50 protein-coding genes and 2 pseudogenes (1 of these 52 running past the window's edge) are annotated in these 57671 nt (G+C 59.1%); 19 read left to right on the forward strand and 33 right to left on the reverse strand.

All coding sequences use genetic code 11. The features are described from left to right. Both ACXAIC_RS07605 and ACXAIC_RS07610 read right to left on the reverse strand, forming a co-directional pair. Positions 1–418, reverse strand: a 418-nt coding sequence (locus ACXAIC_RS07605) for a transposase (protein WP_475175345.1), incomplete at its 3' end; no start/stop codon positions are given. 59 nt (positions 419–477) lie between these two features. Beyond that, a pseudogene (locus ACXAIC_RS07610) lies at positions 478–1050 on the reverse strand (helix-turn-helix domain-containing protein); the annotation flags it as partial. A 542-nt stretch (positions 1051–1592) separates the two neighbouring features. On the opposite strand from ACXAIC_RS07610, the gene ACXAIC_RS07615 reads away from it, so the two are divergent. From ACXAIC_RS07615 to ACXAIC_RS07635, 5 genes are all read left to right on the forward strand, one after another. Beyond that, positions 1593–2252 (forward strand): ABC transporter permease, encoded by a 660-nt coding sequence (locus ACXAIC_RS07615; protein WP_475175346.1) that lies wholly within the window; start codon positions 1593–1595, stop codon positions 2250–2252. 19 nt (positions 2253–2271) lie between these two features. Next, a complete protein-coding gene (locus ACXAIC_RS07620) occupies positions 2272–3423 on the forward strand; it encodes an ABC transporter ATP-binding protein (RefSeq protein ID WP_475175347.1) in 1152 nt (383 codons plus the stop codon). Beyond that, the gene (locus ACXAIC_RS07625) at positions 3420–4169 is read left to right on the forward strand and encodes an ABC transporter permease (protein ID WP_475175349.1); all 750 of its coding nucleotides are present in this window, start codon (positions 3420–3422) and stop codon (positions 4167–4169) included. Before ACXAIC_RS07620 ends, ACXAIC_RS07625 begins: the two co-directional genes overlap by 4 nt. Before the next feature lie 61 nt (positions 4170–4230). Next, positions 4231–5079, forward strand: a complete 849-nt coding sequence (locus ACXAIC_RS07630) for a glycine betaine ABC transporter substrate-binding protein (RefSeq protein ID WP_475175351.1) — start codon at positions 4231–4233, stop codon at positions 5077–5079. Between the two features lie 61 nt (positions 5080–5140). Next, complete coding sequence (locus ACXAIC_RS07635) at positions 5141–5989, forward strand: nitrilase-related carbon-nitrogen hydrolase (protein ID WP_475175353.1); 849 nt, start codon at positions 5141–5143, stop codon at positions 5987–5989. Positions 5990–6023: 34 nt separating this feature from the next. Here ACXAIC_RS07635 and ACXAIC_RS07640 read toward each other — a convergent pair whose 3' ends face one another. Next, positions 6024–7370: an NAD(P)/FAD-dependent oxidoreductase gene (locus ACXAIC_RS07640; protein ID WP_475175354.1), complete on the reverse strand. Its 1347-nt coding sequence runs from the start codon at positions 7368–7370 to the stop codon at positions 6024–6026. Positions 7371–7489: 119 nt separating this feature from the next. On the opposite strand from ACXAIC_RS07640, the gene ACXAIC_RS07645 reads away from it, so the two are divergent. From ACXAIC_RS07645 to ACXAIC_RS07655, 3 genes are all read left to right on the forward strand, one after another. Continuing rightward, positions 7490–8860 carry an aromatic ring-hydroxylating oxygenase subunit alpha gene (locus ACXAIC_RS07645; protein WP_475175358.1) on the forward strand — a complete coding sequence of 457 codons (1371 nt, stop codon included), beginning with the start codon at positions 7490–7492 and terminating at the stop codon, positions 8858–8860. Positions 8861–8872: 12 nt separating this feature from the next. After that, positions 8873–9964: a flavin reductase family protein gene (locus ACXAIC_RS07650; RefSeq protein WP_475175359.1), complete on the forward strand. Its 1092-nt coding sequence runs from the start codon at positions 8873–8875 to the stop codon at positions 9962–9964. 285 nt (positions 9965–10249) lie between these two features. Beyond that, positions 10250–11161, forward strand: a complete 912-nt coding sequence (locus ACXAIC_RS07655; RefSeq protein WP_475175361.1) for a GlxA family transcriptional regulator — start codon at positions 10250–10252, stop codon at positions 11159–11161. 127 nt (positions 11162–11288) lie between these two features. Here ACXAIC_RS07655 and purU read toward each other — a convergent pair whose 3' ends face one another. The 5 genes from purU to ACXAIC_RS07680 form a co-directional block, all read right to left on the reverse strand. After that, entirely contained in the window at positions 11289–12173 is an 885-nt protein-coding gene (gene purU / locus ACXAIC_RS07660; protein WP_475175363.1) for a formyltetrahydrofolate deformylase, read from the reverse strand. A gap of 61 nt (positions 12174–12234) precedes the next feature. Continuing rightward, positions 12235–12783, reverse strand: a complete 549-nt coding sequence (locus tag ACXAIC_RS07665; RefSeq protein WP_475175366.1) for a sarcosine oxidase subunit gamma — start codon at positions 12781–12783, stop codon at positions 12235–12237. After that, entirely contained in the window at positions 12776–15718 is a 2943-nt protein-coding gene (locus ACXAIC_RS07670) for a sarcosine oxidase subunit alpha family protein (RefSeq protein WP_475175367.1), read from the reverse strand. Before ACXAIC_RS07670 ends, ACXAIC_RS07665 begins: the two co-directional genes overlap by 8 nt. After that, on the reverse strand, positions 15715–15993 hold the full coding sequence (locus ACXAIC_RS07675; protein WP_475175369.1) for a sarcosine oxidase subunit delta: 279 nt from the start codon (positions 15991–15993) through the stop codon (positions 15715–15717). Before ACXAIC_RS07675 ends, ACXAIC_RS07670 begins: the two co-directional genes overlap by 4 nt. A gap of 7 nt (positions 15994–16000) precedes the next feature. Next, entirely contained in the window at positions 16001–17251 is a 1251-nt protein-coding gene (locus ACXAIC_RS07680; RefSeq protein ID WP_475175371.1) for a sarcosine oxidase subunit beta family protein, read from the reverse strand. Positions 17252–17330: 79 nt separating this feature from the next. Between ACXAIC_RS07680 and ACXAIC_RS07685 the strand changes: the two genes are divergently transcribed. Beyond that, positions 17331–18305 (forward strand): GlxA family transcriptional regulator, encoded by a 975-nt coding sequence (locus ACXAIC_RS07685; protein ID WP_475175373.1) that lies wholly within the window; start codon positions 17331–17333, stop codon positions 18303–18305. Between the two features lie 404 nt (positions 18306–18709). Here the strand turns inward: ACXAIC_RS07685 and ACXAIC_RS07690 are convergent, their stop codons facing one another. The 6 genes from ACXAIC_RS07690 to ACXAIC_RS07715 form a co-directional block, all read right to left on the reverse strand. Further along, positions 18710–19750 carry a methyl-accepting chemotaxis protein gene (locus ACXAIC_RS07690; protein WP_475175375.1) on the reverse strand — a complete coding sequence of 347 codons (1041 nt, stop codon included), beginning with the start codon at positions 19748–19750 and terminating at the stop codon, positions 18710–18712. A 24-nt stretch (positions 19751–19774) separates the two neighbouring features. Beyond that, on the reverse strand, positions 19775–20251 hold the full coding sequence (locus ACXAIC_RS07695) for a hypothetical protein (protein ID WP_475175378.1): 477 nt from the start codon (positions 20249–20251) through the stop codon (positions 19775–19777). Beyond that, complete coding sequence (locus ACXAIC_RS07700; protein WP_475175380.1) at positions 20205–20723, reverse strand: hypothetical protein; 519 nt, start codon at positions 20721–20723, stop codon at positions 20205–20207. Before ACXAIC_RS07700 ends, ACXAIC_RS07695 begins: the two co-directional genes overlap by 47 nt. 341 nt (positions 20724–21064) lie before the next feature. Then, a complete protein-coding gene (locus ACXAIC_RS07705; protein WP_475175382.1) occupies positions 21065–22345 on the reverse strand; it encodes an NAD(P)/FAD-dependent oxidoreductase in 1281 nt (426 codons plus the stop codon). 385 nt (positions 22346–22730) lie between these two features. Next, on the reverse strand, positions 22731–22907 hold the full coding sequence (locus ACXAIC_RS07710; RefSeq protein ID WP_475175384.1) for a hypothetical protein: 177 nt from the start codon (positions 22905–22907) through the stop codon (positions 22731–22733). Positions 22908–22967: 60 nt separating this feature from the next. Beyond that, the gene (locus ACXAIC_RS07715) at positions 22968–25352 is read right to left on the reverse strand and encodes a methyl-accepting chemotaxis protein (protein ID WP_475175385.1); all 2385 of its coding nucleotides are present in this window, start codon (positions 25350–25352) and stop codon (positions 22968–22970) included. A gap of 386 nt (positions 25353–25738) precedes the next feature. Between ACXAIC_RS07715 and ACXAIC_RS07720 the strand changes: the two genes are divergently transcribed. The 10 genes from ACXAIC_RS07720 (at position 25739) to ACXAIC_RS07765 (ending at position 37983) form a co-directional block, all read left to right on the forward strand. Continuing rightward, positions 25739–25990 (forward strand): acylphosphatase, encoded by a 252-nt coding sequence (locus ACXAIC_RS07720; protein ID WP_475175387.1) that lies wholly within the window; start codon positions 25739–25741, stop codon positions 25988–25990. Positions 25991–26305: 315 nt separating this feature from the next. Beyond that, complete coding sequence (locus ACXAIC_RS07725) at positions 26306–26962, forward strand: Rieske 2Fe-2S domain-containing protein (protein WP_475175389.1); 657 nt, start codon at positions 26306–26308, stop codon at positions 26960–26962. Next, positions 26959–27804 carry an aromatic ring-hydroxylating dioxygenase subunit alpha gene (locus tag ACXAIC_RS07730; RefSeq protein WP_475175392.1) on the forward strand — a complete coding sequence of 282 codons (846 nt, stop codon included), beginning with the start codon at positions 26959–26961 and terminating at the stop codon, positions 27802–27804. The genes ACXAIC_RS07725 and ACXAIC_RS07730 overlap by 4 nt, the downstream gene beginning before the upstream one ends. After that, entirely contained in the window at positions 27801–28439 is a 639-nt protein-coding gene (locus tag ACXAIC_RS07735) for a glutathione S-transferase family protein (protein WP_475175394.1), read from the forward strand. The genes ACXAIC_RS07730 and ACXAIC_RS07735 overlap by 4 nt, the downstream gene beginning before the upstream one ends. A 107-nt stretch (positions 28440–28546) precedes the next feature. Beyond that, positions 28547–29644 (forward strand): BMP family ABC transporter substrate-binding protein, encoded by a 1098-nt coding sequence (locus ACXAIC_RS07740; protein WP_475175397.1) that lies wholly within the window; start codon positions 28547–28549, stop codon positions 29642–29644. A 3-nt stretch (positions 29645–29647) separates the two neighbouring features. Further along, on the forward strand, positions 29648–31171 hold the full coding sequence (locus ACXAIC_RS07745; RefSeq protein WP_475175399.1) for an ABC transporter ATP-binding protein: 1524 nt from the start codon (positions 29648–29650) through the stop codon (positions 31169–31171). Then, entirely contained in the window at positions 31168–32265 is a 1098-nt protein-coding gene (locus ACXAIC_RS07750; protein WP_475175401.1) for an ABC transporter permease, read from the forward strand. Before ACXAIC_RS07745 ends, ACXAIC_RS07750 begins: the two co-directional genes overlap by 4 nt. After that, complete coding sequence (locus ACXAIC_RS07755) at positions 32262–33173, forward strand: ABC transporter permease (protein ID WP_475175403.1); 912 nt, start codon at positions 32262–32264, stop codon at positions 33171–33173. Before ACXAIC_RS07750 ends, ACXAIC_RS07755 begins: the two co-directional genes overlap by 4 nt. A 272-nt stretch (positions 33174–33445) precedes the next feature. Beyond that, entirely contained in the window at positions 33446–34822 is a 1377-nt protein-coding gene (locus tag ACXAIC_RS07760) for an efflux RND transporter periplasmic adaptor subunit (RefSeq protein ID WP_475175405.1), read from the forward strand. Between the two features lie 47 nt (positions 34823–34869). Continuing rightward, positions 34870–37983 (forward strand): efflux RND transporter permease subunit, encoded by a 3114-nt coding sequence (locus ACXAIC_RS07765; RefSeq protein ID WP_475175727.1) that lies wholly within the window; start codon positions 34870–34872, stop codon positions 37981–37983. Positions 37984–38006: 23 nt separating this feature from the next. Here the strand turns inward: ACXAIC_RS07765 and ACXAIC_RS07770 are convergent, their stop codons facing one another. From ACXAIC_RS07770 to doeB, 19 genes and pseudogenes are all read right to left on the reverse strand, one after another. Beyond that, entirely contained in the window at positions 38007–39314 is a 1308-nt protein-coding gene (locus ACXAIC_RS07770; protein ID WP_475175406.1) for an HlyD family type I secretion periplasmic adaptor subunit, read from the reverse strand. Continuing rightward, positions 39311–41146 carry a type I secretion system permease/ATPase gene (locus ACXAIC_RS07775; RefSeq protein ID WP_475175732.1) on the reverse strand — a complete coding sequence of 612 codons (1836 nt, stop codon included), beginning with the start codon at positions 41144–41146 and terminating at the stop codon, positions 39311–39313. Before ACXAIC_RS07775 ends, ACXAIC_RS07770 begins: the two co-directional genes overlap by 4 nt. Positions 41147–41164: 18 nt before the next feature. Continuing rightward, positions 41165–41893, reverse strand: a complete 729-nt coding sequence (locus ACXAIC_RS07780) for a hypothetical protein (protein WP_475175408.1) — start codon at positions 41891–41893, stop codon at positions 41165–41167. Positions 41894–42108: 215 nt separating this feature from the next. Further along, positions 42109–44745 carry a TonB-dependent receptor gene (locus ACXAIC_RS07785; protein ID WP_475175409.1) on the reverse strand — a complete coding sequence of 879 codons (2637 nt, stop codon included), beginning with the start codon at positions 44743–44745 and terminating at the stop codon, positions 42109–42111. 218 nt (positions 44746–44963) lie between these two features. Beyond that, complete coding sequence (locus ACXAIC_RS07790) at positions 44964–46010, reverse strand: FecR family protein (protein ID WP_475175412.1); 1047 nt, start codon at positions 46008–46010, stop codon at positions 44964–44966. Between the two features lie 156 nt (positions 46011–46166). Further along, positions 46167–46676 (reverse strand): RNA polymerase sigma factor, encoded by a 510-nt coding sequence (locus ACXAIC_RS07795; protein ID WP_475175413.1) that lies wholly within the window; start codon positions 46674–46676, stop codon positions 46167–46169. Positions 46677–47055: 379 nt separating this feature from the next. Then, positions 47056–47952, reverse strand: a complete 897-nt coding sequence (locus ACXAIC_RS07800; protein ID WP_475175415.1) for a flagellin — start codon at positions 47950–47952, stop codon at positions 47056–47058. Between the two features lie 59 nt (positions 47953–48011). Beyond that, positions 48012–49355 (reverse strand): flagellar hook-associated protein FlgK, encoded by a 1344-nt coding sequence (gene flgK / locus ACXAIC_RS07805; protein WP_475175416.1) that lies wholly within the window; start codon positions 49353–49355, stop codon positions 48012–48014. Positions 49356–49370: 15 nt separating this feature from the next. After that, positions 49371–49871 (reverse strand): hypothetical protein, encoded by a 501-nt coding sequence (locus tag ACXAIC_RS07810; protein ID WP_475175417.1) that lies wholly within the window; start codon positions 49869–49871, stop codon positions 49371–49373. Between the two features lie 2 nt (positions 49872–49873). Further along, on the reverse strand, positions 49874–50131 hold the full coding sequence (locus ACXAIC_RS07815) for a hypothetical protein (protein WP_475175419.1): 258 nt from the start codon (positions 50129–50131) through the stop codon (positions 49874–49876). 5 nt (positions 50132–50136) lie between these two features. Further along, the gene (gene flgE, locus ACXAIC_RS07820; RefSeq protein ID WP_475175421.1) at positions 50137–51393 is read right to left on the reverse strand and encodes a flagellar hook protein FlgE; all 1257 of its coding nucleotides are present in this window, start codon (positions 51391–51393) and stop codon (positions 50137–50139) included. Between the two features lie 11 nt (positions 51394–51404). Next, positions 51405–52082, reverse strand: a complete 678-nt coding sequence (locus ACXAIC_RS07825; RefSeq protein ID WP_475175423.1) for a flagellar hook assembly protein FlgD — start codon at positions 52080–52082, stop codon at positions 51405–51407. A 372-nt stretch (positions 52083–52454) separates the two neighbouring features. Then, positions 52455–52706, reverse strand: coding sequence for a hypothetical protein (locus ACXAIC_RS07830; protein WP_475175426.1), 252 nt, complete (start codon positions 52704–52706; stop codon positions 52455–52457). 67 nt (positions 52707–52773) lie between these two features. Continuing rightward, positions 52774–53217, reverse strand: a complete 444-nt coding sequence (locus ACXAIC_RS07835; protein ID WP_475175428.1) for a flagellar export chaperone FliS — start codon at positions 53215–53217, stop codon at positions 52774–52776. Between the two features lie 3 nt (positions 53218–53220). Continuing rightward, positions 53221–54930 carry a flagellar filament capping protein FliD gene (fliD, locus tag ACXAIC_RS07840; protein WP_475175429.1) on the reverse strand — a complete coding sequence of 570 codons (1710 nt, stop codon included), beginning with the start codon at positions 54928–54930 and terminating at the stop codon, positions 53221–53223. Positions 54931–55021: 91 nt separating this feature from the next. Further along, positions 55022–55621, reverse strand: coding sequence for a flagellin (locus ACXAIC_RS07845; protein WP_475175736.1), 600 nt, complete (start codon positions 55619–55621; stop codon positions 55022–55024). Positions 55622–55761: 140 nt separating this feature from the next. Continuing rightward, a pseudogene (locus tag ACXAIC_RS07850) lies at positions 55762–56194 on the reverse strand (flagellin); the annotation flags it as partial. Between the two features lie 132 nt (positions 56195–56326). Then, a complete protein-coding gene (locus tag ACXAIC_RS07855) occupies positions 56327–56995 on the reverse strand; it encodes a sigma-70 family RNA polymerase sigma factor (RefSeq protein WP_475175431.1) in 669 nt (222 codons plus the stop codon). Between the two features lie 466 nt (positions 56996–57461). Continuing rightward, positions 57462–57671, reverse strand: the 3' end of a protein-coding gene (gene doeB, locus ACXAIC_RS07860; RefSeq protein WP_475175432.1) for a N(2)-acetyl-L-2,4-diaminobutanoate deacetylase DoeB. 789 nt of this gene lie beyond the right edge of the window; only the last 210 of its 999 coding nucleotides appear in the window; its start codon lies off the right edge, out of view — the gene reads right to left on this strand; its stop codon occupies positions 57462–57464.

Raw genomic sequence — 57671 nt, forward strand, 5'->3', positions numbered from 1 at the left:
TCGGGGAGGCCTCAATGCCGTAGATTTCCTCTATGTGCCCCTGGATTTCCCGTGTCGTCATGCCCCGCGCGTACATGCTGATGATCTTGGTATCGAACTCGGGGAAGCGGCGCTGGTACTTGGCGATGAGCACCGGATCGAAGCTGCCGTTGCGGTCGCGGGGGATGTCCAGAACGACCTTGCCGCTGTCGGTGGTCACCGTCTTCTGGCTGCTGCCATTGCGCCGGTTCGGTGGCTTGTTCTGCCCCTCGGGCGGCGGATCGGCCCGCTCCTCGGTCAGATGCGCGTCCAGTTCCGTGCTCAGGGCGCGTTCCCCCAGCGCCTTGGTCAGCTCGGCAAGAACGCCGTCCTTGCCAAAAAGGTCACCGGGCGACCGCCCCTCCATCAGCTGGTCCAAAAGGTCTTTGTCGATGCTCATACGTGGGTCTCCTCATCTCAGAGCTACCACGCCAGGGCACAGAATTCCGGACAGTCTCTGACGGGTTTTTCCTTCGTCGAGTCAAAGGCCTCGCAGCTCAGCAGAAAGCGGGACGCGTGGTCGGTGACCGTCAAGGGGTAACAGTAGTTCCGGTTTCCCAGCTTGAACTCGCCCTTGAAATCCGTTGCCCAGAGATCGTTGGGGGCAAGTCCAGCAGAAAGCGGCGTTCCTTCGGCCTTGTTGGCGCGCCGCCTCTTGCGGGCTCTGCTGACAAGGCCGTGCCGGTCAAGAACCGCATGCACCGTGCTCTGCGCCGGAATGCGCACATCGCCGGCAAGCTTCCTGACCAACACCTCCCGGATCTTGCGTGCGCCCCAGTGCGGCTTGTCCTTCCGTGTCGCGACAATCAGGCGCTCAACCTGATCAGGTAGCTGGTTGGCGGAACGCACCGGACGGCGGGACCGGTCGCAAAGCGCTTCCATCCCATCGCGCTGATATCGGTTCCAGATCTTGTAACCGGTCTTGCGGGAAATGCCGAACTCCCGGCAAACCGAACTCATGCCTTCGCCATCCAACAGGCAGGCGACGAAACGAAGACGTTCCTCCACTTTGGACACCTCTTGCCACGGCATCGACACCTCCCGAAAAACGGAAAGTGTTACCCATGTCTCCGGAACGGACTGGCAAATATGTCTCAGGTCGGGCACCTCCAACTTATGATCAATTAAGCCGGACACTTTCTTCGTTGCATCGACGAGAAGACCGACAGCTCCGAAGACCTCTACATCTGTGCCTGTGTCAGTCGGTTTAACAACGGTGCCGTCACATTGTTTCTTTGGCAATAAATTCTGTGTCGCTGCGCGAAACTCCGCGACGTGACGTGATGCCGTGAACAGTCTCCTTTGTGGCAAAATACCAAGTCAAAGGCGCGGTACAAATCCGGGACAGGCCCACCTCCGGGCAGCACAATCCGCCAAATCGTGGCACCTCCAACACTGCTCAGGGAACCTGATTTGACGGTTTCAGGACATCATCGCGCGCAGCCGACGCGGAGACGACAAACTTTGCCGCGCATTCGAAAATTAGGAACCGTAAGTCGCGACAGCTTTGGTCTAACGCATCGTCTACCAGACAAAAACAAAACACTCTGGATGCGAGCCATGGGGAACACGATTTGGACGTTTTGACTTTCATAAGCCAAAACCTTGATGTGATTGCTGAAAGAACCTTTCAGCATCTTTCGATCGTTGCCGTGGCGATCGGTTTGGCGATCCTCACAGGGGTACCGATTGGCATTTTGATCACGCTCAATCAACGGGCGGCGGATATGGTGCTCTATATCGCCTCGATCATCATGACGATTCCGTCTATCGCATTATTTGGCTTGATGATCCCTATCCTGTCAGTCATCGGACAGGGTGTGGGCTATCTGCCAGCGGTAATTGCGGTGTTGCTCTATTCCCAGCTGCCAATCATCCGCAACACCTACACCGCCATTTCCAATGTCGACCCCGCGCTGCGCGAAGCGGCACGCGGTTTGGGCATGACGCCGGTTCAACGGCTCGCGCGGGTGGAAATCCCGCTGGCAGTCCCCGTGGTGATGGCGGGTGTACGTATCGCGGTGGTGATGAATATCGGGATTACCGCAATTGCCGCCTATATCGGCGCGGGCGGGCTGGGGGTGTTCATTTCGCGCGGGATTTCCCAATCCGATCCCAGGCAGTTGGTCACCGGCGCGCTCATGGTCTCACTGCTGGCAATCGCGGCGGATTATGCGCTGATGTGGGTGCAAAACCGTCTCACACCACCGTCTGGCTCTACCGCCAGGGTCTGACAAGTTCGAAGATATTATCGTGATAAAGCTTGAAAAACTCTCAAAGGTTTTTGACATCCCGGGCGGACCCAGCGTGATCGCGGCCGATCAGGTTTCGATGAATGTCCCAGAGGGCGAGATTTGCGTCCTGCTGGGCCCGTCGGGCTGCGGCAAGACCACAACGCTCAAGATGATCAACGGATTGATACCCAAAACCTCGGGCAAGATCTGGGTGGCGGGCCGCGATACCGACAGCCTCAACCCGATCGAATTGCGACGGAACATTGGCTATGTGATCCAGCAAATCGGTCTGTTTCCCAATATGACGATCGAAGAAAACATCTGCGTGGTTCCTGATCTGCTGGGGTGGAACAAAACCACGTCGCGCCGCCGCGCGGGAGAGCTTTTGGAGATGGTCAATCTGGACCCCGCAATTTTTCTAAAACGCTATCCCAAAGAGCTTTCCGGCGGTCAACAGCAACGGGTGGGTGTAATCCGCGCCCTTGCTGCGGACCCGCCTGTGTTGCTGATGGACGAACCCTTTGGCGCGATTGATCCGATCAACCGGACGGTCATTCAGGACGAGTTCCTGAAGATGCAAAAGGAAATCCGCAAGACCATTGCCTTTGTCAGCCATGACATTGATGAGGCCATCAAGATGGGCGACAAGATCGCGATTTTCCGGGATGGGAAGCTGGAACAGTATGACAGCCCGGATGACCTTTTGGCCCGCCCTGCCAATGATTTCATCGCCAGCTTTGTTGGCTCGGACCGAACCCTGAAACGGCTGAGCCTGCTGAGTGTCGGAGAGGTCATGTATGGCGAGCAGGTGCGTGTCATGGCCAATGACAATCTGGCCAAGGCGCGCCACCTTATGGAAGAGGCCGGTCACAAGAATATCGTCATGGTTGGCCCAAAGGGGCGCGCGCGCGGCTTTCTGCATCTGAACGATATCAAAGATCTCAATGGTCAGGTCGAAGAGCATCACCAGGCTTTGCCCACTACAGTCAACGTCAAGGACGAGTTGCGCACTGCGGTGTCCAAGATGTTCCGCTATGATACAACCTGGCTGGCCTGTGTGGATGATGAAGGGTTCTTTCAGGGCTCGATCACGCAGCGTGCGATTTCACATGCCTTGGGAGCGACATATCGCGACTCGGCAATGCCTCCGGACGCGGCGGAGGTACTATGAGCGCGCGAGGCACGCTCCTTCCCGACCAGATCAGAACAGCTATTGCCTTTGGCCTGGGCTGCGTGCTGACCTTTGGCATCATGATCGGAGAGCGCGGTTTTTTCGGCGATCTGTGGCGGAACTATAGCGATGATATCATCTACCTGACCGGCCAGCATATTTACCTTGTTCTGGTCTCATCCGCCTTGGCGATTTTGGTGGGGGTTCCCGTAGGAATTTTGCTGAGCCGGGACTGGATGAAAACCTATGCAGAGACCCTGCTGCAAGTTTTCAATATCGGTACGACCATCCCCACCCTGGCGCTGCTGGCGCTTTCGATCACCTTTTTGGGCATCGGCACGATTCCGGCGATCTTTGGCCTGTGGGTGGCAACACTCCTGCCGATTGTCCGCAATGTCTTTCAGGGGCTGCGCGAAGTCCCCGCCCCGCTCAAAGAGGCCGCCACCGGCATGGGCATGACACCTTTGCATATTCTGTGGTCGGTTGAACTGCCAAATGCGCTGTTTGTGATGTTCGCTGGCATCCGCACCGCAGTGGCGATCAATGTCGGCACGGTTCCTCTGGCTTTTCTCATCGGTGGTGGTGGGTTGGGGGAACTGATCTTTACCGGCATTGATCTGAACGAGATGGAAATGCTCCTTGCTGGTGCCATTCCCGTCGCCCTTTTGGCGATGCTCGCCGACTGGGCGCTTGCCAGAGCGCAGTTCTGGCTTATTCCGCGAGGGGTGAACCCTTTGCGGCCCTAACAAACATAAACCTAACAGAGGACCAAACATGTTCAAATCAGTCTTATGCGCAGCCACTGCCTTGATTGCCGTTCTGGCAGGCCCTGCACAAGCCGACACCACGGTGAAAGTGGGCGGCAAAAACTTTACCGAGCAGCTGCTGATGGCGGAAATTACGCATCAGTTTCTTGACGCAAAGGGCTTTGACACGGAAAAGCTGGATGGCATGGGAACCAGCGTTCTGCGCGCTGCGCAAGAGAACGGTCAGGTGGATATTTACTGGGAATATACCGGCACGTCGCTGGTCACCTTTAATAAGGTAACCGATAAGCTGAGTGCGGACGAAACCTATGCCAAGGTCAAAGAACTGGATGCGGCCAAAGGGATCACATGGCTGAACGCGTCGGCAGCGAACAACACCTATGCCCTGGCGGTGCGCGCCGCTGATGACAAGGGGCTGACCACCCTGTCTGATCTTGCCGCTGCGTTTAACGAAGGCACCTCGCTAAAGCTTGGTGTGAATGCGGAGTTTCCCAAGCGGCCAGATGGTCTGCCAGGCTTGGAAAAGGCTTATGGATTTGAAACCAGCCGCCGCAATCTGGCCCCGATGCAATCCGGTTTGATCTATCCCGCACTGAAGGATGGTCAGGTGGATGCGGGTTTGGTCTTTGCCACCGATGGCCGAATCGCCGCTTTTGATTTCAAGGTGCTGAACGATGACAAGGGGTTTTTCCCGAACTACGCACTGACACCGACTATTCGCACCGAGGTGCTGGACGCGCATCCCGAATTGGGCGATTTGCTGAATGCAATCTCCGCGAAACTGTCCGACAAAACCATGCAAGACTTGAATAGCCGGGTGGATGTTGACAAGAAAAGCATCGAAGAGGTTGCAACTGAGTTCCTTAACGAAAGCGGTTTGCTAGGCTAAACCCTCCCCCCCGGGGCACAGCCGCTCCCCGGGGGGCAGTTTGCAACATTAGGAGACGGAGATGATCCACCGCGATGTCTTGCGATGCGCCAGTGCACAGATCGAACATGTGCCTGAAAGCCCCGATGTGCTGTTTCACAAACATCTGGCCTTTATCGAAGAAGCATCGGATGCTCGGATGGATTTGCTGGTTTTTCCCGAAACCTCGCTTACGGGATATCCTGCAGATGGCAACGCCGTGCAGAAATCCGGCATTTGGGCGGATGACCGGCTCCTGCAAACCCTGGCGCAGAAATGCAAAGATATTTGCACCGTTGTCGGATTTGTCGAAAAGGGCAAGGCGGGTCATTTTTACAATTCCTTGGCCTGGCTCTTTCAAGGAGAAATCAAAAAGGTCTATCGCAAGATTAACCTGCCCACCTATGGCCGGTTGGATGAGGGCAAATACTTTACCGCAGGCAAACGTACAATGACGCTGGATCTGGACCGGCACTGGACCTGCGGCGGCATGATTTGTGCCGACAGTTGGGACCCCGGCCAGCTCTACCTCTCCGCTATGCGCGAAACCACAGTTTTGGCACTGCCCATCGCCTCGACGATCGAGGGCACTGGCGGCGGATTTTCCAATGAAAAGGGCTGGGGCATTGTGTGCAGCTATGCGGCGATGACCTATGGTCTGCCGATCATAATGACCAACTGGACCGGGGCGCATCAGGACATGAGGTTCTGGGGCGGGTCGTCGATCTTTGGCCCCGATGGGTCCAAACTGGCGCAGGCCGATTCTGGCGAGGCCCTGATTCAGGCGGAGGTCAACTATGCGGATGTGGTTCGGGAACGCCAGACCATGCCGACGGTCCGCACACTGATGCCGCAATTGATGCTTCGCGAGTTGCCGGGGCTTATGGAATAGCCCCGGGCGCGGCGCTCTCTTTGTCTTGGAAGGTTCAGCTCCAGGGATAGGGGCTGTTCGAAACCGGGTGCAGCTTGCCCGTTTCATAGCGGTCGAAGCGGAATGGCTCCAGCAGAGCCGAGGTGCCACCTGTCATTTCTTGGGCCACCAGTTCACCCACACCAATCATTTTGTAACCGTGATTGCTGTCTGCAATGATGTAGCAGTTTTCGCGAAACACGTCGAACACAGGGAAACTGTCCGGCGTAAAACACCCGACGCCGCCCGATGGCTCTTTGTGGTACTTGGGCATTGTGCCGGAAAACCGTTCATTGCAATGCGCAAGGGCCGAGACCCACATATGCGCAAATTCCGGAGAAGAGACAAATTCAGGCGAGGAAGGGCCATAAGGATCAATCTCAACCTCATCGGCAGGCTTGTCGACCTTGTAGGGCATCGCTCCGCCCTGAATGCCACCAAAGTTGAAGTCCGGCTTGTAGTAGATACCCCACATCTCTTCGGTGATGAGAGAACCGTCCACGTCCGAATATAGCGGCGCGTCCGTGTCTACATGAATCACCGGCGGCAACTTGCCGTCGTTGGTTTTGAAGCTTTCCGGATCGACCCGCAGAACCCCTTCTTCGAGCTGCCAGAATTTCCACATGGGAATGTCTGAATGCATTTGGCCAGAGGCACTCTTGACCGAAATACGCGCGGGCAGCTCGGCCATGGTCCAGAAATCCCGGACCCAAGGACCCGCGGCGACCACCAGATAGTCGCAGGCAATAAGGCCCTTATCCGTTTCAACTCCAGCGATCGCAGAGGAGGACCCGTTCGCCCCCTTGAGCCCCGTCACTGTAACCCCGGTCAGGATGCGCACGCCCTCTTCCTCGGCCATCTTTGCCAGCGCATAGATCGCAGCCGCGTTGTGCGCATAACCACCACGTTTTTCATGCAGGACCGATGTGATGTTCTGTGCCCGCCAGTCCGAGAAGATCTCTTTCATATAGGCATCGCAATCGGCTGTACCTTCGATAAAGCTGGACTCATAGCCAATCGCCTGCTGCTCGCGGTAAATTTGCGCCACATCCTCATGCATGCTTTCGGCCGAAATTTGCATATAGCCGACCGGGTTATATTGGAATGCTTCGGCATTCGCCTCCCAATGGGACACGGAATGCGCCATCAGTTCACGCATCGCCGGTTGGAAATAATTGTTGCGCACCACACCGCAGGCAATACCAGAGGCACCCGCCGCAATCCCTGTCTTGTCCACCACCAGAATATCTGCGCCGGTGCCCTTGCCTGTGGCCTTCAGCCGCTTGGCAAGATGGAGCGCAGTGGACAGGCCGTGAATACCTGCGCCGATGACAAGGTAGGGGGTGCTTTGAGGGAAGGACATGAGGACTCCAGCTAGAGTTTTTAAGTGGGCTACAGATACGTTTCCATAAACCTTAGGGGGCATGCGCCACCGCCCCTCAGGATTTCCGCCAAATATTTTCAATATAACGGCAGGCTGGAATGAGAAGCCGCCCGAAAAACAGCAGGCCCGGAGATATTTCAGAGAAGTTTGGCGCTATTTCTAAAGAAACGGTCCAGCAGCCGGGCGATCTTGATAGGCACATCAAAATCTGGAGAGCCCATATGCCACGCCCAATAGACACCACCTTCCTACGTGCGGAATTGGAAAGATGTCGGGACGGATATTCTCTTCCGAGTGCGTTTTACAATGACCCCGACATTTTCGCAGCGGATATCGAAGCTGTGTTTTACAAAGAGTGGCTGTTTGCAGGGCCGGAATGTGAAATTCCCAATGCCGGTGACTATATCACGCTCACCGTTCACGATGCGCCGGTGATTGTCTTGAGGGACGAAGAGGGCGTGATCCGCGCCTATCACAACGCATGTCGCCACCGCGGCTCGCGGCTGTGTCCCAAGGAGCGGGGGCATACGAACCGGTTGGTGTGCCCTTATCACCAATGGACCTATGACCTGAACGGTGCACTGATTAGCACACGATTTATGGGCGAGAATTTTGATCCTGCAAAATTCCCTCTCAAACCGGTGCATGTCACCTCTGTGGAGGGGTTGCTCTATATCAGCCTGGCCGAGACACCGCCGGACATTGAGCGGTTTCGCGCCGGGATCACACCCTATATCCAACCGCATGATCCCCGACGCACCAAGATTGTGCGTGAATCGGTCATCGTCGAAGAAGCCAATTGGAAATTGGTGATCGAGAACAATCGCGAGTGCTATCACTGTGCGGGCAACCACCCTGAATTGCTGGTCTCTCTGGTCGAAATGGCCCTGCCGGACGACGCCCGGTTCGGGGACGAGTTTGACCTGATGGAACAGAAAGCCCGCGATTGGGACGCGCTTGGTCTGCCTCATGCCCCTGCCGATGGCGGGGCAGAGTTCCGCTGCATCCGCCTACCCTTCCGCAAAGGCGCGCGCTCTATGACCATGGATGGAGAGCTGGCCTGCAAAAAGCTGCTGGGGGATCTGACAGAACCGGATCTCGGATCTGTTCGTGCCTTTCGGGTGCCGAATAACTGGCATCATGTCTTGTCGGAAATGACCATCCATTTCCGTATATTGCCTCTGGGTCCTGACAAAACCGAGATACGCACGACTTGGTGTGTACATGAAGATGCGGTCGAGGGCTGGGATTATGATCCAGAGCATCTGTCTCATGTCTGGATCGAGACGAACGCGCAGGATAAGCGTCTGGCAGAAGAAAACCAGCGGGGCACCCGTTCTCCTGGTTATGAACCCGGCCCTTATTCGGAGGTTTCCGAATTTATGATTTTGAATTTCCTGAACTGGTATCGTGGCACATTGGACACGTGGTTAGACCAGTCACAACAGGCTCTGTTGGCGGCGGAGTAACCTTTCGTGACATTGTACCAGCACGATCAGCATCTGCCTTTTCCCAAACCTTCGGTGCCTGTTTGTCCAATTGGGGATGTGATGCTTGTTTTGCGGCGTCGCAAGCAAGAAACAGCAGATATTGTAACCTTTGAATTTGAGATGGAAAACGGTCCGCTACGTCACCACCCCGGTCAGGCGCTGGCCTTGCGTCTGCCGATGCCCGATGGTGAAGTGACGCGAACATTCACGATTTGCTCGGCCGGGACCGATCTGAAACGTGTCAGCATAACCGTCAAGGCCGTTCAGACCGGCCACGCGACCCGGTGGATGCATCAGTCATTGACAGAAGGAGACCGGTTGACGGCACGTGGTCCCTTTGGACGGTTTGGCTTGATCACACATCCCGGCGCTCCACTTGTGCTGATCGGTGGGGGCAGTGGATTTACGCCGATGATGTCGATGTTGCGCTGGCTTGCGGAGCGGCGAGAAACGGTGGATGTGATCGCGCTTCAGGTCGCCCGGACGGCGGAGGACTTGCTGTTCACGCAGGAACTTGCCGATATATCTTTACAGTTGCCCAATCTGAAGCTGTATGACTGTGTCACACAGGCGGATGCCCTCCAGGGCTGGCGCGGCTATCGCGGACGACCAGACCGCGCCATGCTGCGCGCCATGATCCCGGATCTGGCGCGGCGTACGGCCTTTTGCTGTGGACCCGAGGGATTCATGACTCAGATTGGCCAAATCTATCGGTCCGAAGGGGGGGATCCAAAGCGCTTTCTGACCGAGAGTTTCGGCGCGGCGTCTGCGCCCGCTCCGATCAGGTCTGCGCCAAAGACGGAGGAAAGCGGCCAAGCGAGCAGCTTCACCGCCCATCTGCGCGGCAAAGAGGTGCCGGTGGCGCACGCTCTGAATCTGTCCCAGTCCTTGGGCATGCAGGGCCTGCGCGTCCCGACAGGCTGCGGTGCCGGTCAATGTGGCACCTGCAAGCTCAAACTGCTCTCCGGCGAGGTGGAGATGACCCAGAACGGCGGGTTGTCGGAGCGTGAGGTTGCGCAGGGTTTTATTCTGGCATGCTGTTCCAAACCAAAATCGGATGTCACCCTCAAGTTTCCTGGATAAACGCGGCATCATCGCCTGCCTGATACATAGTGTAATTCCGGCGGCCACTCTCTTACGCCTCTAAAGCGGGGTCTTGGCACACGCCCCAAGAGGCATGGAAGAAGAGTGACCGCCCAAATTACGCTATGTATTACCCTCTCAGGAGCGGGATGTTATAAAGGGCAAACTCTCTTGCCAAACAGCCTCAATTGCCCAGCGGAGCCTGCAATCGCCCCTAAACAAACGCACTCCAACCCCAGGATCAAACCGGCCCGGTTTGAATTTGTAGCGCTGGATGATTTTTCCATGCTCTCTGTGGTTGCCGCCATTGAACCTTTGCGGGTCGCCAACCGAATGGCGGGCCAGACCGCCTATGACTGGCGCGTCGTCGCCGAAGCAGGCGCAGCCATCCGTGCCTCCAACGGGCTCGTGTTGGAAAATGGGGCGCAGCTGGGGTCCGGGGGAGTGCCGGATTATTGCTTTGTCTGTGCAGGTTTGGGATTGGAAGCGGCCAATCAAACCCGGCTTTCCGCCTTTCTCAGCCGCAGGTTCGCGGCGGGCGTGACGATGGGCGCGATCTCTATGGGAACAATCTTTCTGGCGCGCGCAGGACTACTGACCGGGAAACGCGCAACCATCCACTGGGAGGGCAAACCAGCCTTTCACGAGGAGTTTCCCGATATCGAACTGTCTGATGCGATCTATGAAATCGACGGACAAATCATGACCTGCGCGGGAGGCATGTCTTCTTTTGATCTGATGATGGAGATCATCGCCCGCGAACATGAAACCTGGCTGGTCCATTCGGTTGCCAACCAGCTACAACTGGACCGAATACGCAACAATCTGGTCATGCAGTCCCATGGATCGGCGCTGCTGGATGAAACCGCGCCGCAGCAAATCCGCAAAGCGGTGACGCTCATCGCAGAGAATATGGAGCACCCCATTCCGCCAGACGATCTGGCCAGCGCAGTGGGGGCCAGCCGCAGAAAGCTTGAACGGTTGTTCCAGAAACATCTGGGCATGACGCCGGCACGCTATTGCAAAACCCGCCGGCTCGAGCAGGCGCGGGATTTGCTTCAGCACAGCAATCTGTCGCTGATTGACGTTGCCATTGCGACAGGGTTCAGATCTGGATCGTATTTCTCTTATTCTTTTTCCGAATTTTTCGGCATATCTCCCTCCACAGTCCGCAAAACGGCGGAAGGTGGGAGCTGAAAGATCTCTTGAGCATCCGGTCTTTAACCTGAATTGGTCTTTGACACGAATGTCCTGAGGCTACCGCAGGTATGGCAGCCCATTCGTGTCTCAGGTTTTAAGGCCGGGCGCTCTGGAGCATCGTGCGCTAACCCATCTTTTCGGACGAATAGGAACCAGGGCTTGCCGGAAAGACGGTGGTCTTGTTCCCATTCAGAAAGACCCGATGATTGGCGTGGGCATGAATGGCGCGAGCCAGCACCTGACTTTCCACATCGCGGCCCAAAGACACATAGTCCGCCGCGCTTTGCGCATGGGTAATGCGCACTGTGTCCTGCTCGATAATCGGACCTTCATCCAGATCTGCCGTGACATAATGCGAGGTCGCGCCGATCAGTTTGACCCCGCGCTCAAACGCTTGCTTATAGGGATTGGCCCCCTTGAACGATGGCAGGAAAGAGTGGTGAATATTGATAATCCGCCCCGACATGCGCTGGCACATATCGTCTGACAAGATCTGCATATAGCGCGCCAGAACCACCAGTTCGGCGCCAGTTTCCTCGACCACCTGCATGATCTCGGCCTCGGCCCGCGGTTTGTTCTGAGGGGTCACCTTGATACAGTGAAACGGAATATCCGCGTTCACCACCAGCTTTTGATATTCCATATGGTTCGAGATGACCGCAACAACCTCGATCGGCAAAGCGCCGATGCGGGTGCGATAGAGCAAGTCGTTCAGGCAATGGCCAAAGCGGCTGACCATAATGACGACCTTCATCTTTTCGTCTTCATCGTGAACGGCGAAATCCATCGAAAAATTCTGGGCGATGTCGCTGAAATTGGCTCGAAGCGTCTCGCGGTCGATGCCCGTTTCGGACTGGAAGCTGATGCGCATAAAGAACTGCTGCGTCTCGGTATCGTCGAATTGTGAGCTGTCTGTGATATTACACCCATGCTCGGCCAAGAAGGTCGAGATGGCCGCGACAATGCCGCGTGTCGTTGGACAGGAAACGGTCAGACAGTATTTGGACATGGTTGCTCCGAAGAAAAGATCGTTGGCTGAATCGCGTCAGCCGCGTTTGGGCCGGTGCGTCTTATTGGGAAGACGCAAGCCGGGACATGGCAGTTTCTAGCGCGTGCCAGAGTGATCCGGCGACCGAGCGCATGGCCAGCACACTGATCTGCGTCTCACTGCGCCGCAGGACGAAGGCGGTCATGTGCTCAATTGCGGTGCGGACTGCGCGGCCCGGATAGGTCGCTTCCGGTGGCAGGTTGATCAGCCGTTCCAGCAGCGCGACACTATCGCCGGAGGTCGCGCTCTGTATGTCGAGGCACACAAATCCATCAGTTTGCTCTGTGATACAGGCCTGGGGGATTTCAGAGCGCAGCGCGGCCGCAAAATCCGTCTCGGCCGCGCCGGATTTTTCAAGCATCCATTGGCCGGGGGCCATCCAGAACGCAACGGACGTCATCTCCCCCGGACCGGGCAGGGGAAGCCCAAAGGGCTCGGGCCGGGAGGAGCTGGCGTGCAACGACAAGCAGGCAAGGGCCCGGTCGGTATTCTCGCATAGGGTATAACCACCCAATGTCTTGCTGCGCGGCTTGGTGTCGCCAAAGGCGCCTATCGGTTTCGGATCAGTCACGAAGACGTGCTCCTTCCGGATCGATGAAATGCGGCGAGACCACGCGCAGGCGGGTGGATGTGCCCTCTATCGGATTGGCCGCAATGATCTCTTCCTCCATCCGTTCATCCCCTCGCTGTAGAAAACCCAGACCGATAGAGGTGCCCATATGGGGCGAAAAGGCTGCCGACGTTATCCAGCCCTGATCATGCGCCATATCTTGAGGGTCTCCTTTGGCAAACAGATGCGCGCCCGGCACGACACTCTGCCCTTGCGTCACAGGTCTAAGGCCGACCAAGCGCCTGGTGTCCTTGGCCAAACCGTCCCGGCGAGACATGACCGCGCCAATCGAATCCTTCTTCTGCGACACCATGCGGCCTAGCCCAAGCATCTGCGCCGTGGTCTGGCCGTTCAGCTCATTGCCTGCGGCATGACCCTTTTCAATGCGCAAGACGCCAAGCGCCTCGGTTCCATAAGGCGTGACCTCCAGATCTGCGCCCACCTCCATCAGCCGTGCCATCAGCGCATGGCCATAGCGGGCAGGCACGGCGATTTCGTAGGCCAGTTCGCCAGAGAATGAGATGCGGAACAGCCGCGCCCGCAAACCATTGCAGACCGTCAGCTCAGCGCAAGCCATAAAGGGAAACGCTTCATTGGACAGATCAAACCCGTCCACAAGCCGGGAAAGCAGCGTTCGTGAATTCGGTCCGGCCACAGCGATTTGCGCCCAGGCATCGGTGGTCGATATCAGATGAACGTCCAGTTCCGGCCACAGGCATTGCCGCGCAAATTCCATCCTTTGATAGACCAGACCAGCATTTGCTGTGGTGGTGGTAACGACATAATGGTTCTCGGCCAGGCGCGCCGCGGTGCCATCGTCATAGGCATGGCCATCCTCGCGCAGCATCAGCCCATAGCGGACCCGTCCCACTTTCAGCGTGGCCATCTGATTGCAATACAGACGGTTGAGGAAGGTACCCGCATCCGCGCCCTGGACATCAATCTTGCCCAAAGTGGTCACGTCACAGATCCCGACAGAGGCGCGCACGGACTTCGCCTCGCGGTCGACACTTTCACGCCAATGAGTCTCGCCCGGCTGCGCAAACCATTGCGCGCGCATCCATTGCCCAACCTCGACAAAGACAGCCCCCTGTGCTTCGGCCCAGTAATGGGTCGGCGTCAGGCGGCGTGGACGGAAATTTGCGCCGGTATCGCCGCCGCCCAGCACCCCCAGAGAGACCGGGGTATAGGGAGGGCGAAAGATTGTCGTGCCAGTTTCGGGAATGGTTTTGCCCGTCAGCTCGGCCATGACGGCAAGCGCGGTCACATTGGCGGTCTTGCCCTGATCCGTGGCCATGCCCAGCGTGGTCCAGCGTTTCAGATGCTCAACAGGGCGCATGGCCTCTTGATGGGACAATTGGATGTCTTTGACGGTAACGTCATTCTGGAAATCAACCCAAGCGCGGCGTTTGCCCGGTACATGCCACAGCGCGGTTTGCGTGCTTTCCTCATCCGAACACTCGGGCAAGGGTGCGGTTTGCGTGCTACGCCCCAACTGCTCCAGAGCAGTCCTGGCCGCACGCTGACCATCCAGCAGGGCCGCAGCCGTTGAGCCCTCTCCCCGCGCGGCGCCAGCAATCAGCATGCCTTTCGGACCATCCGCCGGCGGCACAAAGGCAAGCCGTGCCTCATCCCAAACCGGCCGCCCCCGGTGATGAGACGCAAGATGCAGGTTCGGGTTCCACCCGCCCGAGACTCCGAGCACTCCGCACGGCATCCAGTCGGAACAGCCGTTGCGTGTAACCTCAATCGCGCTCAGACCTTTACGACCCTTTGTGCCGGTGATCCGTGCGCCTGAAAATGTTTCATAACCGCCAAGGTTTGGCGCATCCTCGCGCGGATCAATCACCCCAAGAACGGGCACGCCAAGCGCGGCAAGCTGGGCCGCGCTACGATGGCCGTCATCGCCATTTGTGAAGATCGCGACCGGATCGGCCGCATCCCGTTGCGCAGTCACGCCCCAGCGGTTGGCATAGGCGCGCATTGCCCCGGCCAGCATCACGCCAGGCCGGTCATTGTCGGCAAAGGGGATATGCCTCTCGGTCGCGCCCGCTGCCAGAATGGCTTGCTTTGCGGTGATCCTCCACAAGGTCTGCCGCAAAGGCAGAGAGGTGGCGAGGTGATCCGAGACTCGCTCGACCGCACCGAAAATACCGTGGTCATAGGTGCCAAACACGGTGGTGCGCGTCAGGATGCGCACATTTGGCAGGCTTTCCAATTCCTCCAGGGCGTTTTGCACCCACAGCGCCGCGGGCTGGTCGTTCAGCACACCGCCTTCAACCAGTAGCCGCCCGCCCAAACGGAAATCCTCGTCCGCCAGAACCACGTCCGCCCCGCCGCGTCCGGCGGTCAAAGCTGCGATCAACCCTGCGGCCCCGCCGCCAACAATCAGCAGATCGGGATGTAGAAAACCGCGACCATAGGCGTCCGGGTCTGGCAACATAGACAGGGCGCCGAGCCCCGCAGCCCGGCGGATGACAGGCTCATACAGTTTTTCCCAAAACGCACGCGGCCACATGAAGGTCTTGTAGTAGAAACCTGCGGACAGAAACGGCGAAAGCAGGTCATTGACTGCCATCAGATCATGATCAAGAGAACCTGCATAATTCTGACTGCGCGCCTCCAGCCCGTCGAACAGCTCGGCCATGGTGGCGCGGGTGTTGGGGTCTGACTGCGCACCGCGGCCCAAAGTCACCAGTGCATTCGGCTCTTCCGATCCGGCACTGAACACGCCACGGGGACGGTGGTATTTGAAGGACCGTCCCATCAGCTGCACGCCATTTGCCAGCAGGGCCGACGCCAGCGTATCGCCGGCATGACCCTGCATCGTCTTGCCATCGAACCGGAAACTCAGCGTCTGGCTGCGGTCGATCAGACCGCCAGCAAGTCGGGTCATGCGGATACCCTTTTCATGTTGGAAGCCAGTTCTGCGCCCAAAATCTCATGCGTGACTGTGTCACGCGTCACCACCAGCCAGCTGCGATCGCCCTGCTCATGAAACCACAACTCCTGATGGACGCCCGCCGGGTTGTCGCGCAAAAAGACATAGTCGCTAAAGAGAGCCTCGGCATCAGGGGCCTCGGGATCAGGCCGGGCCATCAGCGAGGCATCACCAAGATACGTAAACTCCTGCGCATCGCGCAGACCAAGCAGAGGGTGGGGGATCAGCATGGGAACCTCAGTGCAGATTGGGCTGGGCGCCAACGCCCTTTTCGTCGATGACATGGCCACTTTGGAACCGGTCCAGACGATAGGCCGTGGCGGTTTCGTGGGGCCTGTCTGTGGCCAGCAGATGGGCAAAGGCATATCCAGAGGCAGGCGTTGCCTTGAAACCGCCGTAGCACCAGCCCGCATTCAGATAGAGCCCGTCAATATGTGTGCGGTCTATGATGGGTGAACCGTCCATGGACATATCCATGATCCCCCCCCAATTGCGCAGCAGCCGCGCCCGGCCCAGCATGGGCATCAGGGCCATCGCGCCTTCGGCGACATCTTCAATCACCGGCAGATTGCCGCGCTGTGCATAAGAATTATAGCCGTCAATGTCACCGCCAAAGACAAGCCCGCCCTTGTCCGACTGGCTCACATAGAAATGCCCGGCCCCAAAGGTGATCACACCCGGGATCGTCGGCTTTAGCCCTTCACTGACAAAAGCCTGCAGCACATGGCTTTCGAGTGGCAAGCGCAGTCCCGCCTGCGCCATTACGCGCGAGGAAGAGCCCGCCACAGCAACGCCTATCTTGCCTGCGGCAATAAACCCGCGGGTTGTTTCCACACCTTTGATGCGCCCCGCCTCAATGCGGAATCCGGTGACCTCGCAATTCTGGATCAGATCAACGCCCCGCTGATCCGCCGCGCGTGCATAGCCCCAGGCCACGCCATCATGCCGGGCGGTGCCGGCCCGATCCTGGCAGAGCCCGCCTTTGATCGGAAAGCGCGCATTGTCAAAGTTCAGAAAAGGCGCAACCTTGCGCAATTCGTTCTGATCCATCATCCGTCCGCCCGCGCCGGACAGATGCATCGCATTGCCGCGCCGCCGATAGGCGTCGCGCTGGCCATCGCTGTGGAACAGGTTGATGATTGACCGCTGGCTGACCATCGCATTGAAATTCAGCTCTTGCTCCAGATGTTCCCAGAGCTGCATGGAGAACTCATAAAACGGCTGATTGCCTTCCAGAAGGTAGTTGGAGCGGATGATTGTGGTGTTGCGTCCGATATTGCCCGAACCAAGCCACCCCTTTTCCAACACCGCGACCCTGGCCATGCCAAAGACCTTGGCCAGATAGAAGGCGGTGGCCAAACCATGCCCGCCGCCACCAATAATGACGATGTCATAATGGTCCTGTGGTACGGGATCACGCCAAAGCGGTTTCCAGCCCTTATGTCCGGTCAAAGCCTCTTTGAGGACGCGGAATCCTGAGAAGGTCATACTGATGGCTCCCTATCGGTTGACGCATCCTATGGTCTTGCGCAGACTGCGCTCTAACGCTATCGGGACATATTCAGTCGTGAATCAGCCATATTCGAAAAAGAAACATCTTGGCTTTGTCCTGCTGGATGGGTTTGCCCTGATGTCCACCGCTGCGGCAATGGAGCCGCTGAGGGCCGCGAACCTCTTCGCCGGGCAAGAGATATACGGCATTCAGGCCCTGTCTTTGTTCGAAAGCTCTGCGGCCTCGTCTCTGGGTGCGCGCTTTGACACGCGAGGGTTTGCGAAGGAAACGGGCCCGCTGGACATGGTCTTTGTCGTGGCGGGGGGCGAACCGCTGAGCTTTCGCAACCCCAATCTGTTTGCCTGGCTGCACAAGCTGGACCGGCAAGGCGTGGCCCTCGGCGGTATTTCCGGCGGTGCTGCGATTTTGGCGGCAGCCGGATTGCTTCAAGAGCGGCGCTTTACACTGCATTGGCATCATCTGGACGCGATGCAGGAAATCTATCCCAATCTGGTCGCCGAGCGGCGGCTCTATGTGATTGACCGCGACAGATATACCTGTGCTGGCGGGACAGCGCCGCTGGACATGATGTACGCCATAATTGCAAAGGATCACGGCACTGATTTTGCGCGCAAAATCAGTGATTGGTTCATCCAGACCGAGATACGCAGCCCCGATGCGCCGCAGCAAGCCAGCGTCAAAAGCCGCTACGGCGCTCTACCGGCAGCGGTTGAAGCGGCGATCGAATTGATGGAAAGCCATATTGCTGATCCCTTGGACGCAGATCAGATCGCGTTGCTCGTCGGTCTGTCGACCCGGCAGCTGCAAAGACAGTTTCACAACAGCATGAAGCTGTCCATGATGCAATGTTACCGGAACATCCGGCTTGATCTGGCACGCCGTCTCATACTGGACACGCGACTGAGCATGGCCACGATCATGGACTGGTGCGGCTACAGCTCACAGCCCGCTTTTGCCGCAGCCTATCGCAAGGCTTATGGCCGCCCCCCCTCGCAGGATCGCGCGCGATCAGTCGCAAGGCCGGCCTGACTGTCAAAGACTTATGCTTATGAAATTTGACTGATTGAGAAGCGCCATTTTTGATTTTGGCTTTGGTCCGCGTCTGCCTTGTAGCGTCAGGCAGGCGCAAAAGCACGGCCTCGGGTTGGAAAAAACCTAAGCGCGTTATACCAACATACCCCAAAGACAGACTTGTCGCCCGATGCTCGAGAGTTTGCCGGACAGCATCAGGAACACGGGCTGGCCGCGTGTTCTGATTTCATCAGATCCACAGGCACTTTGTTGCCGATGACGCCATCTGGTCTGTGTTCGTTGTCGTCCTTGCGCCAATCCTCATCGCTGCCGCCGGAAACGCCTCGCCATCCTCAATGCCATGATCAAAAACAATCAGGCGATCCTGTTTTGAACAACACGGTTGTCCCAGCACCTTGAGATCAGGCCGCCCGGATGGAGTTCAGGAAGGTGTCCAGTTGTGTTTTCAGCTGGTCAGCCTGGAGCGCGAGATCTTTTGAGGAACCCAGCAGCCTGGAGGCATTTTCTCCTGCCGTGCTTGCATTCTTGGCCATGCTGACAATTCGCTGCGCCACTTCACCGGTGCCGTCAGAGGCGCGTGTCACGGAAACCGTAATCTCGTTTGTCGCGTCTGATTGCTGGGAGACGGACTGGGAAATTCCGCCTGCGGATTCATTGATTTCGGAGATCGTACTGGTGATGTCCCCAATCGCCCCGACGGCGCTTTCCGTTTTCCTTTGAATTTCGCCGATCTGCGCAGAAATCTCCTCCGTTGCCTTGGAGGTCTGGTTTGCAAGCTCCTTCACCTCGGCTGCAACGACGGAAAAACCCTTGCCCGCCTCCCCGGCGCGCGCAGCCTCGATTGTTGCGTTCAAGGCCAAAAGGTTCGTCTGTTCCGCAATGCCCGAGATGAGTTCCACGATATCACCGATCTTGTTCGTTGAGGCACTCAGCTCATTCACGATATCGGCCGTATGAGTGGCCGACTGCACCCCGGCCCGCGACGTTGCGGTCGAATGGTCGACAAGTCTTGAAATTTCCCGGACCGAGCTGGAGAGTTCTTCTGACGCACTGGCCACGGAGGAGACATTATTTCCGGCGTCATCGGCCGCCTTGGACACAGCCTCCGCTTCCGTAGCCACATCCTCGGAAATCACCGTCAGCTGAGATGCCGCCGTTTCCAGCTCTGCTGCCGCGTCCGAAACGCTTGAGACAATGCCGCCCATGCTGGCCTGGAAATCATTGGCAAGGCTGTCCATCATCGACCGGCGCTCGACAGCGGCCCGGGCATCCCGGGTCTGTGCCTCTTCTTCCAGCGCCCGGCGCTCCAGAAGTTTGGCACGCAGGGCTTCCGCAGAGCGGGCCAGATTGCCAATCGCATCCGGACGGTGCGTGTTGGCAATCTCTGTATCCAGATGGTCTTCCTCAAGCTCATTGAAACTGTACGTGATCTCGCGGATCAAGGAAGTCAGGCGCCTCGCTGCAAACTAGGAACACAGCCCCGTGCAGCCCAGCGCTGCAACCGTCAGCAGCAGGTAGAGATAAAAAGCGCCTTCAGCCTGTTTCAGGAGGGTTTGATACGTATCCTCGGTCCCTGTCATGATCCGGCCAATCACGTCAAATGCCAGCGCGCCCTTGCTCTTGATAGCCTGTTTCCAGGCGGCAATGTCCGCCTGCGTCACGACGTGGCCCGCAGGATCGTTCGCCTTGGCCCGCAGCTCTGCCAGCTTCGCCTCATCCGGACCGGACAGGAACGCCTTGACGTCCCGCGTCACATCGGCCGCAGCCAGGTTCACGACAGGCGCTGCAAAGACGGTTTGAAGGCCCACCCCCATCTTGTTCAACGTCAGGATACGGGCCGGGATCTGGGCATCGGGTTTGAGATAGTCGAGCGAAGCCGTTTCGATCAGCACGCCATCATTCAACTGCATGGCAGCATAATACGCATGCAGGCTCTTCGACATTTCCGTCACGCCGATCACCGAAGCCCCCCCTTTGGGTCACCTCAATCGCGAGAGCTGCAATCGGCTGCATGTATTTCACACCGGCCCCCGGCAGCAGCGCGTCCGCATCTTCCAGCCTGCGGTATTCAGCCAGCATGGGCCTGGCCGCCTCAATCTGCGTTCTCAACTCTGACAGACCAGGATCGGCGATGGACAGCCTGTCATAAGCGCTCAGCAAATTCTGGTAAGCCTTATCGGTTGCCCCCCGGATCGTGTCGCGTTGCGGTGAGCCAGGCTCGGCCTGGGCAAATCCTTCTGCCGGCAGCGCCTGTGCCAGCGCCGCCCCCGCATTACCGACATCCTTGACGGTGCTCGCGGCCTTGATGTCTTGAATCCTGCCAGCAGACTGTACGGTCATGTAAACACCGAACATCATCGCAATGAGGGCTGGAATGATGACAGAAATAAGCAGCAAGCGATTGAGTGTGAGCATCTCGTCTCTCTGTTCCTGAGTGGCGACCATGCCTGGACAAAGGTTTCCGCTTCGGACAAAAACCCAAAGGAAACCACCTCAAAAACCTGACTTAAATAGATCAAATATTCATTAATACTACAATCTTAAATATAATTGTCAATTCATATAATAATTATTACCAATAATCTCAAATAAAAATAGGAATTAATGCTCAAGACAGTCATGTAGATAGATTTCTATACATACTCGGCTGGTTGCAGCCCCCCCCCTTTCCTTTGCATGAAACGCGAGTTCCTGGTGACCCGATGCCACCCCGGTGCCTATGGCGCCCGGGGCCTATGGGCAATCCAGCGCCTGTATCAGGCGGCTTTCTTGTGGGCCTGCTGTGTCAGTTCCGGCGTTGTAATCAGCCGGGCGCTGTTGTGGCCGGTCACATAGGACCACAGCCAGCTCCAGGCGACGGTGACCCGGCTGCGTGTGCCGATCAGGAAGTAGATGTGGGTCACGCCCCAAAACCACCAGGCGAGGGCACCCTTGAGGCGGATCTTGCCAAAATCGACCACGGCCGCGCTGCGGCCAACCGTGGCAAGGTTGCCGTTATGCCGGTAGCGGAACGGCTTGGGCGCGGGTTTGCCTGACAGGCGGGCCTTGATCACCCTGGCCACATAAGCGCCCATCTGCTTGGCAGCCGGCGCTATGCCGGGCACGGGCTTGCCTTCAGCCGTCATGACCGCCGCCGTGTCACCAATAACAAACACATCCGGATGGGCGCTGACGCTCAGATCCGGCTCCACCAGAACCCGGCCAGCCCGGTCGCCAGGCACGCCCAGCCAGCGGGCCGCGTCCGAGGCCTGCACCCCGGCGGCCCAGATAATCGTGCGGGACGGGATCTCCGTCTCCCCAAGCGCAATGCCGTTACCCGAGCACGAGGTCACCGGCTGCCCGGTCAGCACCTCCACACCCAGCTTGTTCAGCGCGTTGCGGGCATAGCCGGACAGGCTGTCCGGGAAGGCCGGCAGCACTTTGGGGCCCCCTTCCACCAGCAGGACCCGCGCCTGGTGCGTATCAATGTTGCGGAACTCGTTCGGCAGAACCCTTTGAGCCAGCTCGCCGATCACCCCGGCCAGCTCAACCCCCGTCGGTCCAGCGCCAATCACTGCAAAGGTCATCTGAGCCTGACGCTCTGCCGCATCGGTGGCATTTTCAGCCGCCTCAAAGGCTGACAGCACCCTACGGCGGATGTTGGTCGCATCTTCCAGGGTCTTCAGGCCCGGCGCATAGGGCTCCCAGTTGTCATGGCCGAAATAGGAATGCCTGGCTCCTGTAGCCAGAATAAGCGTGTCATAGGAGATCGGCTCCCCCTGCTCCAGAAACACCCGCTTGGTGCTGGTGTCGACGCCACTGACGCGCGTCAGCAGCGTGGTCACGTCCTTTCTGCGCTTCAAAAGCCTGCGCAAGGGCCAGGCGATTTCAGAAACCGGGAGAATGGTTGTCGCCGCCTGATAGAGCAACGGCTGAAAGAGATGGTGGTTCCGCTGATCGATCAACGTGATCCGGGCACCGGAGCCTGCAAGGTCATGAACAGCCTTGAGGCCGCCAAAACCACCACCGACAACAACGATGTGCTTGGAGTTTGTCATTCCGGGACGTCCTGTTCTTTGCACAAACAGCGTGACCGCGATTTGCGCCCATTAAGGTCCGCCTCCTCCCGGGCGGGCCGACCTTGATGTCTTCCTGTCCTCCGTCCCCCCCTAAGCCGCGGCCCGAGTGGCGCCCGCTTCAGCCCGCTGGCTGACTCGGAAAACGGCTCCTCCTAGATCGGATCTTCCAGTCCCAGATCAAACGGCCTGTGCCTCTTCCGGTTATGCCAAAAGACATCCCTGCACAGCCGCTCTGGAAACCGGCTTCAGACGACACTGATATAGGGCCGTTTCCTGAAAACCCCAGCAGTTTGATCTGCAAGGTCTTCTCTTCGCAGACAAACATATAGGCGTACCGCGCGGGGAAAAAAAGCCATCCGGCTCTTCAAACCCGCTTTGGCTGGGAAACGATCAGGACAATGAGGCCGGACGGGCTCAGGGTATCGATGTCAATGGAACCGCCAAGGGGTTCGGCCAGTTTGGCCGCCAGTTGCAGCATAACCTTGCGCCGACCCACGTCGCAGGGGAGTTCGGCAAAGACTTCACTGACAAGCTGGACCAATCAAATGGGGCTGGGCAGGCATCCGGCCCTGCCCGCATCGCATCAACAAGGTTTTCGGGATCAGGCAGCCGCCACCTCTTTCAGGAACAGCTCCACCTTGTGGGCCAGTGTTTCGGTGCGCGTGTTGAGGGCTTCGGAAGCTGAAAGGACATAGTCTGCCGAGGTCACGGTCGAATTTACGGAATCCGCCAGGCTTTCCATATTGCCGAGGACATCGGCCGTGCCATGGGCGGCCTGTCCCGCGTTCTGGGAAATTTCGCTGGTGGCCCCGCCCTGCTCCGCGACCGAGGCGGCAATGGAGTCCGTATAGGAATTGATCTCCTCCATGATTTCCGTAATCGCAGCAATGGCCATGACGGTTTCGCCGGTGGAAGACTGGATCTCGGTGATCTGGGCGGAGATTTCCTCTGTTGCTTTGGAAGTCTGAGTGGCCAGTTCCTTCACTTCGGCTGCGACGACTGCAAAGCCCTTGCCGGCCTCGCCTGCGCGGGCCGCCTCGATGGTGGCGTTCAGAGCCAGAAGGTTGGTCTGTTCAGCGATGGCCTGGATCAGGCTGACCACTTCCCCGATCCGGCTCGCCGATGTCTCAAGACCTTCGATTTTTTTGTTGGTCACCTGGGTGCGTTCGCTGGCGCGGGCAACCACTTCCGTGGTCCGGGTCACCTGACCGGAAATCTCGGCAATCGAGGCGGACAGTTCCTCCGCCGCCGACGCCACCGCCTGCACATTCTGGCTGACTTCCGAGGAGGACGCCTGGGTCTCATCGGCCCGGCCGGAGGTCTGTTTTGCAATACCGGTCAACGATTTGGCGGTGGTATCCAGGTCCCCGGCCGTCGTGCCGACCGCAGAGAGCAGCTCTGCACTCGACCCGCGGAAATCTTCGATCAGGCGTTCGATCCGGTCCTGCCGCTGCTGCTGGGCCGCCTGCTCTTGCCTGCGCTCCTGTTCCAGCCGTTCCCGCTCAATCGCATTGTCCTTGAAGATCAGGACCGAGCGCAGCATCTCGCCGATTTCGTCCCGCCGCGCGGTCTGCTCGATGACCACGCCCGTATCCCCCTCCGACAGGCGCAGCATGGACGCCGTGATACGGATAACCGGCTGCACAATCAGCTTCACCAGAACAAAACAGCCCGCAAGTGTTGCCAAAAGTGCCGCGGCACCAGCCACCAGCATCAAAACAATGCTCTGTTCACTCTCAGCCTGCACCAATTCCTGTGCATCCACCGTGTATTGCTCAACCAGACAGGCCGTGTCGCGCGAGGTCGCGATCGTCTCCTTGGTATGCGCGTCAAACCGGCCCCTGGCCTCAACCACAGCGGCAAAGGCGCCCTCCAGAAGCACCAGTTTCTGCGACAGCGCTTCCTCGCCCATTTTGCCGAGGATCTTGGCAAAGCCGGAGGCCTTTTCCAGGTGCTTCGATACTGTTCCGGCCAGTTCATCGGACGGGGACAGGCGGAACCGGTCGGCGCTGGAAACGGCCTGCTGGATAAGACCGGCGAAATTCCGCAGCATGCCGCCTTTCACCCGGGCTTTCGAGCGGGCGTTGTCAGTTTCCTTTTTCGCCTCCAGCTCTGCAGCAGCTTCCTGCGCAAGCAGATCATTCAGCTCCGCAGACTGGGTCACGAGCGTACCGGCAGCGGCCAGCAACGCAGCCCTGCCGGGTCTGTCAGCCCCTTCGGCAAGGGACTTTTCCAGCCCGGCAAAGGTCTTCGACAGGGTATGAACCGTTTTTTGGGATGCCGGGCTGCCGCCAAGATCAACCACCGTCTTCATGGCTGGTTTGGCCGTTTCAACACTCTGTCGCAGCTGCGGCAGCACCGCTTCTGGGGACACGCCTGCGTCGGTCAGGATCTGCTTGATCTCCTGACCGGCTGCCCGGACATTGCTGGCCGCAGAAACCACCTGCCGCACCCGGTCGATGCTCAAAAACACATAACCGGCTTCCCGCTCGGCCGTGTCCGTCACCTTGACGCCAGCCTTCTCCGCCTGGGCCGCCAGCGCGCCCAGCGCGTCGGCGATCTCGACAAACCGGGCAGACGCCTCTTCAACTTTCTGTTGGGAAGCTTCCAGCCGACCGATAGAGGCTGCCATGGATTGAATTTCAGAAACGATCTGCGCGTTGATGGCAGACCCGCCAGATCCGGGTTGCGACAGGCGCTCGACCGCTGCATCCAGACTGGCGGCAGCGCCGATCAGTTTTTGCGGGTCCTTGGCAAGGATGAATTCGGACACATCGCCGCTGGCTGTATTGACCTTGACCAGGACATCTGTTGCCACGGACGTTTGCTGCAGGGTCGTTTCAATGGAACTGATCCCGCGTACACCAATTGTGGCATTGGCAACCACCAGCAGGGCCAGAACAGCCATCGCCAGACCGATCTTTGTTCCGATCGAGTGCCCCCGGAATGCCTGAACACCACCCAGCCCGAATGCTTTATTCAGCATTGTCATCCCTCATCAAATGCTTTGAAGGAAGCGTTGGTTAAAATATTTAAAAACGGATAATTAATACAGACGCCAGCAGGCCAAAACACGGAATATTCATTCGAATTTATTCAGTCATAAAAAATCTAAATCTAGAAATACGATGGATAATTGTAAATATTATCAATGAGACACTCTTTTTAACTTAGCAAATTCTACCACACCATTCCTCTTGATCAAAACCCCCGGCCGAGGACCACAGGTGCAATGAGTTCTGAAGGGCGCCAGTCTCCCAAATGGAAACGGCCTCATGTTGCAAGGTATTTACTTTTCTGCTCTTCAGAGCCACAACACATGGGGCGGCTCTTGACGAGCACGCGTCAGGCAACAGACAGGACCAGATCCCAATGGGCCAGGAGACCATGGTCATCCACGGAGACTTGAAAGGCACCAGCTTTGTGCCCTGGATCCGTCAGCATGCGCGCAAACTGGGGCTTGCCGAGACCATCCGCCATGCGGATGCGGACCGGATCGAGGTGGATTTGACCGGCCCTGCAGAACTGATCGACGCCATGGAAATGGGCTGCCTGCTAGGCCCGATTGACATCTGGGTCGAGACCATTCAACGCCAGTCCAACACGGCCGGCCGGGCGGCGTAGCAAGGCGGCGTGTAATTTTCTGACAGGCTGCCACGCCCGTCAAAACACCCGGAAGTTGCAGTTCTCAAATCCGTCCGCCTTCGCACAACATCCTATGCGCGCCCCGTAAACTCCGGCACATTGCTGCAGCGCACAGGCCGGACGGGCCAGCCGTCTTCCGAAACAACACTCCAGACGTGCACAAAATGAACTGCTTAGATTTTAGTCATGATTGCAAGTGAGACTTTTTTATGCATTCTAGGTGATAGAACCACCCTCTTGGCGCGCCCGCTCCAGAGCGGGATGAGAGGCTGAACGCGAACAGAAGTCCAGGCAATGTTTCCAAAGTCCGCTTGTGGCTGGGCCCCGGTGGCCCTTTCCAAAGACCTGCCTCCGGCAACGGTTATACCAGCCTTTTTGCCGGAGGGCCGCTTTGCCCTTTGGCGCAGTGCGTCTGGCGCCCTGTCCCTTTGCAATGACCGCTGCCCCCATCGCGGCATGCGCCTGTCCCATGGGTTTGTGCGCGGCGAAGCCTTGTCCTGTATCTACCATGGCTGGAGCTACGCCCAGAGCGGTGCCTGCCTGAAAATCCCGGCCCATCCGGAACTTGAGCCCCCGGCCGCCATCAAAGTGGACACCTATAGCGTGACAGAGGCGGACGGCGTGATCTGGGCTGCGGTGCAGGTGCAGGGCGCAGCCCCGCCCCGGTTTGAAGACTGGACGCCTTTGCGCAGCATGACCTTCGAGGCAGCGCCAGAGGATATTGCGGCCGCCAGCGAGGGCAGCCTTTTGCCGAGCGGCGCCGTGGAATGTGTCCTTGCCGGAACACAGGTTCTTTTACTCGCAACGCGCCTTCAAACCGGCCAAACACTCCTGCATGCGCTGACGGCGCGCGCGCTCGCCCCCTCCGCGAAGATTGCGATTTCCCGCGCCCTGGAAGACCTGCGCCGCGCGGCCGAACCGCGCGCAAGCGGCAAGGAAGCTGCGGCATGAGCTTAAATCCGATGATCGATCAATGGTACCCGGTCGCGATCGCCACCGAGGTGACGCAGGACAGCCGGGAGACACTGCTGATGGGAACACCCATCACGGTGGCCGGATCAGAGACCGGCATACCGGCCGTGACAACCGCAGAGGGCCGCGTGCTGCCGGTCAGACTTCGGTTTGGCCATGTCTGGACGTCCCTTGGGGCCCCGGAAAAAGATTTGTTCGAGATTGAAGAAGCGGACCAGCCCGGCCGCCGCCTTGTGGATGTCGGGGTGGTCCGCGTGCGCTGCTCGCCCTTGCGGGCGGTCGAGAACTTTCTGGACATTGCCCATTTCCCGTTTGTCCATACCGACATTCTGGGCGCAGAACCTCATACGGAGGTTGAGGACTATACGGTCGAGATCCGGGAAGAGAGTGACGAGGTCTGGGCAACACAGGTGAAGTTCTTCCAGCCCCAGGCGGCCAAATCCGCCGAAGGCGGCATCACCACCGAATACATGTACCGGGTTCCTGCGCCCACCTGCTCCATCCTTTACAAGACCTGCCCGCCCCGGCCGGGAGAGTGGGATGTGATCGCCCTGTTCGTCCAGCCGCTGACGGAAGAGCTGTGCGATGTCTGGCCCTGGATGGCTTTGTTTGACGATGACAGCGACCTGACAGATCTCATTCACTTCCAGCAGATGATCTTTCTGCAGGACCGTTCCATTCTGGAAAACCAGATCCCGAGCCGCCTGCCGCTTGATCCGGGCAAGGAAATCCCCACCCGCGCGGACCTGACCTCGGTCGCCTACCGCCGCTGGCTGAAATGGCACGGCTTCACCTATGGAGCACAGCTGGTCGCCCAATGAAGCTCTATGATTATATCCTCTCCCCCGACTGCTACACGGTCCGCCTGTTTGCCGCCCTCAGCCAGACAGAGCTTGCTCTGCGCCCGGTCGATTTTCATCCCGGCAAGGAACATCTCGGACCGGAGCTTTTGCGCCTGAACCCGGCAGGCAGCCTGCCGGTCCTGGAAGATGGGGACCTTGTGCTGAGTGAGCCCGCTGCGATGCTGGTCTATATTGCCGAAAAAGCGGCCGAAGACTGGCTCGGCCGGACGGCGCCAGACAGCGCCGCCCGGGTGCAGCAATGGCTGGGCTTTTCCAAGCGGCTGTCGGACAATCTCGGCGGCGCAAGGCTGTGCCAGATGCTGCTGTATCCAGGCGATGTCGCCGCCCTGCAATTGGCTGGCCGGACTGCCCTTAGGGAACTGGAAGCCGGTCTTGTGGAACAGGACCTGGGCGGGAATGGCTTTCTGGCCGGGCCAAACGCCACGATCGCCGACATTGCCTGCTTTGCCCATGTTGCCCTTGCCCCGGACGGCAATGTGGATCTGGAGCCCTACCCGGCCATCCGCCGGTGGCTGAGGGCCATTCGCAGCCTGCCCGGCTTTATTGAAATGCCGGGCATTCACCGGCTCCATGAACTCAAACCCGATCCTTGATGTTTTGAACCGCCGCCTGGCCCCGCTGGCCAGGCCAACGACCATCAAACTGCCAGAGCACAGAGCGCCCCGAACGGCGCCACACTAACCTGATGAGGGGACGAAATATGACTTTGAACGTAACACGACGGACATTGCTGAAAGGGGCCGCCATGACCGGCCTCGCCACGACCATCGGCGGGCGGGCTGCCCTGGCCGCAGAGCCCTTGGGCATCAGCCTGGTTATCCCGTCCCCGGTCGGGGATGTGGGCTGGGGCCACGCGCTGAAAATCGGCCTGGACCCGATCAAGGAAGCCTATGGCGACGCCGTCAAGATCACCGTTCTGGAGAACATACAGGAAGGTCCGGACGCGGACCGGATCATGAACAAGACCGTCGCCGACGGCAACAAGTTCCTGGTCGCAGGCTCCTTCGGCTACCAGAACGGCGCCTTGCAGCTGGCCCGCCGCCGCCCGGACATTTCCGTTCTTCACGCCTCCGGCTTCAAGGTGGCCCCGAACTTTTCCCCCTTCGCGGCACGCTACTACCAGGGCACGTATCTGATGGGCATGGCTGCAGCCGCTCTGTCCAAAACCGGCAAACTCGGCTCGGTGTCCGCCTTCGCCATTCCCGAACTGATCACCTCGTTGAACGCATTCGCCCTGGGCGCACAGGCGGTCAATCCAGATATCGAAGTCTCGATCGTCTGGGTGAATTCCTGGTTCGATCCGGCCCAGGAGCAGAATGCCGCCAAAGCCCTGATGGCGCAGGACTGCGACGTGATCTTCTCCAACGCACAGGACACACCTTCGGTCATCTCGGCCTGTGAGGACGCCGGCGTTTATGTGTTCAACCTGAACTCCTCGATGAAAAAATACGCGCCGAAATCCTATCTCGGCTGTGTGGAAACCGACTGGTCCCCCTATTTCAAGGCCCAGGTTGACGCTCATCTCAACGGCACGTTCGAGGGCGCCAGCGCCTTCCTCGGGGTCGCAGATGACGTGGTCAAGACCATCGACTGGAACCCGGACATTCCCGCTGACACGATGGCCCGCATTCAGGAGACGGAAAAGAAGATCAGCAGCGGCAGCTTCTCACCCTTCACGGGACCGATCACCAAAGCCGATGGCAGCGTGGCGGTTCCAGATGGCAAGACCCTGGAAACGGCGGATATCGTTTCCATGGACTGGCACGTGAAGGGCATCACGACCCCGCTGCCGAAATAACCCATGAGCACCTCTCTCCTGTCTTTACGCGGGATTTCGAAGAGCTACGGACAGGTCCATGCCAACCAGGGTATCGACCTGGACGTGGCCCCCCAGTCCATCCATGCGATCCTGGGTGAAAACGGGGCAGGCAAGTCCACCCTGATGAAGCTGATCTATGGAGTGGAGGTGCCCGACAGCGGCGAGGTGCTTTGGAAAGACACCCCCTTGCGCCTGACCTCCCCGGCGATGGCAAGGCGCAGGGGAATCGGCATGGTGTTCCAGCATTTTTCCCTGTTTGAGACCCTGACCGTCGCCGAAAACGTGTCGCTGGTGGTCAAGGGCCGGAAAAAGGACCTGATTGCGCGCATCACCGCACTGGGGGACCAATTCGGCCTTGAAGTCGATCCCTTGGCCTATGTGCATGCGCTTTCTGTGGGCGAACGGCAACGGGTGGAAATCATCCGCTGCCTGATGGCCGATCCGGAGCTGCTGATCCTGGATGAACCCACTTCCGTGCTGCCACCGCAATCGGTTGACAAGCTCTTTGAAACGCTGCGGCGCTTGCGCGGCAGCGGTGTGTCCATTTTATTCATCTCCCACAAACTGGAAGAAATCCGGGCCATTTGCGGCAAGGCCACCATTTTGCGCGGCGGTAAAGTGACCGGCCATGTTGATCCACGCGAACATTCCGCCCACGAACTTGCCCGGATGATGATTGGCCGGGAGATGCCGGAGCTCGACCCGCTGGCCGCGCGCGAGCAAGGTGAAAAGCGGCTCGAACTGATCGGCTTGTCTCATCAAGGCGATGATCCGTTTGCCGTTCCTCTGGACAAGATTGACCTGAGCGTGCGGGCCGGACAGATCATCGGCATTGCAGGCATTTCCGGCAATGGCCAGAGCGAATTGTCCGCGCTGATCTCCGGGGAAACCGTGCTGCCCGATCCATCTGCCGATGCCATTTTCATGATGGGCCGTCCCGTTGGCCATCTGGGCGCCAGCGCACGGCGCAAACTGGGCTTTGCCTTTGTACCTGAAGAGCGTCTGGGACGCGGCGCCGTGCCCGAACTCTCCCTCACTCGCAACAGTCTTCTGACCGCCCATGCCCAGGGGCTTTCCCGGACGCTTCTGATCGACAAGAACAAAGCCCTGGCCTTCACCCGCAGCTGCATCTCCGATTTCAATGTGCGCACTCCGGGCCCGGAGGCCGAAGCCGGCTCCCTGTCCGGCGGCAACCTGCAGAAATTCATCATGGGCCGGGAGATCATGCTCGCACCGGATCTGCTGTTTGTCTCCCAGCCGACCTGGGGGGTGGATATCGGTGCGGCGGCGGACATTCGCCAAAGACTGATCGGCCTGCGCAATCAGGGCGTTGCCATCCTGGTCATATCCGAAGAGATCGAAGAATTGTTTGAACTGTGCGACCAGATCCACGTGCTCACCGCAGGCCGCCTGAGCCCGCCCCTGCGCACGCAAGACATCCAGCCGGAAGATATCGGCCGCTACATGATCGGAGCAGCCGGTGCTGAAGAGGGCCAGCCCGAATGAGCCGCCCGGTCCTGCCTGTCCCCCGGCTGGTGCGCCGGGAGCATGCGTCCTTCAAGATGGTGGTGCTCGCACCCGTCATTGCCCTTCTGGCCGCCACGCTTGCCAATCTCGCGCTCTATCTGGCTCTGGGGAAGGACCCTGCCGCCGTCTTTTACGCCATGCTGCTGGAGCCCTTCGTCTCCTGGTATTCCTTCTCCGAGGTTCTTTTGAAAACCGCCCCGCTCCTGCTGATCGCGCAGGGCCTGGCCATAGGCTTCCGGGCCAAGGTTTTCAATATCGGCGCAGAAGGCCAGTTCATCATGGGGGCCGTGTTCGCGTCCACGATTCCGGTCTGGTATCCGGCTGCCACCGGCTTTTGGGTCTGGCCCCTGATGCTCTGCCTGGGGGCCCTTGGTGGCGCGCTCTGGGCCGGGATCACAGCCCTGTGGCGGGTGCGGTTCAACGCCAATGAAATTCTGGTGTCCCTGATGCTGAGCCTCGTCGCCGCCCAGGTGCTGAACTATCTGCTGCTCGGTCCCTGGAAAGACCCCCATGGGTTCAACTTTCCCCAAACGGTCATGTTTCAGTATGACGCCATGCTGCCGGTTCTCCTGCCCGGAACCCGGGTCAATATCAGCCTGATCCTGGCGGTGATCGCCTCGCTTGCCGCCTTTGTCTTCATGCAGCGTAGTCTGAAGGGCTACAAGCTGGAAGTGGGCGGTCTGGCGCCCCGCGCGGCGGCCTATGCCGGGTTTTCCCAAAGCGGCGCCATCTGGCTCTCACTCCTGATCGGCGGGCTGGCAGCAGGCCTTGCGGGCGCGGCGGAAGTGGCCGGCCCGCTGGGACAGCTGCAACGCTCCGTCTCCAGCGGTTACGGCTATGCGGCGATCATCGTGGCCTATCTCGGCGGGCTGCATCCGATCGGCATCATGGTCTCGTCTCTCGTGATGGCAGCCCTGTCGATTGGCGGCGACAACGCCATGGTGTCCGCCGATCTTCCAGTGGCCGCCGTCCGGGTGTTTCAGGGCAGTCTGCTCCTGGCCTACCTGATGACCTTCTGTTTTGCCCGCTACCGGCTTGAATGGGCACAGCCAGCTTTTGGGAGCCGGTCATGAGCGCGGTTGAGTTCATTCTGGCAGGCATGCTGTCCGCCGCCATGCCGTTCCTGCTCGCCGCCCTTGGAGAGCTTGTAGCCGAGCGCTCGGGCGTTTTGAACCTCGGCGTGGAAGGCATGATGGCCTTGGGCGCCGCAATTGCCTTTATCGTCGTTTTCAGCGGCGGTGGCCATTTTGCCGCCTTTCTGGCGGCCGGAAGCGCAAGCATGCTGCTCTCCCTGATCTTTGCCTTTGTCACGCTGGGCTTGCGCGCCAACCAGGTGGCCGCAGGCCTTGCCATCGGCATTCTGGGCCAGGGCCTCTCAGCCCTCTTCGGCAAAACCTATGAAAGCATGACTGTCAGCGGCCTTCCCGCGCTCTCCGTACCCGGCCTGTCGGATCTTCCCGTGATCGGGGGTCTGTTTTCCCAGGATATCGTGGTCTGGATCTCCCTTGCCGGAACGCTTGCCATCGGACTTGGCTTCCGTTTTTCCAAAATCGGCCTTGTGTTGCGCGCGGTCGGCGAAAACCCGAAGGCCGCCCACTCAATCGGCTATTCCGTCCTGCGCATCCGGGTGCTGGCCGTTGCCTTTGGCGGCGTCATGGCCGGGTTTGCTGGTGCTTATGCCGCTGTGGTTGCCACGCCGCTCTGGGCCGATGGCATGATCGCAGGCCGGGGCTGGATCGCCATTGCCCTAGTCGTGTTCGGCACCTGGCTCACCGGGCGGATCTTTCTGGGCGCGTGCCTGTTCGGCGCCGTCTCCCTCAGCAGCCTGGCCGCCCAGGCCAGCGGCGTGGAACTGCCCTCCCAGCTTCTCTCCAGCCTGCCCTATCTGGTGACAATCGTCGTGCTTGGGTTCATCTCTGCCAACAAACGCCTCCTGAAACTCAACGGCGTCGCCTCCCTCGGCGAACCGTTTGACCGGTAGGAGGCGTAAAGACCTCCTCCTTTTGAACCTTTCGACCATCCGCCCCTTTGAGCCAATGAGCCATTCATCACTTGCGGACACATTCCGTTACATTTTCAGACATTTTGTAAATAGCCTAATCATTGATGGCGGCTTATAGAACGCGGCGTGGCTTGGATGGCATATGCGTTCCGGGCCTGTGCTTTCCGTTTGCGCAGTTCCGGCGCATTGCCTCAATTGGACTTGTCTTTCGCTGTCTGAAGTCGGAGTTTTCAACGCAAAGGCAAAACACCTTGCCTGCGGATGAGCGCGATACGCTCGACCTGCCCGTTCCCCGTCCCAATGCCGGGACTGTTCATTCAGAAGCCGCCATGACCAAATTGTCCCTGACCCCAGAGCCTTTCCAATTCAAGCAAAGACAGGGACAGGCGCTCACGCCTTGTTCTGACGCATGTTCGCGGGCAAGACCTGCGCGCTCTGGTACAGGCCTTGCGCTCGCCCTGCTCAGCCTTCTTGCCCTTGCCGCCTGCAACGAGCAGCAGGACCACCCGCCCGGGCAATCACGCCAGCGCGGCCCGGTCGAGGTCGGCGTCATTACCCTTGAAAGCCAGGACGTGCCGCGCTCTGTGCAGCTGCCCGGCCGGGTGAGCCCCTTGGCCACAGCGGAAATCCGGCCCCAGGTCGACGGCCTGGTGCGCAAAATCCTGTTCAAGGAAGGCGGACAGGTCACGGAAGGCGAGCCGCTGTTTGCCCTCGATGATGCCACATTCAGGGCCGAGAAAAACGCCTCCGCTGCCGCCGTGAGCAAGGCTCAGGCCACCTTGACCGGTGCCCGGTCAACCCTGAAACGCACCGAAAAACTGACCGGCACCAACAATGCCAGCCAGCAGACTTTGGAGGAAAAACGCACGGCGGTGCTAGAGGCCGAAGCCGACCTGGCTTCCGCGCAGGCTGAGCTGGAAGCAGCCGAGATCAATCTGGCCAACGCCACAATCAAGGCGCCGATCTCAGGCCTGATCGGCCCGGCCTCGGTAAGCGTCGGCTCACTGGTCACCGCCAATCAGACCGACGCGCTGGCCACCATCCGCCAGATCAATCCGGTCTATGTGAACCTTGTTGATTCCAGTGCAAATCTGCTGCGGATTCGCTCCGCGTTCGAAGCAGGCATGCTGAACCCGACTCGAGATGGCCCGCCCAAGGTGAAGCTGACCCTTGAGGACGGCACCCGTTATCCGGTCACCGGCGAACTGTCCCTGACGGAACGCACCGTCAGCAAGACCACAGGCACCTTCACCTTGCGCGCCACCATCGGCAATCCGGATTTTGTGCTGCTGCCAGGCACCTTCGTGCGGGCTGACGTTGATCTTGGCGTCACCCCCAAGGCCTTTCTCGTGCCCCAGCGTGCCGTGACCCGCGCGCCGAATGGCACTGCAACCGCCTATGTCGTCACCGCAGACAACAAGGCAGAGGCCCGGACCCTCACGACGATCAGTTCCAAGGACAATGACTGGGTTGTCACCCAAGACCTTTCGGAGGGAGACCGACTGATCGTGGACGGCTTCCAGAAGTTCTCCGCCGGGGCCGATGTCATTCCCGTCGATGTAACCATCAACGCGTCCGGCGTGGTTCCCCAAAGCCTTGAAACAACCGGCGAGGCGGCTGCAAAATGACCAATACCTCCTCCTTGCCACCGCAACACGGCGAACAGCCGAAAAGCCTGGCCTCGTTTTTCATTGCCCGGCCGATCTTTGCCCTTGTCCTGGCCATCGCAACCTCGCTGTGCGGCGCCGGGGCTGTTTACACCCTCACGATCTCCCAATATCCGGATATCGCTCCGGTCACGGTGCGCATCGACGCCACCTATTCCGGCGCCACCGCCAAGGCGGTCGAAAACTCTGTCACCACGATCATTGAAGGTGCGATGACCGGTCTTGACGGTCTGCTTTATATGGAATCGACATCCAGCACCGGGTCGTCTTCCATTTCGCTGACCTTCGACAACGACACCGACCCGGAACTGGCGCAGGTGCAAGTGCAGAACAAGCTGGCGCGGGTCGAAGCCCAACTGCCGGACTCTGTCCAGCAGGACGGCGTACGCGTCTCCCGCGCCCCGTCCGGCATCCTGATGATCGGCAGCATCGTCTCCACCGACGGCACCTACAGCTCCGAACAGCTTTCCGACATTGTCTCAAGCCGCATCGAGGAACGGATTGAACGGGTCGACGGTGTCGGTTCGCTGCAGTCCTTCGGCGCAGGCTATGCCATGCGGGTCTGGATGGACCCTATGGCGCTGCAGAAATTTCAGCTGGTGCCTGCCGATCTCGTGGAGGCCATCCAGGCCCAGAACCAGCAGGTCTCGGCCGGGTCCATCGGCTCCACCCCGGTTGTCAGCGGCCAGCAGCTGAAGGCCAATATTGTCTCGCAGACCCAGCTCAGCACCGTCGCCGGGTTCGAGGCGATCATCCTGAAGACAAATACGGACGGCTCCACCGTGCGCCTTGGCGATGTGGCCCGGGTGGAAATCGGGCTGGAAAGCTACGGCCAGCGGTCCTCCTATAACGGCAAGCCGGCGGCCGGGTTCGGTGTGCAGCTGGCCAGTGGCGCGAATGCCATTTCCACCGCCAATGCGGTGCGGGCGGAACTGAACCGTCTGGCCAACACCCTGCCAGACGGGGTCGAGATCGCCTATTCCTATGAAACCACGCCGTTTGTAAAGCTGGCGATCTGGAAGGTGGCGCAGACCATCGCCGAAGCCATCCTGCTGGTGTTTCTGGTGCTGTACCTGTTCCTGCAGAACATCCGGGCAACGCTTGTTCCCATGGTTGCCATCCCGGTGGTGCTTCTGGGCACCTTCGCGGTCCTGTCCATGCTTGGCTATTCGATCAACATGCTGACCATGTTCGCGATGGTGCTTGCCATCGGCCTACTGGTGGATGATGCCATCGTGGTGGTGGAAAATGTCTTCCGCCTCATGGCCGAAGAGCATTTGGGCCCGCGCGCGGCCACGGAAAAAACCATGCAGCAGGTGACAGGCGCCCTGATTGGCACCTCCGCCGTGCTGGTCGCGGTGGTCACGCCCATGGCTTTCTTTTCCGGCTCCGTCGGCGTGATCTACCGGCAATTTGCCGTGACCATCGGCGCCGCCATCGTGCTGTCCACCCTGGTCGCAATCATCTTGAGCCCGGCCCTGTGTGCAACGATCCTGACCTATGAAACCGATGCCAGGCCGTCCAGATGGTTCAATTGGTTCAACCGGGGCCTTGAGCGGGTCACACGCGGCTATGTCAGCGGCGTCGGCGCGCTTCTCATCCGGCCCATTCGTGTCGTCGCGCTGGCCGCCGCTCTCTTTGCCGGAGGCTATGGCCTTTTCACAAACCTGCCCAGCTCCTTTGTCCCGGTGGAAGACCAGGGCGTTCTAATGACCCAGATCACCTTGCCGGAAGGGGCCAATGCCGCTCGCACCCAGGCGGTGATCGACATGGTCGAGGACTATCTGCAGAACGACGACAACGTCAAAAGCGTGTTCACAACCCTTGGCTTTGGCTTTGGTGGCAGTGGCGAAAACGCCGCCATGGCCTTTGTCCGCCTGAAGGATTTTGAGGACCGCCCCGGCAAGGAACAATCCGCCCAGGCCATTGCCAGCCGGGCGATGCAGCAGTTTGCCCAAATCCGCGATGCGGAGGTGTTTGTTCTGACCCCGCCCGCCATTCAGGGTCTGGGGAGCTCCGGCGGCTTCACGATGTATCTGGAGGACGTGTCCAACACCGGCACCACTGCCCTGGAAGAAGCGGCCAACAAACTGGCGGATGCCGCGACCACCGATGACCGGGTCGGCCAGGTCCGGGGCAACACCCGCACCCAGGAAAGCCAGCTGCGGATCAATATCGACCATGAGAAGGCCGGCGCCCTCGGTGTCGACATTTCCGATGCCAATGCCATTGTCAGCACTGCCTTTGCCGGCACCTATGTGAATGACTTCACCCTGAACGGAGAGATCAAGCCGGTCTATGTGCAGGCCGACGCCCCGTACCGCATGCAGACCGAGGACGTCTACCACTGGTATGCGCGCAATAGCTCGGACGAAATGGTGCCGTTTTCCGCCATTGCCTCTACCGGCTGGGCCCAAGGGCCGCCCTCTCTCAAGCGCTTCAACGGTACGGCGGCAGTCTCCATTCAGGGCGAAGCTGCCCAAAGCACAAGCTCCGGGGCAGCCATGGACGCCATGGAAGAGCTGGTGGCAGAATTGGACGGCGGCTATACGGCCGCCTGGTCGGGTCTCTCCTATCAGGAACGGCTGGCCGGTTCCCAGGCCAGCCTGCTCTATGCGGTGTCGGCCTTAGCTGTTTTCCTGTCGCTGGCCGCCCTTTATGAAAGTTGGTCTGTGCCCTTCGCAGTGCTTCTGGCCGTGCCTGTCGGCGTGCTCGGCTCCCTTGTGGCCGCCCAGTCGTTCGGTCAGGAGAACGACGTCTATTTCAAGGTCGGCCTGCTCATAACCATTGGCCTGACTGCCAGGAACGCCATTTTGATTGTCGAATTCGCCAAGGAACGCTGGGAGCACGGCGCCGGTCTTCTGGACGCGGCCAAAGAAGCGGCCCGCCTGCGTCTGCGCCCGATCCTGATGACCGCCCTCACCTTCATTCTTGGCGTTCTCCCCCTGGCCGTGGCGACAGGTGCCGGGTCCGCCTCCCAAAATGCGGTGGGCATCGGCGTGCTTGGCGGCATGCTCAGCGCCACGTTCCTCGGCATCTACGTGGTACCGGTGTTCTTTGTGGTGGTGCTGAAGCTTTTCCACCGCAAGCGCTCAGGCCAGGAAGGTCCACTGTCAGGATGACAGAAGACCAAACCTGCAACCCGTCAGTCTTCGCGTAAGGCCAGCTCGAACTGATCGGTGAGCGGCTTCAAGAGATAGGAGAGCGCGGTGCGCTGTCTGGTCTGGATGAACGCTTCCGCTGGCATGCCCGGCACCAGCACCAGCCCCGCGAGCCGCTTGCGTTCACTGTCGCTGATATGGATGCGCACCAGATAGAAGGACAAGCCCGTCACCGGATCTTCGCTGAGGTCGGCTGCAATTCGCTCAACAGTTCCGTCGAGTTCCGGCGTCGTGCGTTGATTGAAGGCGCTCAGGCGCACCAAGGCGGTCTGTCCCAGATGGAGCTGGTCCACATCCTCCGGCTTGACCCGCACATCAAGGGACAGGCTGTCATTCCTCGGCACGATCAGCATCAGATTCTCACCGGGGGGGGCCACCCCACCGACCGTGTGGATCTCGAGCTGATGCACAGCGCCATCCTGCGGTGCGCGGATATCAATCCGCCGCAATTCGTCTTCCGTCGCCAGTTTGCGTTCGCGCAATTCGCCGGTTTCCATCTGCGCGGACCGCAGCTCGCGGCCGACCTCGGCCTTGAAATCCTGATCGATCTGAAGGATCTGCAGCCTGGCTTCCGCGATCCGCCCGGCCGCCTGCGCGGCCGCAGCAATTGCCTCGCCCCGGTCGCCTGCAAAAGTCGCAGCCTCCCGCTCCAGCGCGCTCAGCCGCTGCACGGACACCAGCTTGCGGGAATAGAGCGGCCGCAAGGAGGCCAGCTCGTCATCCAGCACTTTCAACGCCTGCTCAAAGGCGGAAATCTGGGCCTGATATCCTTCAATTTCATAGTCATACTGGGAAATGCGCTCTTTCAGCTGTTCTTTTTTACTGGTGCGCAAGTCCCGGCGGAAATGAAACAGAATGCGTTCACTGCGCAGGGCCTTGGCGGTTTCCTGATCGGACTGCGCAAGCCGCTCCAGATCCTCTGGAAAAACCAAAATGCCCAGATCATCCCGCTCCGCCTCAAGGCGCGCCAGCTGGGCCCGCAACTCGTTCAGCCGGTTGGTCACAATGGCATTGTTGGTACGCGCCTCCGTGCCATCCAGCCGGATAACAACATCGCCTGCACGCACATTCTGTCCTTCGCGCACCAAGAGTTCGCCGACCACCCCGCCAGTGGGGTGCTGCACCGCCTTCACATGGCTTTCCACCACGAAAGACCCTGCGGCAACCACCGCGCCGACCAGCGTGCTGCCCATGGCCCAGGAGACAAGCCCCACGCCAAGCCCGAAACTGAGCACGGCGCACACTCCGACATGGCGCAGCAAGGACCGGTTGAGATGTTTCAAATCACTCATTCGGATGTCTCCTTGCCAGGTTCAGCAGCTTTGGGGATCTCAGGCGGCAGCGGACTGCTCGCGACCACACGCAAGGGATTGAGCATTTGCGCGCCGTGGGATGAGGGCGTTTTGACCGGCGCTGGCACAGCCCCCGGTTTCTTCATCACCTGGGCCAGAACCTCCTCCTTGGGACCGAGCGCTTTCACCCGGCCATTCTCCAGGATCAGCACCTGATCCACAGCCGCCATGGCACTAGGCCGGTGGGCGATGACCACAGCAATGCCGTTGCGCTCCTTCTGGTGCTGGATGGCTTTCAGAAGAGCCTCTTCTCCGGTCGCGTCCAGATTGGCATTCGGCTCGTCCAGCACAAGCAGGAAGGGATTGCCGAACAACGCCCGGGCGAGACCGATCCGCTGTTTCTGACCGCCTGAAAGCCCAGCTCCGTCAAGGCCGATGCCCGTCTGGTAGCCCTTGGGAAGGGAGATGATGAAGTCATGGGCGCGCGCGGCCTGTGCGGCCTCGACAATATCCTCATCCCGCGCGCCCGGCCGGAACCGGGCGATATTCTCGGCGATCGTGCCTTCAAACAGCTCCGCAGACTGGGGCAGATACCCAATGTGGCAGCCGAGGTCCACCGGGTTCCATTGATCAAGGGAGGCGCCGTCGATCCGCACGTCCCCGCGCGGCGGGGCCCAGACCCCGGTCAGCACCCGGGCCAACGAGGTCTTGCCGCAGCCGGACGGACCAATCACCCCAAGAGCGGCACCTGCCTCCAGCCGGAACGAGACATTGGCCAGACACGGTGCGCCGCCGCCAGGCGGGACAACCACCAGATCAGCGACCTGAACGGTGCGGCACGGAGCCGGAAGCTTCAGCACCTCCTCCTTGGGTGCAAAGTCCCGTAAAATGCCTCTCAAGCGCTGCCAGCCCTGACGGGCACCAACAAAGTGTTTCCATTGCGCAATTGCGGTGTCGACCGGGGCCATTGCCCGTCCCATCATCACGGAGGCGGCAATCATTACGCCGGCGGAGGCCTGCTGTTCAATCACCAGCCAGGCCCCCACGGCCAGAATGGCGGATTGCAGCACTTGACGCAGGGCGCGGGCGAGCGCGTTCATGGAGGCGCCGGTGTCGCCGCTTTTGCGGCTGGCGGCCAGATAGGACCGGTTATGGCCCTGCCAGCGGTCATAGACCGCCTCTTCCATCCCCATGGCTCGGATGCTCTCCGCATTCCGGCGGGCTGCTTCGGAAACGGCAGCACGCTCCATGCCCTTGTCGACAGCAACGCGCGAGGGCCGGCGGACGGCAAAATCTGCGGCCAGGGTAAGTGAGAACAACAGGACGGCCCCGGCCAGAGCGGTCACGCCCAGCCAGACATGCAACAGGAAACAGATGCCCAGATACAGCGGCACCCAGGGCAGATCCAAAAACGCGCCGGGCCCCGGGCCGGACAGGAAGGCGCGCACGGTGTCAAGGTCCCGCATAGGCTGCTGGCCATCGCCGGAAACGCGGGCGGCCAGGGGCAGCCGCGCAATGGCGGACAGCACTGTTCTGGAAAAACGGGTATCCAATCCTTCCCCGAGGCGCAGCAGCAGGCGGGCCCGCAAGCCATCCAGCAGCGCCTGAAACCCGTAGAGCATTCCGGCCAGCACGCACAAAGCAACAAGGGTCGGCACACTGCGGCTCGCAAGCACCCGGTCGTAAACCTGCAACATGAACAGCGGCCCGTTCAGCGCAAGCAGGTTCAAAAAGGCACTGGCTGCGAACAGGGCCAGGCCGGCCCGCTTCAGGGGCAGGAACACTGCCCCGGCTTCACGCCGGGACAGCATTTCAGTCTGGCTGTTTGCCATGGTCACGGGAGATCCCGATCAGGCAAACAGGAAGTCGGAAGCATCGATGACGGACGCATCCGTGTCGGCGAGAGTAATGCTCACAGACGTGTCATCCGCATAGGCGACGAGCGTGTCGGTTCCAGCCTGATAGACGCTCAGATCATCGAAGGATGTTACGCCCCAGGCAGAGACGTCCAGCGTATCGGTTCCATCCTGATATCCGGAGGTGCCCGTTCCCCCAGCTTCGACGGTGTCGTTCCCACCTGAGAACACAAACGTGTCTTCCCCGGCAAAGCCGGTCAAAACATCAGATGCAGCGGTGTCATTGATGACCGTCCCGACTTCCGCCAGGTAGCTGTAAAGGTAGGAGGTGGAACCCTGTACGCTCAGGCCATAAATGGCATAGTCCAGAAGATCACCGGCACCTGACGTGTCATAATTCGGGTCGTTGGTGATCACCAGTTCGGAGGTCACGGAGAACCCGCTGGCGCTGGACTCGCTGTAGCCTGTGCCAAGCGTGATTGTGTCCACATCCCCGGTCAGGTTGCCCTGGCTGTATTGCATGTCGCCATCCAGAACGATGCCGTTCGACCCCGCGCTGCCGGCAGCCCACTGGTCATAGGTGGCAGTGCTGGACGGCTGGGTGACGATCCCGTCCGTGGCATTCCAGAAGGCCCCATAGTTGGAAGTGAAGCCGTTCGACCAGCTCGCCAGATAAGATACCATGTTGGAAGACGCGCTGGTAAGATCGATAATGGCAGCCATGGGTATTCTCCTTGAGTTTGCTGCTGTTGCCCGGTTGCACGGGCACTTTGTCCCTGGCCGGAGGGCTTTCCGGCCAGGGCTTCCGGGGGCTGAAAGCCCTCCGAAATCGAGGATCTTGCGACCGCCTGGGGCTAAGAGCCCAGGCGCAGAACCATCAATCTGTCAGTTTGCTGTCCAGGACGGTTCTCAAGAGCCGTAACCGTCGGATGGCGGTGTCAGAACCGGAGCGTCAGAGACGCCTGCACGGTGCGCCCCGGCGCGACATAGGTGCTGTTGGGCGGCACATAGTTGATGTCAGTCACATTGTTGGCGGAAAAGCGCAGCACGGCGTGGTCATTCGCCTTGAAAGAGCCGAAGAGATCCAGCGTCGTATAAGGATCGCCATAGACTTCCAGCGGATTGCCCTCACTGTCCAGTGTGGCCGCTTCCGTGGCCGTGACATGGCTCACACGCGCTCCGAGGGACAGGCGGCGGTCAAACAAGCGCACCCCTGCGTTCAACACAAGTTTCTGTCGCGGTGGCACTTCGGAATTGAAGAAGATCGTTTCGCCGGTCGTGGACACGTTGCTGTTGCTGAACCGGTCGGTTTTTTGCGGCCACTCGACATCAAGCAGGGTCAGAGAAGCGCCAAACCAGGCGACCCCGGCATCATAGTTGCCCTCCAGCTCGATGCCCTTCATCTGGGTGGTGCCATCCAGATTGACAAAACCGTAATAGGTATGGGTGACTTGCGCATCCGGAACAATGTCGCCGACAACGATATAGTCTTCAATTTCCCTGTAGAACGCGGATGCCTTGATCCGCAGGCTGTCTCCCGGTGTCAACAGATCGTTGGTAAACACATTTGCGCCAAGTTCAAAGGTTCGCGCTTTTTCCGGGGACAGATCCAAATTCGGGGCCAGCGACGTTCCGACATAGTCTCCAGGCGACAAGGCTCCGGAAGCAAAGGTTTCCGAGATGGTTGGAGGACGGAAGCTTTGAGAATAGCTGGCATAGGGTTTGAACCAGTCGAAAGGCGCGAGCTCCACGGTTGCAGATGGCAGCCACGCCCCATCGGATCGCTCAATATCAAGCGTTTCTGAATTCACCGTGGTCGTACTTGAGTATATCGTTTGGCCAGCGCTCACAAAACTGCCATCAATGGCCTCACCCATTTGGGAACTGAATATGGTCACCAAAATTGCCGGCAGAGCTGCTGCTGCTGACGGGTCTGTGGACAACAGATAATCATATTGAGATATCACCGATTGAACGACATATGCGGTGCGGGAGGTCGTCTGGTCGCTGTATGTTGAGGTTCCTTTCAAGCGATACCAGTCATAGCGAAGTCCACCGGAAACGGACAACCAGTTCACAGGCTCAAGCGTGCCGTTGAGAAAGGCGCTTGCGACATCGCGCCGGCCCGGAGGCGACCAGCTGCCATAGGAGTTTTCATAAATCGGGTTGCTGTCGATACTTGTGCTGGAAGCTTGCTTGTTTGAAACATCGCGGAAGGCCTCCACACCATAGTCCAGGCTCAGCGCCCCCAGCGACGTGGACAGCTCGCTTGTATTGTCCAGAATAAAGCCAAAACTTGTGAATTCCGTCGCAATGCCGGTTTCAGCAGACGAGCTGCGCGCTTCACGCGTTTCGTCGTTTGACGTGGTCTGGGCCCAAAGCTTGCCGGACAGGTCGATCAGCGTGTTGTCCGGTGTCCAGCCGATATCGGCCACCACCGTGTTCGAACCAACGTCGAACGAACTGCCATTCCCATCTGCAGTCGTGCTGTAGCGGAAGGCATTGTGCTGGTGCAGCCAGGACAAGGAAGCCGTCACTTCCTCCAGCTCCGCTTCCACCTTGGCAAACCCGCTCCAGCTCCGCCGGTAAGTCAGGTCATAACGGCCATCGGCAACACCATTTTCCCCCGGCTCATAGGTGCCCATGCGCTTGCGGCTTGCCCCGAGCGTAACCGAGATCACCTCCCCCAGGCGCATGGCTCCGACAAAGGACCCGTCCAATTCATATCCATTGGTACCGGCCCCGCCTTCAACTTCCATGCCCCAGGACTTGCCCGGCTCGATAATGTCGTCCGCCCCCACAAGCCTGAAATCGACGGCGCCCCCCAAGGACCCCGCATTGTTGGCAGAGGCTCCGGTTTTCTTGGTAATGTCCACGGCCCGCACAAATGATGTATCGACAAAAGCCAGGCCAATTCCGCCCGTGGATGTGCCGCCATAGCGCCCGCCATCCTGGGCGTTCTGCCGCGCTCCTTCAATGGAGACGACCACACGCCCGGCATCCTGCAAGCCGCGCACATTTGGGGAGACGGTTGGGAAACTGCCAACGGTTGCGCCCTGATAGGCCCCGGCCACCGAATTGAAAAGCTGGTTGGTGCCACGGACGCCGCTGTCGGCAATAGCTTCGCTGGTAATCACGCTCACACTGTCAGCCGTTTCATAGACCCAGTCCGGCGTCCCGGCATAACCGGTGCCCGTATTGTCCGTGACCACGATCAGGTCGAGCACCTCCTCGCCGGCTTCACCGGTTCGGGTGACAGCGGCCTCTGTTGAGGAAATGATGACCGTGCCGGCTTCGGACACCCACCAGTAGAGGCCGGTTCCAGCCAGCATCTGCGACAGGGCCGCATAAGGATCCATCGTTCCGGAAACCGCGTTGGTCGCAATCCCGCTGCCGATGGCCGTAGCCAAGGAAATCTGCAGACCGGACTGACGCCCAAAAGCCGCCATGGCCGGTCCCACCGGCTGGCTGGGAATATTAAAGCTGACCTGAGCAGCCTCAACCTCCTGGGCCTGCGCCCCGCCGCTGACAGCCCCCGGCACTGCAGCTGTCATCACCGACAAGACGATTGTCATGGCCCATAGCAGCCCCAAACGTCTGGCTTGCCTCCCGCAAACAACTCCTCCAAATCCGGACCCCGTCCCATTACGCATCATACTCTACCCACCACTCCTGTCAGATATCCGCGCGTTGGCAGGCCTGCCTTGGCATCGGATCTCGGACAGTTAGACGAGCGGCATCGGGATTTTTTTCAGGGCAGCGTAAAAAAATATGAATTTATTATTCATATTTATCAGCTTGCTCCTCTCAGAACATGAAAGTAGGGAGAAATTTCAATAACTTGACCGCCAAATGGCGCCACCAGCGCCCGCAAGGCACGGTCCGGTTTGGAGAGATCGAAGATCCCTGTGACCCGACGAGAGGCCAGCTGGCTGTCCGGAATGGTGATCCACCCCACCTGATAGCGGCCAATCTGTTCGGCCACACTGGCAACAGTCTGGCCGGACACCACAAGACGCCCCCGACGCCAGGCCGCGATATCGGCCGGGTCGACGGCCAGCACAGAAGCAGCGCCGCTGGCCCTGTCGACGCGTAGCATGTGCCCCGGCTGAAGCGCCACTTTATCCGCCATCTCCAGATCGGGCATCGCCGTGACTGCGCCCTCCAGAAGGGCAACCGACGTTGCCGCCTGCCCCCGGCGCAGGTTGAATTCCGTTCCAAGGACTTTCACCTGAAAGCCTCCGGCCGTGACCGTGAAGGGCCGCTCCGGGTCCCGGGCCACGTCAAAAAACGCCTCTCCGGCCAGAAGTGTCACCTGGCGTTTTCCCCCTTCAAACTCTTCGGCAATGGCGCTCCGGCCCGCCAGGGTCACCCGGCTGCCATCTTGAAGATCAATGGTCCGGATTTCGCCCGTTGCCGTGGCATGATCCGCTTCAAGCCGCAGGAGCCAGCCCGGAGCCAGCACCAGCACAAGGCAGGCGGCAAGGGCACAGGCCGCGAAGGCGCCCGCCCGCCGGAGGCCGCGCGCGCCTTTACGAAAGGTTTGCTTATTGTGGTCAAAAGATGCTGAAAGATCCCTCGCGCGCATCTCAAAGGACGGGACCCTCGCCGCCCCCTCCGCCCGCAAGAGGCCAGGCTCGATCATATCAAGTGCCTGCCAGGCCTTGCAGGTTCTTTTCCAGGCGGCGTCATGGTGCGGATGCTGACGCCGCCAGGCATCAAAGCCTGACAGCAGCGCGCTGTCTGCCCGGTTCTCCTGCAGTTTGAGAAACCAGTCGGCCGCATCCTCCAAAACGCTTTGCGGAATGCCCCCTTCCGCCGTCTGGTCAAAGTCACTCATGCGCCCGCTCTTGTCCTCTCCTGCGGCCGCGGCCGGCCCGGAACTGTTCAATCCTGTTTTTTAAAACGATTACCAAAGACTTTTTTTTCAGCGAAGCTGCGTTTTTTCAGTAAAAAAAAGCCCGTTCTCTTCAAAACACCCAGATCCGGACCTGGTTTACGCGTCGGGATTGCTCAAGGCGGCAAGGGCCGCAAGGGTCTTGCGCAGAATCCGGTGGACACTGGCCACCGAAATCTCCAGCTGCGCTGCGATCTGAACCATGGTCAGCCCCCGGAACCGGTAGAGCTCCAGCACAAGACCGTATTCCTCCGGACAGGTTTTCAGATAGTCGGAAATGCGGCGAAGCTCGTCGGCGGCAACCATGCTGTGCTCGGGCGTGGAGTCCCCCTGCGGCGCGGCCCAGTCCGGCAACTCCTGAGCATTCAGGCCGCTTTCCCGCTTGCGTCTGCGTTTCCAGTCCAGGGCCAGATTATGCGCAATGCTGAACAGGTAAGCCCGGACAGACCCGGTGATCTGGTCGTGCCGACGGGAAAAGCGCAGATAGACCTCCTGCACGATCTCTTCCGCATCATCCCGCGAGCCGATCATCGGCGCCACATAATTCACCAGGGCCATACGATGCGCCAAATAGCACGCAAAGCCGTCCTCGCCGTCTTGACAGATCATCACCCCACCCGAGCCCGGCGCATCTGTGCCGGCTGTCAAACGTTTGCATAAAAATCGAAAAACACATCCGCCCGGACCGGTTCGTGCGAAGAAATCTTCGGGAAACCGGCCGCCAAGATCCGTTTGTCTGGGCCGAGGGAGCGGCTGCGCACACCTTGGCGCCCGGTCTTCTGAGCGCCCGAATAAAACTTAACAAAAAAACTCATATTTCTGCAAGCCACTTCTGCGGCAACAGAACGCCCGGCCGCTTTGCCTGCACAACACCTCGCAGAGACGGGACAAACGATCGGAAAACCGCCTTCCCATATCTCCCCGGCCCTGCCGCAGGCCAAACGCGCGGCAGATGCGGATCAACAAATTCCGCAAAGAAATCAAACCATCAAAACAGATATTCGAGCACAGAAAGGTCTCCGATGGTGCCAAGGGCCGCATAGCTGGCCTCCAACTGCACTTCGTAACTGGAGGCTTCAACAATGAGCTGTGCCACATCCGCATCGGAGATACTGCTGACCATCTCCTCAAGCGAGGCCACATACTCGTTTTCGCTGCTCACATAGCTTTCCAGCGCCGAAGCATCCGAGGAGGCCATGCTCTGCAAGGCAATGATACCGTCCTGGGCGCTGACCAGAAGTTCTGACAGGGCTTCCATGTCGTCGGTCGTCAGCGTATCGGACGTTGCTGCATAGGAGAGCGCACGAAGGGCCTCCTCAATGGCTTCCGTATCAGCCGTTACCCCATAGTCTATCGACCGGTCCGAGCTCAGCCGCACGGTCTGGGTATAGTCGTCGCCGGTATAGTAACTGGTGTCGGTGGTGGTCAGGTCGGCAGCCACATAGGTCTCCAGATCCACCGGGGCGTCCTGCGTGTTGCTGCCCGCGAACAGATAGCGGCCGTTCAACTGCGTGTTCAAAAGAGACTGCAATTCCTCCAGATAGGAGGCCGCAGCCGTCTGCAGGCCCGACAGGTCATCCTCGGTGCTGACAGCCGACACCTCGGTGCGCATGGAGGTCAGAAGATCGCTCATACTGCCAAGGGCGGAATAGGTGGTCTCGACCCGCGTCAGCGCATCCCCGGCAACCGAGACGGACGCCTCGGACCGTGCAATTGAAACTTCCAGTTCAACCAGCTTGGACGCATCCGTGCCAAGGCCAGCATAGTCGCTGGAAATCTTTCCGCTGGATTGCTGCTCCTGATTTTCCGCCAGTTTTGCCTGGGTTTCCAGCGCATTTTTCAGAACCTGGGAGGTCTGATTGAACGTCGCAACACGCATAACCATTTCGCACGCTCCTGAAGACATGCCGTGCGGGCGCAGAAGCCGCCCTTTGAAACGCCGGGTTAGCTGACCGCTTCCAGCAGTTCCTCGAACATTTCGTTGACCACGCTCAAAAGCGTGGAGGCTGCGGAATAAAGCTGTTCCAGTTCCGACAACCGGGCGAGCTCCTCATCCACATTGACCCCGTAGGTGGACGAGATCGTGTCTGAGACGGTGCTCAATTCGGTCTCGGCCAGGTCGAGCGCGCTTTCGGCGGAATTGGCCTTGGTGACCGCATCGGCCAGAATGTCGTTGGCATAGCTGGTGAAGGACATGGTGCCCCCGCTGAGCCCGCCCGCATCATCAAAGGTCACCTCCCCTTGCAGGACATCCAGAAGGGCGTAGGCGACTTCCGAAGGCAGCGTGTCCCCGAGCAGTTCGGACGGATCAGAGGTGACCGTCTCACTGACCGAAATGTCCGACGCCCCGGTGCCGGTGAGCGTGTCCGCGGACACCCCATTCACGCTTTCGATGAATGTTGTGGCAAACTCGTCAAGCATGTCCTGATAGGCTGGCAGGGTTTCGTCGCGCAGTTCCAACAGCGCCCCGATCGTGCCCGTATCGATGTCATCCGTGATGTCCAAGCCGTCAACGGAAACGGTTGTGGTGCCGTCGGCCGACGTGTCCGTGGTCAAAAGATGAGCCGTGTCGCCCACCAGCATCTGGCCACTGTCCGTATAGACCTTGACCGTACCATTGTCGGCCTTCGCATAGCTGATGCCCATCTGCTCCGACAAGGCCGCCAGGGCGGAATTCAGCTCATCTTCCAGATCCGCCGTGCTGCCGCCCCGGGCCGCAACAGCCTCAATCTGCTCATTCAGACTGTCAATCGTGCTGATGGCCTCATTGGCGGCTGTGACCGCATCACCGATTTCCTCGTCCGCCTGGTCGATTTGGTCCTGGACGTCGGACGACAGGCTGTTGATTTGGGAGACAACCTCTTCAAGCGCCGAGACGGCAGCACTTGCCAGGCTTTCGCTTTCTGGCGTTTCGGCCAGCGTGGTCAGGGCGGTTTCAAAGTCGGACAGGGTGTTGGCAAGTGAACTGCCATCCCCGCTGTCATCGGAGGTCTCGCCAAGCGATTGCTGCAGGCTGTCCAGATAACTGGCCGTTGCCGTTGCAGAGGCGGCGCTGCTGGTGGCCTCCAGAAGGTCTTCCACCAGATACTTGCTGACGCTTGAGGAAATCCCCGTCACCGAAACCCCGGTGCCAACACCAGAGGTGGTGGTGGCCGAGGTGGTGGCCGACTTTGCCGTATAGCCATCGGTGTCGGCATTGGCGATGTTGGCAGATGTAACGGAGGTCTGGACCTGCGAGCTGCTGATGGCGCTGGAGGCAATGGAAGCGGCTGTACTCAAACTGGTCATAGCCGGTTCTCCCCGTCAAGCTTCGTAGCGGCGGCCGACGGAAATGGGCCGCACCGGGTTCTGGCCATAACCGCCGCGATTGTCGTAACGGGCATTGGCGGTCTGCTTGTCGCGGATCGCCCGCATGATGGTCTGCACCCGGCGTTTGCTGGCGTTGAGCGCCCGCACGAGGTTCTGGCTGTTGTCCGACAAGGCCTTGGTCAGGCGGTCATTGACCGCTTGCAATTCGGCAAATTTCTGCGGTGAGGCCAGCAGAAACAGGTTGCTCTGGGCCTTGAACAGATCCAGAAAATCCGCAAGCTCCCGGGAAAGCTTCTGCTTGTTCTCAAGAAGATCATCAATCGGCCGGGGCCGCCCGCTGGACAGTCGGCGGTTTTCTTCCTCCGCAACCGCCAGCAGGCTTTCGGAAATCCGGATGGCATTGTCAACTGCCGCCTCCACCTTTTCAATGTCCCTGGAGGACAGTAAGACACTGGAGGCCTTGACCGGCCGTTTTTTCTGATTTGCAGCAGACATGTTCACCTACCTTGGGATTTCCATGCATTCGCCATTCTGGCGTAGGCCCCGGCGGCCTGGGAGGCCGCCGTGGATCGGGACATTTTCGCGCCCGTTTCCTTCTGTTGCGCCCGCATTTCCCGGGTCACCTCTTCAAGATCCTTCTTGAGGAGCAGCAGCTTCAGTTTTCTGGCGGGCGTGTTCCCGCCCGCGCCAATCCGCACGATTTCCGCATGCAGACGCTTGTGCCGGTCTTTCAGCTTCCTCAAGTCATCGCTCATGACGCTTACCGAACCGCATCGAGCAGCGTGTCGTACATGTCATTGGCCGTGGACATGATCTGCGAGGCGGCCGAATAGGCCTGCTGCGCGGACAGCATCTTGGAGAATTCCTCACTGGTGTCGACGGTGCTCGATTCCAGCCATCCGCCGGAGATCGTTCCGGCGCCCCCTTCACCCGCCTCATGCAAGGTCGCGTTGCCGGATTCCGAGGAACGGGCATAGACACTGCCGCTCAATTCCGTCAGACCGTCAGCATTTCCAAATGTTGCCACCGGTATCTGGAAGATCGGCCGTTCTTCGCCATTGTCGAAATAAGCGATCACCATGCCGTCATCGTCAATTTCGATTGAGCTGAGATTGCCATAGGCCAGACCGTCCTGGTCGACCGACTGCACATCAATGGACGGATCATCGCTGTCGGAAGAATACTGGGTCAGGCCGCTGTCGGTGTCTGCGTCGCCCAGATCTACCGAAATCGTGCTGTCGGCCGCTCCGGTCGTCCAGTTTTCAATCGTCAGCTCTACCGGATCGGGATCGGTCGAGGCCAGTGTGCCGTCGGAGTTGAAGGTGACGGTCACAGGGTCGGAGGTCACCGTTCCGATGGTCTCACCGGAGGAGGCCAGAACCGGATCGGAGTACGTGATTTCCCATGTGTTTTCGGCGGTCTTGTTGTAGGTCGCCGTGATCGTGCTGGTCGTGCCCAGGGAATCGTAGACTTCGAACGTGGTTTCGAAACTGTCGCCGATTTCCGCATCCGCCGGCAAGTTCGCCTGGATAGCCACATTGGACGTGGCCTCCACAGAACTTTGAACAGAATCGAGGTCAATCGTGGTCAGGGCATTCTCACTGGTGCCACCAATCGGATTGCCATCCTCATCCGTGGCCCAGCCCAGCAGGTAATAGTCGCCATTGACCAGATAGCCGTCACTGTTGACGGTGAATTCGCCGTCCCGGGTGTAATAGGTGGAAGTGGCGTCCGTGGAATCGGAGACGATGAAAAAGCCATCGCCTTCAATCGCCATGTGGGTCGCCTCGGTGGACTCCACCAAAAGCCCCTGCTCATCCACATTCGATACCATGGTCGCAGCCACACCACCGCTGGAATTGGACCCGCTGCCCGCCACCAGGCTGGAGAAGCTGGTGGTTGAGGACTTGTATCCGGTGGTCTGGGAGTTGGCCAGATTGTCCGAAATCACCGACAGGGCGGAACTTTGGGCAGACAGGGCCGAAATGGCAGCGTTCAGGGCGCCTTGGATACTCATTGCACTCTCCCTTAGCCCGTCGAGGCGACGGCAAGAACGTTTTCAAGAAGGACGGCTGCATCACCGATGCCCAGAACGACATCGTCGCCCGAGCTGTCGACGGCGGTGACTTCGGCGATGACAGTGGTGCTACCGGAAACCTCGTTTCCGTCACTGTCCGTGGCGTCGACCACGATGGTGTACTGGCCACCATCTTCCAGCTGCTCACCATCGGAGGTCACGCCATCCCAGGTGAAGGAATGGGACCCTTCGGAGGTCTCGCCGTCTTCGCTGTAAACGAGATTGCCGTCCGCATCGTAGATCGAGACGGTGATGCTCTCCGCGTCGCTGTCGAGGGTGTAGGACCAGTTGGCCTCGCCATCCTGCAGCGACGTGGTGTTGCCCACCGCTTCAACCGTCTGGTTCAGGTAGCCAAGCCCCTGGGTGTTCATGAAACTCGACACGCTGTCCGTCAGGCTGCTGAGCTGGTCGGAGATCTCCGTCAGCGTCTCGGTGCTGGAATAAGACGCGAGCTGGCTGAGATATTCGCCGGTGTCAGCCGGATCGGTCGGATCCTGATACTGAAGCTGCTGAACCATCAACAACAAGAATTCATCACTGTCGATGCTTGTTCTGTTCGCATCTTCAGTAGCACTATCGCTCGTCGTTGTAGTTGTCGTTGTGTAAGAGTTCACTGTGGATATGCTCATATCCTCAACTCCACCTGATGATTTCGACCCTTCAGCGGAGCTTTACTTAAGTAAGAACACAGCAAACCCGCTCTATTAGTGAAACGTTCGCGAGAACCGTTTCAGGCGGAGTTTTTTTTTAAAAAAATTACTAAGTAAAAAATGCCCAGAAGCTTATAAAAACAAGGAAATACTTGCCGAGCAGCAAAACACCACTGCACGCGCCCTGAAAAGGCAAAAACCCGGGACTTTTGATGCCCGCACAGCAACTACAAATCAGTGGATAAGGTCAAAACGACAAAGGCCCGGCAGTTTTTGCCGGGCCTTGTGCGATTTTTCCGGGCCGCACGCCGCGCGATATCAGCGCCGGGCGAGACTCAAACAGTCAGCATGTCAGGATGATTCACGCGCCTTTTGCATGATCTTGCCGACAAGATCTCGCGGGGCCTTTGGCCCCTGGCGGGAGGTGAGCAGGTGCGCAAGATCCTGTTCTTCTTTCAGGCGATACCGTGCGTCATCAGACATTTTCAGCAGTTCTCTGGCCGATTCCTGCTCAATCGCAGGCCAGCCATCCAGGTTGCACCCGTGCTTGTCGAGCAGCGCGTCAAATTTATCTAAAGCCATTCGGGGCTTGAAAGCGTCCATCTGCGAACCGGCAAATCATTGACCACGGCTCAGACGGTACAGGCAAGCGCCCGGGATGTCTACGTCTTCAGAAACACTCTGCAATAATTCGCCGGTCGTAAATCTCGTCCTGAAGCGCCGTCAGTGAGCGCTCGGACAGCGGGGTCTGACCCGCCCAGGCGTTTCTGAATTCCAGCAGGCCTTCGGCCAGGGTTGCCAGGCGCTCAACCGCATCCTTCTTGCCCGCCACACGGTTCAGGGCAAAGATGTTGCGGGTGTACATTTCGATGAACTGCCGCCCGATTTTCCTGTCAATGTCCGGATCCACATTCTGGCGCAGGCCGCGCAGGATGCCGGTTGCCCGGGCAATACGGAGTTGGGAGTCTTCATATTCCTTCTTGCGCAGATGCTTTGCCCCCAGAACGATTGCATTGAGAACCTCATCCAGCAGCAGCGTGACCGCCACGGGCGGCGCCACCGCAGTGGCAGCCGTGCGATATGCGGAAATGGCGTGGTTCATGGCATAGCTCATCACTTAATCTCCTGAGTCGAGAAGAGCTTCAAGATAGTCGAGGGTCGATTCTGCTTCCTCGATGGCGGTCTGATAGGAGGCGTAGAGCGTCACCAGATAGTCGCGGTAATCCTCGGCGGACGCGATGATGTCGTCATACTCATCCTGATAATCGCTGTTCTGCTCGGTCAGATCGGTCACGATCTCCGTCAGCAAACCGTCATCTTCATCGGCATAGGAATTGACGGCGTTGTAAAGTTCTTCCGCCAGGCCGGAGGTGAAGCTGACGGTGACTGTGTCGCTCTCCGTGCCGGTGTAGACGAAGCTGATGCCTTCATACTCGGAGCCCTCGACGCCGACGATACGCGTCCCGCTGACCTCGAACAGCCCTTCCTGGCCATCCACCAGAACGCTGATCACCTCGCCGTCCTCATCAACCTCAATCTCCAGGGTCAATTCCGAAGGCATGTTGTCGTTGCGGGCCAGCAGGGCCAGATCGGTGGAGCTGGACTCCATGCTGAACAGAAGCAGACCCTCGATCTCGTCCAGATTGTTCAGGAGCGCGTCGGCCAGCTCGTCGTCATCGACCTCCAGATTGTTGTTGCTGTCATAGGAGAGGCCCAGAAGCGCCATGCTGGTATCGTCGATCATGGTCGACAGCGCTTCGGCAATGTCGCTGTTGGCCGACCGCAAAATCGAGTCGCCAAACAGCACAGCATCTGCCGCAGCCCCGCCGCCGGAGGCGACTTCCTGCTGGGTCAGAGCCCATTCACGATAGGCGTTGTAGGCTTCCACCAGAGCGTAGACCGCTTCCTGAATACTGGTCAGGGAATTGGAAATTTCAACCGAGATATATTCGCCGTCCTCAGTCTCCTGATAGAGCGAGAAGGTGATGCCCTCGATCACATCATCAATGGTGTTGCTGTTCCGGGTGACCTCGATCCCGTCGACACTGATGATCGCCTTTTGCGAGGCCTGCAGTTCGGTGACAAAGGCGCCGTCCTCATCGGTCAGTTCCAGTTCCTGACCAATGTCGTCGCCCTCCAAGGCCGTATAGACGATATCGCTGCCGGTCTCCGTTGCGGTCAGAACAAGCTGGAACTCCTCATCAGACACCTGCACAACCGTTGCGGCGACACCGCTCGTGTCCGAATTGGCATTGATCTCCTCGGCAATCTCGTCGAGGGACATGTCTTCGGTGATGGTGATCTCGACAACACTGTCCTCATCCCCGCTTTCCAGGGAGAGTTCGAACGTGCCCGACAGGCCGAGATCTGCGGTGTTGTCTTCATAAACGTCGCCGGACACCTTCTGAGCCGTGGCCAGCTGCAGGATTTCCAGCTCATAGGTGGCCACATCAATGCCGTCATCCGCGGTAACCACAACAGCGGCTTCCGCATCGGCGCCGCCAAACCCGGTCAGATAGGCTTCCCGGACCGAAAAGATGTCATCGCTTTCGGTGAGGCTGTTTTCGGTTCCTCGGATGGTTTCAAGGGCGGACGTCATGTCCTGAAGCAGGGATTGCATTTCCTCGTAGGCGGCAATCTCGGCTTCATTGTCCTCGATCTTGGATTCGATGGTCGCAGCCGGCAATTCCTTGACGGTCACCGCCGCCTCGATCAGAGCGTCCCAATCGATATCCGCATCCGTATTGGCGGAGCTGGTATAGGTGGTGGTGGTGCTTGTCGTGGACGTCGTCGATGTGGTTGTTGACGTGGTGTCGGTCACACTCATCACCTTTCTTCATGCGTTCAAGGCGCGAAAGATCCGGGCTGCTGGTGGCCTTCTGGCGCGCTCAGCAACCCGGACAAGGGTCAAGACCCGGTTACCGGATCAAGGACAGCAGATTTTCCGGCATTTCGTTCGCCTGAGACGCAGCGGCGACAGCGGCCTGCACCTTCACGCTGGCAGAGGACAGCTTCGCCTGTTCCTTGGCGATATCGACATCGGCGATGGCCGACTGGGCCGCATCCAGGTTCTCGATGCTGGTCTCGATCTGCGCGGAGCGGAACTCGAAGCGGGACATGGTCGCACCCATTTCAGCCCGGGCATTGGACACTTCGTCAATCGCCACATCTAGAAGGGCAAGAGCTTCTGCTGCGCCATCAGCGGTGGACACATCCAGATCGGCAACCCCGAGAGACTCGGATGTCAGATCCGGAAGGGTCAGCGTGATCGTATCGGTGGAAGAGGATCCGACAACGATTTCCGCACCGGTGGTGTCCACCTCGGTCGTGGTGCCTGTCGTGGTGCCTGCCGTCAGGCCCAGGGTCGACAGATCAAGGTCACCAGAGCCGTCGGCCAAGGTGATGGAAGCATCTTCACCAGTGGTGGTCGTCGTCAGGGTCAGCGTGCCGCCATCATTGGTGGCCTGGATGCTGTATTCCCCTTCCGCCTGCAGGCCAGAGTTGATCTGCTCGACCATTTCGTCAACGGTCAATGACGTATCGTCGCTGGAGAGTTCGATTTCGATGTCGTTGATCGTGATCGTACCGGTGTCCCCGGCCGTCACTGCTGCGGCTGCAGTGGCCCCGGTCACGGTGGCAGCTGTTTCAACCGTGTCGTCGGAGAAGTCGCTGGTGCCGTCCAGAAGGCTCTGGCCATTGTAGCGGGTGCTTTCCGCGATCCCGTCAATTTCTTCCTGAAGTTCCTCAAATTCCGCCTGGATATAGGCGCGCTCCGTGTCGGTAACCGTGCCGGATGCCGATTGGGAGGCCAGGGTTTTCATACGCTCCAGAATGTCACTGACATTGGCAGCGCCACCATCAGCCGTCTGCAGAACGGAAATCCCGTGAGAGGAGTTGGTGGAGGCCTGCTCAAGGGCGGCCACGTCAGAGGAAATCTTGGTGGCGATGGCAAGACCGGCCGCGTCGTCAGACGCCTTGGTGATGTTCGAGCCACTGGCCAGCTTTGACAGCGAGTCGGACTGTTCGCTGGAGTTGATATTCAGATAGCGAACCGCAGTATTGGCAGCGGTATTTGTAGAAATAACGGGCATCGTCTTCTCCTGATGATCGTAAACCCACGCAAACTGTCCGCGCGGTCGGCGTGTTTTCTGCACGCTCTGTTGATTGAACGGAGAAGTGCCCTGAAATCAGGCGAAGTTTATTTTTCGACAGGTCTGGTAGAGTTAACCATTTGTAAAAGCGTTGAGAATATCGGCGCTTTGGGCTTTCAGGATCTCACGCAGCCTTTGGCGCCCGCGCTTGAGCAGGCTCTCCACGGCGGACACGGTCGTGTCCATGATGTCCGCAATCTCGCCGTTGCTCATGTTCTCGTTATAGGAGAAGACAAGCGCGATCCTCTGCTGGTCCGGCAGCTTGCCGATCGCGCGCTCCAGAAGCTCTGCTGCCTGCTGGCGTTCCAGGCCCTGGGACTGGTTCAGACTGCCATCTTCCAGTTCCGGGATCTCATCCACGGTCTCCGCCTTGGGCTTGCGCAGAAGGTCAATACAGCGGTTGCTCACCACCCGGTAGAGCCAGGTGGAAAACTGCGCCCGCCCGGGCTGCCACACGTCCCTGCGGGTCCAGACCTGCAAAAAGGCGTCCTGAACGACATCTTCCGCATCCGCCCCGGACTGGAGGATGCGGTAGGCCACCGCATACCCCCTATCCACGTGGCGCTCGACCAGGGCCTGAAACGCATCTTCCCTGTCAGCTGCCACCAGCGCCAGTAGATGATCGTCGTCAAGGGCAGTCAGATCCACCTCGGCCGTTGCAGCCAATTGTTCGAGGCGCTTCTTGTGATCCACGTCGGTTTCGCTCTGCTCCGGCGCAGTTTCAGATATCGCAACACCCATATCCAGTTCCTCAAGACACCCGGGCCCGGAAAATCAGAGCCACGGCTACAAGTCTTTAACGTACTGATAGCGTATTTCAGGCGCGAATAATTTAATTTTTTCAGATTTTTACTAGGTAATTTATACCCAAAAAGCGTGAATATTTTTCCTATACCAGGCAAAAAATTCCCACTTTAAGATTTTTAATTAAGAATGCTCAAAAACTACCAGTATATTACAGTTTCCGAATTGTTAACGGTACATTTCTCCGCCCCCAGCAGAAACGAGCACTTTTTCCGGCCACAATAGTTAACAGTAATACGCATGCCCTTTTTCGACGCCCCGTCCCGTTTCAACCGTACTGCCGTCAGGTTACGCTTCAAAATCTGCCCACCCAAACCAGCCCCAGCAAAATCTACCGGGGCCTTTTCCGGATCAAAAATGCGGTGATTCGATATTTTTTTCGCCTCAAGAGCCCCAGAACGGCTCACAAATGCTCTGTCGGGACAGCGACGACCGCGAGGCAATCTCCAGATTGAATCAGACCCGGAAAATGGCGCGCCATCAAAAGGCCGGACCGTCTTGCCCGGTAGATCACCGGACCAATTCCCGTCCGGTCCAGAGCCCAGACCTGGGCAAGCGCCTGGTTTTCCTGAACCGTGTCACCGAGGTCGGCGAGCGGCTCGATCATACCGTC

This window comes from Roseibium sp. AWQ4_254, from assembly GCF_056161025.1.

Bases quoted from the DNA above. Each gene is read 5' to 3' on its own strand.
- ACXAIC_RS07855 (WP_475175431.1), bottom strand. From the start codon at position 56,995: ATGGGTGTTGCGATATCTGAAACTGCGCCGGAGCAGAGCGAAACCGAC.
- ACXAIC_RS07795 (WP_475175413.1), bottom strand. From the start codon at position 46,676: ATGATCTGTCAAGACGGCGAGGACGGCTTTGCGTGCTATTTGGCGCAT.
- ACXAIC_RS07750 (WP_475175401.1), top strand. From the start codon at position 31,168: ATGAGCCGCCCGGTCCTGCCTGTCCCCCGGCTGGTGCGCCGGGAGCAT.
- ACXAIC_RS07785 (WP_475175409.1), bottom strand. From the start codon at position 44,745: ATGACAATCGTCTTGTCGGTGATGACAGCTGCAGTGCCGGGGGCTGTC.
- ACXAIC_RS07735 (WP_475175394.1), top strand. From the start codon at position 27,801: ATGAAGCTCTATGATTATATCCTCTCCCCCGACTGCTACACGGTCCGC.
- ACXAIC_RS07755 (WP_475175403.1), top strand. From the start codon at position 32,262: ATGAGCGCGGTTGAGTTCATTCTGGCAGGCATGCTGTCCGCCGCCATG.
- ACXAIC_RS07815 (WP_475175419.1), bottom strand. From the start codon at position 50,131: ATGAGCGATGACTTGAGGAAGCTGAAAGACCGGCACAAGCGTCTGCAT.
- ACXAIC_RS07770 (WP_475175406.1), bottom strand. From the start codon at position 39,314: ATGAGTGATTTGAAACATCTCAACCGGTCCTTGCTGCGCCATGTCGGA.
- ACXAIC_RS07700 (WP_475175380.1), bottom strand. From the start codon at position 20,723: ATGCTCACACTCAATCGCTTGCTGCTTATTTCTGTCATCATTCCAGCC.
- flgK (WP_475175416.1), bottom strand. From the start codon at position 49,355: ATGACCAGTTTGAGTACAGCCGCTTCCATTGCCTCCAGCGCCATCAGC.
- ACXAIC_RS07655 (WP_475175361.1), top strand. From the start codon at position 10,250: ATGCTCTCTGTGGTTGCCGCCATTGAACCTTTGCGGGTCGCCAACCGA.
- ACXAIC_RS07705 (WP_475175382.1), bottom strand. From the start codon at position 22,345: ATGACAAACTCCAAGCACATCGTTGTTGTCGGTGGTGGTTTTGGCGGC.
- purU (WP_475175363.1), bottom strand. From the start codon at position 12,173: ATGTCCAAATACTGTCTGACCGTTTCCTGTCCAACGACACGCGGCATT.
- ACXAIC_RS07725 (WP_475175389.1), top strand. From the start codon at position 26,306: ATGTTTCCAAAGTCCGCTTGTGGCTGGGCCCCGGTGGCCCTTTCCAAA.
- ACXAIC_RS07675 (WP_475175369.1), bottom strand. From the start codon at position 15,993: ATGCTGATCCCCCACCCTCTGCTTGGTCTGCGCGATGCGCAGGAGTTT.
- ACXAIC_RS07740 (WP_475175397.1), top strand. From the start codon at position 28,547: ATGACTTTGAACGTAACACGACGGACATTGCTGAAAGGGGCCGCCATG.
- ACXAIC_RS07810 (WP_475175417.1), bottom strand. From the start codon at position 49,871: ATGTCTGCTGCAAATCAGAAAAAACGGCCGGTCAAGGCCTCCAGTGTC.
- ACXAIC_RS07800 (WP_475175415.1), bottom strand. From the start codon at position 47,952: ATGGTTATGCGTGTTGCGACGTTCAATCAGACCTCCCAGGTTCTGAAA.
- ACXAIC_RS07640 (WP_475175354.1), bottom strand. From the start codon at position 7,370: ATGTCCTTCCCTCAAAGCACCCCCTACCTTGTCATCGGCGCAGGTATT.
- fliD (WP_475175429.1), bottom strand. From the start codon at position 54,930: ATGAGTGTGACCGACACCACGTCAACAACCACATCGACGACGTCCACG.
- flgE (WP_475175421.1), bottom strand. From the start codon at position 51,393: ATGAGTATCCAAGGCGCCCTGAACGCTGCCATTTCGGCCCTGTCTGCC.
- ACXAIC_RS07730 (WP_475175392.1), top strand. From the start codon at position 26,959: ATGAGCTTAAATCCGATGATCGATCAATGGTACCCGGTCGCGATCGCC.
- ACXAIC_RS07830 (WP_475175426.1), bottom strand. From the start codon at position 52,706: ATGGACGCTTTCAAGCCCCGAATGGCTTTAGATAAATTTGACGCGCTG.
- ACXAIC_RS07715 (WP_475175385.1), bottom strand. From the start codon at position 25,352: ATGCTGAATAAAGCATTCGGGCTGGGTGGTGTTCAGGCATTCCGGGGG.
- ACXAIC_RS07625 (WP_475175349.1), top strand. From the start codon at position 3,420: ATGAGCGCGCGAGGCACGCTCCTTCCCGACCAGATCAGAACAGCTATT.
- ACXAIC_RS07780 (WP_475175408.1), bottom strand. From the start codon at position 41,893: ATGGCTGCCATTATCGATCTTACCAGCGCGTCTTCCAACATGGTATCT.
- ACXAIC_RS07635 (WP_475175353.1), top strand. From the start codon at position 5,141: ATGATCCACCGCGATGTCTTGCGATGCGCCAGTGCACAGATCGAACAT.
- ACXAIC_RS07720 (WP_475175387.1), top strand. From the start codon at position 25,739: ATGGGCCAGGAGACCATGGTCATCCACGGAGACTTGAAAGGCACCAGC.
- ACXAIC_RS07825 (WP_475175423.1), bottom strand. From the start codon at position 52,082: ATGAGCATATCCACAGTGAACTCTTACACAACGACAACTACAACGACG.
- ACXAIC_RS07775 (WP_475175732.1), bottom strand. From the start codon at position 41,146: ATGGCAAACAGCCAGACTGAAATGCTGTCCCGGCGTGAAGCCGGGGCA.
- ACXAIC_RS07695 (WP_475175378.1), bottom strand. From the start codon at position 20,251: ATGTCGAAGAGCCTGCATGCGTATTATGCTGCCATGCAGTTGAATGAT.
- ACXAIC_RS07680 (WP_475175371.1), bottom strand. From the start codon at position 17,251: ATGACCTTCTCAGGATTCCGCGTCCTCAAAGAGGCTTTGACCGGACAT.
- ACXAIC_RS07845 (WP_475175736.1), bottom strand. From the start codon at position 55,621: ATGGTCGAGCAGATCAACTCTGGCCTGCAGGCGGAAGGGGAATACAGC.
- ACXAIC_RS07790 (WP_475175412.1), bottom strand. From the start codon at position 46,010: ATGAGTGACTTTGACCAGACGGCGGAAGGGGGCATTCCGCAAAGCGTT.
- ACXAIC_RS07745 (WP_475175399.1), top strand. From the start codon at position 29,648: ATGAGCACCTCTCTCCTGTCTTTACGCGGGATTTCGAAGAGCTACGGA.
- ACXAIC_RS07645 (WP_475175358.1), top strand. From the start codon at position 7,490: ATGAGAAGCCGCCCGAAAAACAGCAGGCCCGGAGATATTTCAGAGAAG.
- ACXAIC_RS07670 (WP_475175367.1), bottom strand. From the start codon at position 15,718: ATGACCCGACTTGCTGGCGGTCTGATCGACCGCAGCCAGACGCTGAGT.
- ACXAIC_RS07835 (WP_475175428.1), bottom strand. From the start codon at position 53,217: ATGAGCTATGCCATGAACCACGCCATTTCCGCATATCGCACGGCTGCC.